54 protein-coding genes (1 of these 54 running past the window's edge) are annotated in these 57671 nt (G+C 69.9%); 47 read left to right on the top strand and 7 right to left on the bottom strand.

What is annotated here, in order from left to right; all coding sequences use genetic code 11:
- The 3 genes from AB0J91_RS03475 to AB0J91_RS03465 all read left to right on the top strand — a co-directional run.
- Window positions 1-1476, top strand: partial view of a glycosyltransferase family 39 protein gene (locus AB0J91_RS03475; protein ID WP_363863792.1) — the 3' portion only. It extends 630 nt beyond the left edge of the window; the window shows 1476 of its 2106 coding nt (coding positions 631-2106); its start codon lies off the left edge, out of view; it ends in the stop codon at window positions 1474-1476.
- 183 nt (window positions 1477-1659) lie between these two features.
- The gene (locus tag AB0J91_RS03470) at window positions 1660-2376 is read left to right on the top strand and encodes a response regulator transcription factor (protein ID WP_363788983.1); all 717 of its coding nucleotides are present in this window, start codon (window positions 1660-1662) and stop codon (window positions 2374-2376) included.
- The gene (locus tag AB0J91_RS03465) at window positions 2373-3815 is read left to right on the top strand and encodes an ATP-binding protein (protein WP_363863789.1); all 1443 of its coding nucleotides are present in this window, start codon (window positions 2373-2375) and stop codon (window positions 3813-3815) included. Before AB0J91_RS03470 ends, AB0J91_RS03465 begins: the two co-directional genes overlap by 4 nt.
- A 62-nt stretch (window positions 3816-3877) precedes the next feature.
- Here AB0J91_RS03465 and asnB read toward each other — a convergent pair whose 3' ends face one another.
- Window positions 3878-5704 (bottom strand): asparagine synthase (glutamine-hydrolyzing), encoded by a 1827-nt coding sequence (gene asnB / locus AB0J91_RS03460; RefSeq protein ID WP_363863787.1) that lies wholly within the window; start codon window positions 5702-5704, stop codon window positions 3878-3880.
- 388 nt (window positions 5705-6092) lie between these two features.
- On the opposite strand from asnB, the gene kdpF reads away from it, so the two are divergent.
- From kdpF to AB0J91_RS03405, 11 genes are all read left to right on the top strand, one after another.
- Window positions 6093-6188, top strand: coding sequence for a K(+)-transporting ATPase subunit F (gene kdpF, locus AB0J91_RS03455; RefSeq protein WP_132686176.1), 96 nt, complete (start codon window positions 6093-6095; stop codon window positions 6186-6188).
- Window positions 6188-7834 carry a potassium-transporting ATPase subunit KdpA gene (gene kdpA, locus AB0J91_RS03450; protein ID WP_363863784.1) on the top strand — a complete coding sequence of 549 codons (1647 nt, stop codon included), beginning with the start codon at window positions 6188-6190 and terminating at the stop codon, window positions 7832-7834. The genes kdpF and kdpA overlap by 1 nt, the downstream gene beginning before the upstream one ends.
- Window positions 7831-9882, top strand: a complete 2052-nt coding sequence (gene kdpB / locus AB0J91_RS03445; RefSeq protein ID WP_363863781.1) for a potassium-transporting ATPase subunit KdpB — start codon at window positions 7831-7833, stop codon at window positions 9880-9882. The genes kdpA and kdpB overlap by 4 nt, the downstream gene beginning before the upstream one ends.
- A 5-nt stretch (window positions 9883-9887) precedes the next feature.
- The gene (locus AB0J91_RS03440; protein ID WP_363863778.1) at window positions 9888-10490 is read left to right on the top strand and encodes a potassium-transporting ATPase subunit C; all 603 of its coding nucleotides are present in this window, start codon (window positions 9888-9890) and stop codon (window positions 10488-10490) included.
- 139 nt (window positions 10491-10629) lie between these two features.
- Window positions 10630-13176 (top strand): sensor histidine kinase KdpD, encoded by a 2547-nt coding sequence (locus AB0J91_RS03435; protein WP_363863776.1) that lies wholly within the window; start codon window positions 10630-10632, stop codon window positions 13174-13176.
- Window positions 13177-13857 (top strand): response regulator, encoded by a 681-nt coding sequence (locus tag AB0J91_RS03430; protein ID WP_363863773.1) that lies wholly within the window; start codon window positions 13177-13179, stop codon window positions 13855-13857.
- 127 nt (window positions 13858-13984) lie between these two features.
- The gene (locus tag AB0J91_RS03425; RefSeq protein WP_363863770.1) at window positions 13985-14356 is read left to right on the top strand and encodes a hypothetical protein; all 372 of its coding nucleotides are present in this window, start codon (window positions 13985-13987) and stop codon (window positions 14354-14356) included.
- Window positions 14357-14367: 11 nt separating this feature from the next.
- Window positions 14368-14955: a DUF3558 family protein gene (locus tag AB0J91_RS03420; RefSeq protein WP_363863767.1), complete on the top strand. Its 588-nt coding sequence runs from the start codon at window positions 14368-14370 to the stop codon at window positions 14953-14955.
- Between the two features lie 8 nt (window positions 14956-14963).
- Complete coding sequence (locus AB0J91_RS03415; protein ID WP_363863764.1) at window positions 14964-16310, top strand: hypothetical protein; 1347 nt, start codon at window positions 14964-14966, stop codon at window positions 16308-16310.
- A 2-nt stretch (window positions 16311-16312) separates the two neighbouring features.
- Entirely contained in the window at window positions 16313-17158 is an 846-nt protein-coding gene (locus AB0J91_RS03410) for an ESX secretion-associated protein EspG (protein WP_363863761.1), read from the top strand.
- 158 nt (window positions 17159-17316) lie between these two features.
- Entirely contained in the window at window positions 17317-17931 is a 615-nt protein-coding gene (locus tag AB0J91_RS03405) for a nucleoside/nucleotide kinase family protein (RefSeq protein WP_363863758.1), read from the top strand.
- A gap of 1 nt (window position 17932) precedes the next feature.
- Here AB0J91_RS03405 and AB0J91_RS03400 read toward each other — a convergent pair whose 3' ends face one another.
- A complete protein-coding gene (locus AB0J91_RS03400; RefSeq protein ID WP_132625439.1) occupies window positions 17933-18121 on the bottom strand; it encodes a hypothetical protein in 189 nt (62 codons plus the stop codon).
- Between AB0J91_RS03400 and AB0J91_RS03395 the strand changes: the two genes are divergently transcribed.
- Both AB0J91_RS03395 and AB0J91_RS03390 read left to right on the top strand, forming a co-directional pair.
- On the top strand, window positions 18104-18646 hold the full coding sequence (locus AB0J91_RS03395; RefSeq protein ID WP_363863755.1) for a hypothetical protein: 543 nt from the start codon (window positions 18104-18106) through the stop codon (window positions 18644-18646). The two genes, AB0J91_RS03400 and AB0J91_RS03395, sit on opposite strands and share 18 nt — an antisense overlap.
- 94 nt (window positions 18647-18740) lie before the next feature.
- Window positions 18741-19025, top strand: coding sequence for an acylphosphatase (locus AB0J91_RS03390; protein WP_363863752.1), 285 nt, complete (start codon window positions 18741-18743; stop codon window positions 19023-19025).
- A gap of 182 nt (window positions 19026-19207) precedes the next feature.
- Here AB0J91_RS03390 and AB0J91_RS03385 read toward each other — a convergent pair whose 3' ends face one another.
- Entirely contained in the window at window positions 19208-20284 is a 1077-nt protein-coding gene (locus tag AB0J91_RS03385) for a transposase (RefSeq protein WP_363864113.1), read from the bottom strand.
- A 250-nt stretch (window positions 20285-20534) separates the two neighbouring features.
- Between AB0J91_RS03385 and smc the strand changes: the two genes are divergently transcribed.
- Entirely contained in the window at window positions 20535-24185 is a 3651-nt protein-coding gene (smc, locus tag AB0J91_RS03380; protein WP_363863749.1) for a chromosome segregation protein SMC, read from the top strand.
- Here the strand turns inward: smc and AB0J91_RS03375 are convergent.
- Window positions 24182-24517, bottom strand: a complete 336-nt coding sequence (locus AB0J91_RS03375) for a zf-HC2 domain-containing protein (RefSeq protein WP_363863746.1) — start codon at window positions 24515-24517, stop codon at window positions 24182-24184. The two genes, smc and AB0J91_RS03375, sit on opposite strands and share 4 nt — an antisense overlap.
- A 199-nt stretch (window positions 24518-24716) precedes the next feature.
- Between AB0J91_RS03375 and AB0J91_RS03370 the strand changes: the two genes are divergently transcribed.
- On the top strand, window positions 24717-25391 hold the full coding sequence (locus tag AB0J91_RS03370; protein ID WP_363863743.1) for a hypothetical protein: 675 nt from the start codon (window positions 24717-24719) through the stop codon (window positions 25389-25391).
- Window positions 25392-25499: 108 nt separating this feature from the next.
- On the opposite strand, the gene AB0J91_RS03365 is transcribed toward AB0J91_RS03370, so the two are convergent.
- Both AB0J91_RS03365 and AB0J91_RS03360 read right to left on the bottom strand, forming a co-directional pair.
- Window positions 25500-26999, bottom strand: coding sequence for a sodium:solute symporter (locus AB0J91_RS03365; protein ID WP_363863740.1), 1500 nt, complete (start codon window positions 26997-26999; stop codon window positions 25500-25502).
- 8 nt (window positions 27000-27007) lie between these two features.
- Window positions 27008-28258, bottom strand: a complete 1251-nt coding sequence (locus tag AB0J91_RS03360; RefSeq protein ID WP_363863737.1) for an anhydro-N-acetylmuramic acid kinase — start codon at window positions 28256-28258, stop codon at window positions 27008-27010.
- A gap of 126 nt (window positions 28259-28384) precedes the next feature.
- Between AB0J91_RS03360 and ftsY the strand changes: the two genes are divergently transcribed.
- The 23 genes from ftsY (at window position 28385) to whiG (ending at window position 51596) form a co-directional block, all read left to right on the top strand.
- Window positions 28385-29761: a signal recognition particle-docking protein FtsY gene (gene ftsY / locus AB0J91_RS03355; protein ID WP_363863734.1), complete on the top strand. Its 1377-nt coding sequence runs from the start codon at window positions 28385-28387 to the stop codon at window positions 29759-29761.
- Window positions 29762-30109: 348 nt separating this feature from the next.
- Window positions 30110-31330: an MFS transporter gene (locus AB0J91_RS03350; RefSeq protein ID WP_363863731.1), complete on the top strand. Its 1221-nt coding sequence runs from the start codon at window positions 30110-30112 to the stop codon at window positions 31328-31330.
- Window positions 31331-31452: 122 nt separating this feature from the next.
- Complete coding sequence (locus AB0J91_RS03345; protein ID WP_363789005.1) at window positions 31453-32793, top strand: ammonium transporter; 1341 nt, start codon at window positions 31453-31455, stop codon at window positions 32791-32793.
- Window positions 32790-33128: a P-II family nitrogen regulator gene (locus AB0J91_RS03340; RefSeq protein ID WP_363863729.1), complete on the top strand. Its 339-nt coding sequence runs from the start codon at window positions 32790-32792 to the stop codon at window positions 33126-33128. The genes AB0J91_RS03345 and AB0J91_RS03340 overlap by 4 nt, the downstream gene beginning before the upstream one ends.
- A gap of 420 nt (window positions 33129-33548) precedes the next feature.
- A complete protein-coding gene (locus AB0J91_RS03335) occupies window positions 33549-34130 on the top strand; it encodes an AAA family ATPase (RefSeq protein WP_363863726.1) in 582 nt (193 codons plus the stop codon).
- Between the two features lie 298 nt (window positions 34131-34428).
- A complete protein-coding gene (locus tag AB0J91_RS03330) occupies window positions 34429-36171 on the top strand; it encodes a DEAD/DEAH box helicase (protein ID WP_363789007.1) in 1743 nt (580 codons plus the stop codon).
- 277 nt (window positions 36172-36448) lie between these two features.
- A complete protein-coding gene (ffh, locus tag AB0J91_RS03325) occupies window positions 36449-38011 on the top strand; it encodes a signal recognition particle protein (protein WP_363789008.1) in 1563 nt (520 codons plus the stop codon).
- The gene (locus AB0J91_RS03320) at window positions 38008-39078 is read left to right on the top strand and encodes an amidohydrolase family protein (protein WP_363863723.1); all 1071 of its coding nucleotides are present in this window, start codon (window positions 38008-38010) and stop codon (window positions 39076-39078) included. Before ffh ends, AB0J91_RS03320 begins: the two co-directional genes overlap by 4 nt.
- 142 nt (window positions 39079-39220) lie before the next feature.
- Entirely contained in the window at window positions 39221-39976 is a 756-nt protein-coding gene (locus AB0J91_RS03315; RefSeq protein ID WP_363789010.1) for a type II CAAX endopeptidase family protein, read from the top strand.
- Between the two features lie 67 nt (window positions 39977-40043).
- Window positions 40044-40856 (top strand): type II CAAX endopeptidase family protein, encoded by an 813-nt coding sequence (locus AB0J91_RS03310; protein ID WP_363863720.1) that lies wholly within the window; start codon window positions 40044-40046, stop codon window positions 40854-40856.
- 266 nt (window positions 40857-41122) lie between these two features.
- Window positions 41123-41599 (top strand): 30S ribosomal protein S16, encoded by a 477-nt coding sequence (gene rpsP / locus AB0J91_RS03305; RefSeq protein ID WP_363863717.1) that lies wholly within the window; start codon window positions 41123-41125, stop codon window positions 41597-41599.
- Window positions 41596-41835 (top strand): RNA-binding protein, encoded by a 240-nt coding sequence (locus AB0J91_RS03300; protein WP_093413382.1) that lies wholly within the window; start codon window positions 41596-41598, stop codon window positions 41833-41835. Before rpsP ends, AB0J91_RS03300 begins: the two co-directional genes overlap by 4 nt.
- Before the next feature lie 5 nt (window positions 41836-41840).
- The gene (gene rimM, locus AB0J91_RS03295) at window positions 41841-42407 is read left to right on the top strand and encodes a ribosome maturation factor RimM (RefSeq protein WP_363863714.1); all 567 of its coding nucleotides are present in this window, start codon (window positions 41841-41843) and stop codon (window positions 42405-42407) included.
- A gap of 105 nt (window positions 42408-42512) precedes the next feature.
- Window positions 42513-43304: a tRNA (guanosine(37)-N1)-methyltransferase TrmD gene (gene trmD, locus AB0J91_RS03290; protein WP_363863711.1), complete on the top strand. Its 792-nt coding sequence runs from the start codon at window positions 42513-42515 to the stop codon at window positions 43302-43304.
- A gap of 196 nt (window positions 43305-43500) precedes the next feature.
- Window positions 43501-43860 (top strand): 50S ribosomal protein L19, encoded by a 360-nt coding sequence (rplS, locus tag AB0J91_RS03285; RefSeq protein WP_132627488.1) that lies wholly within the window; start codon window positions 43501-43503, stop codon window positions 43858-43860.
- A gap of 227 nt (window positions 43861-44087) precedes the next feature.
- Complete coding sequence (gene lepB / locus AB0J91_RS03280; RefSeq protein WP_363863708.1) at window positions 44088-44993, top strand: signal peptidase I; 906 nt, start codon at window positions 44088-44090, stop codon at window positions 44991-44993.
- 7 nt (window positions 44994-45000) lie between these two features.
- Entirely contained in the window at window positions 45001-45753 is a 753-nt protein-coding gene (locus AB0J91_RS03275; protein ID WP_363863705.1) for a ribonuclease HII, read from the top strand.
- A gap of 33 nt (window positions 45754-45786) precedes the next feature.
- Window positions 45787-46110, top strand: coding sequence for a DUF2469 domain-containing protein (locus AB0J91_RS03270; protein WP_132627485.1), 324 nt, complete (start codon window positions 45787-45789; stop codon window positions 46108-46110).
- A gap of 299 nt (window positions 46111-46409) precedes the next feature.
- Window positions 46410-46811 carry a YraN family protein gene (locus tag AB0J91_RS03265; RefSeq protein WP_363863702.1) on the top strand — a complete coding sequence of 134 codons (402 nt, stop codon included), beginning with the start codon at window positions 46410-46412 and terminating at the stop codon, window positions 46809-46811.
- Between the two features lies 1 nt (window position 46812).
- The gene (locus AB0J91_RS03260) at window positions 46813-48324 is read left to right on the top strand and encodes a YifB family Mg chelatase-like AAA ATPase (protein ID WP_363863699.1); all 1512 of its coding nucleotides are present in this window, start codon (window positions 46813-46815) and stop codon (window positions 48322-48324) included.
- A complete protein-coding gene (gene dprA, locus AB0J91_RS03255; RefSeq protein WP_363863696.1) occupies window positions 48324-49484 on the top strand; it encodes a DNA-processing protein DprA in 1161 nt (386 codons plus the stop codon). The genes AB0J91_RS03260 and dprA overlap by 1 nt, the downstream gene beginning before the upstream one ends.
- Window positions 49485-49696: 212 nt before the next feature.
- Complete coding sequence (locus tag AB0J91_RS03250; protein ID WP_363863693.1) at window positions 49697-50671, top strand: tyrosine recombinase XerC; 975 nt, start codon at window positions 49697-49699, stop codon at window positions 50669-50671.
- Window positions 50646-51596: an RNA polymerase sigma factor WhiG gene (gene whiG, locus AB0J91_RS03245; RefSeq protein WP_363789021.1), complete on the top strand. Its 951-nt coding sequence runs from the start codon at window positions 50646-50648 to the stop codon at window positions 51594-51596. The genes AB0J91_RS03250 and whiG overlap by 26 nt, the downstream gene beginning before the upstream one ends.
- Before the next feature lie 8 nt (window positions 51597-51604).
- Here the strand turns inward: whiG and AB0J91_RS03240 are convergent, their stop codons facing one another.
- Window positions 51605-52126, bottom strand: a complete 522-nt coding sequence (locus AB0J91_RS03240) for a M23 family metallopeptidase (protein ID WP_363863690.1) — start codon at window positions 52124-52126, stop codon at window positions 51605-51607.
- Window positions 52127-52499: 373 nt separating this feature from the next.
- Between AB0J91_RS03240 and rpsB the strand changes: the two genes are divergently transcribed.
- The 6 genes from rpsB to AB0J91_RS03210 all read left to right on the top strand — a co-directional run bounded on the left by rpsB (window position 52500) and on the right by AB0J91_RS03210 (window position 57603).
- Window positions 52500-53324: a 30S ribosomal protein S2 gene (gene rpsB, locus AB0J91_RS03235; protein WP_132620855.1), complete on the top strand. Its 825-nt coding sequence runs from the start codon at window positions 52500-52502 to the stop codon at window positions 53322-53324.
- Between the two features lie 190 nt (window positions 53325-53514).
- Window positions 53515-54330 (top strand): translation elongation factor Ts, encoded by an 816-nt coding sequence (gene tsf, locus AB0J91_RS03230; RefSeq protein WP_132684411.1) that lies wholly within the window; start codon window positions 53515-53517, stop codon window positions 54328-54330.
- Window positions 54331-54578: 248 nt separating this feature from the next.
- The gene (gene pyrH / locus AB0J91_RS03225; RefSeq protein ID WP_132677784.1) at window positions 54579-55328 is read left to right on the top strand and encodes a UMP kinase; all 750 of its coding nucleotides are present in this window, start codon (window positions 54579-54581) and stop codon (window positions 55326-55328) included.
- Between the two features lie 101 nt (window positions 55329-55429).
- Complete coding sequence (frr, locus tag AB0J91_RS03220; RefSeq protein ID WP_132620852.1) at window positions 55430-55987, top strand: ribosome recycling factor; 558 nt, start codon at window positions 55430-55432, stop codon at window positions 55985-55987.
- Window positions 55988-56023: 36 nt separating this feature from the next.
- Entirely contained in the window at window positions 56024-56872 is an 849-nt protein-coding gene (locus tag AB0J91_RS03215; protein ID WP_363789024.1) for a phosphatidate cytidylyltransferase, read from the top strand.
- Window positions 56872-57603: a class I SAM-dependent methyltransferase gene (locus AB0J91_RS03210; protein ID WP_363863687.1), complete on the top strand. Its 732-nt coding sequence runs from the start codon at window positions 56872-56874 to the stop codon at window positions 57601-57603. The genes AB0J91_RS03215 and AB0J91_RS03210 overlap by 1 nt, the downstream gene beginning before the upstream one ends.
- The last annotated feature ends 68 nt before the right edge of the window (window positions 57604-57671 follow it).

Genomic DNA, 57671 nt, shown 5'->3' with positions numbered 1-57671 from the left:
GGCGGCGGGAACCGCTGGGGCCGCAAGTTCGCCGATCTCGGCGTGGCGGCCGCGGTGCTGCTGGTGGGCTCGTTCTGGTGGGTCGTGGCGACCGAGTTGTGGCCTTCGCCCAAGCCCTACATCGGTGGCAGCACCGACGGTTCGGCGTGGGACCTGATCTTCGGCTACAACGGCTTCGGCCGGATCCTCGGTGAAGGTTCGGGCCAGGCCGGGGGGCCCGGCGGGGGTGGGCCCGGTGGTGGCGGCGGGTTCTCCGGAACCGCCGGCGCGCTGCGGATGTTCAACGAGCAGCTGGCCGGACAGATCAGCTGGCTGCTGCCGCTGTGCGCGTTGGTGCTGGTCACGATGTTGGTGCTGGGGGTTCGGCACTGGCGAGCGGGAGGTTCTCCTCATCGCGAGCTGACCGCGGGCTGGGTGCTGTGGGGCGGCTGGCTGGTCGTCATCGGCGTGATGTTCAGCTTCGCCCAGGGCATCATGCACCCCTACTACACGACGATGCTGGCGCCCGCGGTCGGCGCCGTGGTCGGGGCCGGGCTGGTCCGGTTCTGGCGGTGGTACCGGCAGCCGGGCGGGAAGGCCTGGTTGCTGCTGCCCACCGGTGTCGCGATCACCGTCGCCTGGGCGATGGCCGTCGTCGCGCGGGACCTGAGCTGGCACCCGTGGACCGGCTACCTGGCGGTGGGTCTGGGAGCGCTGGCGCTGGTGGTGCTGATGATCGGTCGTCGTGGTCGCGAAGGTCTGGCCGAGGCCGGGTTCGTGCTGGCGCTGGCGGCGATGCTCACCGTGCCCGCGACCTGGTCGGCGATCGGTGCCGTCGGCGGCAGCGGCGGGATGATGGGCGGCGCCAACCCGATGGCCGGACCGCAGACGTCGATGGGCGGTCCCGGCGGGACGCGCGATGGCCGCATGCCGGGAATGAGCGGTCAGGCCCCTCCGGGAGGGATGCCTCCAGGGATGTCCGGTGACCGAGCTCGCGGTGGCATGGGCGGTGGCCCGGGTGGTACCTCGCTGAGCGCCGACCAGCAGAAGATCGTCGACCACGTGAAGGCCCACGCGGGTGTCGCGCAGATCCCCCTGGCGGTGGAGGGCGGCGCGAACGGCGCGTCGAGCTACATCATCAACACCGATCTGACCGTGGTCGGCATGGGCGGCTTCATGGGATCCGATGACGCACCGTCGGTCGCCCGGCTCACCGAGTGGAAGCAGAGCGGCCAACTCGCCTTCGTCCTGCTGGGCGGCGGCCCGGGCGGCACGATGCGCTCCCACGACGGCCAGTCCGGTCAGGCCCAGCAGGGGCAGGGACAGCGGCAGGGCGGCGATCGGGCCGGTTCCGGGATGCAGATGCCCGGGGGCGGTCGAGGTGGCCAGGCGGCAACGGACCGGGAGAACTGGGTGAAGCAGAACTGCACTCTCGTCGACCCCGTCACCTACGGCGGCTCGACCGATTCCTCCCAGCAGCTCTACCGCTGCGGATGACCCGGATCACCGCCGTAATCCGGTCACGGATCACGGCGGATCACGGCGGTGATCGCGGGACGGATTACTCCCGTGATCGGGGGACGGAATACGGGAGTAATCCGGTCACCGATCGCGGGGGTGGGGTGGGACACGGGGGTGGGCTTTCAGCGGGTTTCCAGGGTTTTCCCAGGGAGGTGGGTGATGCTGGAGGACGTGGTGGACAGCAGCGGTGCGCGAGTGCTCGTCGTGGACGACGAGCCCAACATCCTGGAACTGCTGGCCGCGGCGTTGCGCCTCAGCGGGTTCGAGGTGCGCGGTGCCGCGACCGGTGCGGAGGCGCTGCGCGCGGCGGCCGAGTTCCACCCGGACATCGTCGTGCTGGACGTGATGCTTCCCGACCGCGACGGTTTCTCCGTCGCCACCGAGCTGCGCGGTGGCGGCAGCACCGTCCCGGTGCTGTTCCTCACCGCGCGCGACGCGGTGGAGGACCGCATCGCCGGCCTGACGGCGGGCGGCGACGACTACGTCACCAAGCCGTTCAGCCTGGACGAGGTCGTCCTGCGGCTGCGCGCGATCCTGCGGCGCGTCCGTCCCGAGCAGGACGACAGCGCCAAGCTGCGCTACCAGGACCTGGAACTCGACGAGGACACCTACGAGGTCCGCCGGGCCGGGCAGCTGGTGAGCCTGTCGCCGACCGAGTTCAAGCTGCTGCGCTACCTGCTGATCAACGCCGAGAAGGTGGTCAGCAAGGTGCAGATCCTGGACCGGGTGTGGAACTACGAGTTCGGCGGCGATTCGCGGATCGTGGAGTCCTACATCAGCTACCTGCGGCGCAAGGTCGACTCCGTGTCGCCGTCGCTGATCCACACCATCCGCGGCGTCGGCTACGTGCTGCGACTCCCTCCGGAGAACCGATGAGGTTCGTGCGCACGCTGCGCGGACGTCTGGTGCTCGTGCTGGTCGGGGCGCTGGTCGTGGGTCTGCTGCTGATGGGGTTCACCAGCGTCGCGCTGCTGAACCGCTCCCTGGTGGAGCGCACCGACGACCGGCTCGCCGAGATGTCGATGCCCTGGGAGGAAGGGCGCATGCCGCCCCCGGACCCGACGCACCGGCATCCCGAGGGCCCCGGCAGGGGAGACCTGCCGACCGACTTCCGCGTGCTGATCTTCGACTCCACCGGCCGCCAGGTGGGGGGAACCCTCGGCGCGACCGAGGGTGAGCCGGGCGGCCCCCTGCTGCGCAACCCGGAGCGCGGACCGGCGGTCGGCACGGTCCCGGATCGGGCGGGCGGTTCGGACTGGCGGGTGCGGCGCGTTCAACTGCCCGACGGGCGCAACGTGGTTCTGTCGTTGTCGCTGGGCAACGCGCAGGCGACGGTGCAGCAGCTGGTGGTCATCGAGCTGGTGGTCGGTGGGCTGGTGCTGCTGGTGCTGACGCTGGCCGCTGCGGGAACGGTCCGGCTCAGCCTGCGCCCGCTGGCGCGCATCGAGGACACCGCCGACGCCATCGCCGCGGGTCAGCTCGATCGCCGGGTGTCGGATCAGGATCCGCGCACCGAGACCGGCCGCCTCGGCGAGGCGCTGAACACGATGCTGGGCAGGCTGACCGACGCGCTGCAGCAGCGGGAGCGCTCCGAGGACCGGCTGCGCAGGTTCGTCGCCGACGCCTCGCACGAGCTGCGGACGCCGCTGACCTCGATCCGCGGGTTCGCCGAGCTCTACCGCCGCAGCGAGGAGCACCGGCCGGAGGACGTGCGGATGATGATGCGCCGCATCGAGTCCGAGTCGGTGCGGATGGGCGGGCTGGTGGAGGACATGCTGCTGCTGGCGCGCCTCGACCGGGAACGCACCGTCGACCTGGTGGACCTCGACCTGGTTCCGCTCGCCCGCGACGTCGTGCACGACGCCGGGGCGCGCGACCCGGACCGGGCGATCACCCTGGAGAGCCCGGACGCACTGCGGGTTCTCGGTGATGGTGCCCGGCTGCGCCAGGTGCTGACCAACCTGGTCAACAACGCCCTGGTGCACACCCCGGCCGGTTCGCCGATCGCGGTCGAGATCGGCCACGCCGAGGCGAGCGACCGGGCCGTCGCCGCGGCGGGGGCGGACATCCGCGACGGGACGAGGATGGTCGCGGTCTCGGTCACCGACGTCGGTCCGGGGATTCCGCCGGAGCACGCGACGAGGATCTTCGACCGCTTCTACCGCGTCGACGAGGGGCGAACCCGTGCTGCCGGCGGGACCGGGTTGGGGCTGGCGATCACCGCGGCCCTGGCGCAGGCGCACAACGGTCGCCTCGAACTCCACGGCGCTCCCGGCGGCGGCAGCACTTTCCGCCTCCTGCTGCCGATCACCTGAGAGCGAGGAGGGGAGCCGCGACTCGGGTGGGGAGTGCGGCTCCCCTCCTCACGCTCACGCGGTCAGAGCTTGACCGTGGGGTTGTGGATGTCGAACCAGACCGACAGGTCGAGGGCGCGCTCGAAGGTGTAGCGAGCGGCCATGTCGATGTTGGCCGGGTCCTGCTGGAGGGCTTCGGCGATCCACTTCTCGTTCAGCAGCGACAGCGCCGGGCTGTCGGCCTTGACCAGGTCGCGGACCTGGCGCTGCAGGACCGCCGCGTACTTCGGGTCCTGAGTGGACGGGTACGGGCTCTTGACCCGCTCGACGACCGACTGCGGGAGGGTGTCGGCGGTGGCGTGGCGGAGCAGGCTCTTCTCGCGGCCGTCGAAGGTCTTCAGCGACCACGGGGTGTTGAAGACGTACTCGACCAGGCGGTGGTCGCAGAAGGGCACGCGCACCTCCAGGCCGACCGCCATGCTCATCCGGTCCTTGCGGTCGAGCAGGATGCGCACGAAGCGGGTCAGGTGCAGGTAGCAGATCTCCCGCATCCGCCGCTCCAGGTCGCTCTCCCCGTCGAGGGTGGGAACCTCGCCGAGCGCGGTGCGGTAGCCGTCGGCGATGAACGACGGGATGTCGAGCGCTGCGGTGATCTCGGGGTCGAGCATGTCGAAGCCGGCGCCCTGGCTCTGCACGGCGGCCAGCCACGGGAAGGTGTCGGCCGCGCGCACGTCCGGGTCGTGGAACCACTTGTAGCCGCCGAAGACCTCGTCGGCGGACTCACCGGACAGCGCCACCGTGGAGTGCTGCCGGATCGCCTTGAACAGCAGGTACAGCGACTGGTCCATGTCGCCCAGCCCCATCGGGAAGTCGCGCGCCTGCACGGTCGCGCGGCGCACCTCCGGGTCGGCGAGGGTGTCGGGGTCGAGGACGATGTCCTGGTGCTGCGAGCCGACGTGCTCGGCGACGTCGCGCACGTAGGGGCCGTCCGGGGTGGCGCGCATGGGGTCGGGGACGAAGTTCTCGGTCTGGCCGAGGAAGTCGACCGCGAAGCTGCGCACCTGCTCACCGCTCTTGGCCAGGTGGAGCCCGGACAGCGCGGTGATGGCGCTGGAGTCGAGGCCGCCGGAGAGCAGCACGCAGCGCGGCACGTCCGAGACCAGCTGGCGCTGCACGATGTCGTCCATCAGCTCGCGCACGTGCGCGACGGACGCCTGCTGGTCGTCGGTGTGCTCGATGGCCTGCAGCTTCCAGTAGGTCTGCTCGCGCAGGCCCTTGCGGTCGAGGGTGACCACGGTGCCCGGCTCGACCTCGCGCATGCCCGCCCACACGGCCTGGCCGGGGGTCTTGACCATGCCGAACAGCTCGCGCATGCCGTCGGCGTCGACGACCTTCTCGGCCAGCGGGTTGGCCAGGATCGCCTTGGGCTCGGAGCCGAAGAGCACGCCGTGCTCGGTGGGGTAGTAGTACAGCGGCTTGATGCCCATCCGGTCGCGGACGAGCAGCAGCTTCTCCTCGCGGGAGTCCCAGACGGCGAAGGCGAACATGCCGTTGAGGTGCTCGGCGACCTGGGCGCCCCATTCGAGGTAGCCGTGCAGCACGACCTCGGTGTCGCTGTCGGTGTCGAACCGGTGGCCGCGGCGGCGGAGCTCGTCGCGCAGCTCGGTGAAGTTGTACGCCTCACCGCTGTAGACGATGGCGACCTGGCCGCTCTCGGCCTCCATCGGCTGCGCCCCTCCGGGCAGGTCGATGATGGCCAGCCGCCGGTGCCCGAGCGCGGCGTGCCTGCTGACCCAGGTGTCACCGGCGTCCGGGCCCCGGCAGGTCATGGTGTCGCACATGGCGTCGACTGTGGAGCGGTGCTCGGTCAGGTCGCGCTGGAAGTCGATCCAGCCGGAGATTCCGCACATTTCCGGATTTATCCCCAATCTCGTTTGTTCCGTACCGTTTTCGGGCGTTTTTCAGCGAGGTTTCAACGCACCGACTTGTTAGCGACAGTAACGAGATCGTTGCATCGATGAAACCAACTGACGGAGTGAAGTCACCCACCCGCAAAACGCGCAGACCTGCTGAAACCGGGAGGAAAGCGGCCCCGTCAAGAACGCATCAAGGCCGCACTCCGCCGCGTCAAGGAGTCGTCATGGGACTCGACCGCGCATCCGGTGCAGGGCTTGGCTGAACCACGTCATCGAAGAGAACTCGGAAGGAGTGACCGGTCGTGGTCGATCTCGCCTTCGCGGCGCTGCTGATCGGCGGATTCCTGGTGCTGGCGCTGCTGCTGCGCGGTTTGGAGCGGTTATGAGCGCGCTGGTCGCCAACGCCGCCGGTGGCGTGCTGGCGCTGCTGCTGATCGGGTACCTGTTCGTCGCGCTGGTCCGCCCGGAGAGGTTCTGATGGGACTGCTCCAAGCAGGTCTGCTGGTGGCCGCGCTCGCGGTCGTGCACAAGCCCTTCGGCGACTACATGGCGCGCGTCTACACCGCCGAAGCGGACTGGCGCGTCGAGGAGGTCGTCTACCGACTGGTCGGCGTGAACGCCTCGACCCGGCAGCGCTGGACCAGCTACGCGACCGGTGTGCTCGCGTTCTCGCTGGTCTCGATCGCGCTGCTCTACGCGGTGCAGCGGTTGCAGCCGCTGCTGCCGCTGAGCTTCGGGCGCGGCTCCGTGCCGCCGTCGATGGCGTTCAACACCGCCGTCAGCTTCGTCACCAACACCAACTGGCAGTCCTACGTGCCCGAAGAAGTCCTCGGGCACGGCGTCCAGATGGCCGGGCTGACCGTGCAGAACTTCGTTTCCGCCGCCGTGGGGATGGCCGTCGCGGTCGCCCTCGTGCGCGGCTTCGCGGGCCACGGGACCGGACGGATCGGCAACGTGTGGGTCGACATCACCCGCGGCTGCACCCGGATCCTGCTGCCGATCTCCGTCGTGGGCGCGATCGTGCTGGTCGGGCTGGGTGCGGCGATGAGCCTCGCACCCGGCATCGAGGTGACCGGCCTCGACGGGCAGGCGCACACCATCGCCACCGCCCCGATCGCGAGCCAGGAGGTCATCAAGGAGCTCGGCACCAACGGCGGTGGCGTGCTCAACGCCAACTCCGCGCACCCGCTGTCCAACCCGGGCGGAGCGTCGAACCTGCTGGAGATCTTCCTGCTGCTGGTCATCCCGGTCTCGCTGACCCGCACCTTCGGCACCATGGTCGGCGACCGCAGGCAGGGCCACGTCCTGGTGTCGGTGATGGCAACCCTGTGGGCGGCGATGCTGGCCGTGACGTGGTGGGCCGAAACGCACCCGAACGGCCCGGCGGCCCTTGCGGCGGGAGCCGCCCTGGAGGGCAAGGAGACCCGGTTCGGCATCGACGCGTCGGTGCTGTGGGCGGTGAGCACCACCGGCACCTCCACGGGCGCGGTCAACGCGATGCACGACAGCTTCACCGGACTCGGTGGCGGGACCGTTCTGCTCAACATGCTCATCGGTGAGGTCGCTCCCGGCGGAGTCGGCGCCGGGCTCTACGGAATCCTCGTGCTGGCCGTGATCGCCGTGTTCCTCGCAGGGCTCATGGTCGGGCGCACCCCGGAGTACCTCGGCAAGAAGCTGGGCCGTCGCGAGGTGACGGCCGCCGCCCTGTCAGTGCTGGCGATGCCGACCGCGGTGCTGCTGGGCACCGGGCTCGCGATGGCGCTTCCCGCCACCCGGGACGCCCTGAACAACACCGGCGCGCACGGGCTCTCCGAAGTGCTCTACGCCTTCGCCTCCGCAGGCAACAACAACGGCAGCGCCTTCGCCGGGCTCACCGCGACCAGCCCCTTCTTCCAGACCGCACTGGGCCTGGTGATGCTGATGGGACGGTTCGTGCCGATCCTGGCCGTGCTGATGCTCGCCGGCTCGGTCGCCCAGCAGCAACGCGTCCCCGCCACCGCCGGGACGTTGCCGACCACCGGACCGCTGTTCGCCGGCCTGCTCGGCGGCACGGTCGTGCTCGTCGCAGCGCTGACGTTCCTCCCCGCACTCGCACTAGGCCCGATCGCGGAGGCCCTGGCATGACCACCACCCTCGAACCCGCGCTCGAAACGTCCGCCGCCCACCGGCGAACCCCCGCGGGAACCTTCCGCCCACACCAGCTGCTGAGCTCGGTTCCCGAAGCGCTGCGCAAACTCCACCCGCGACACCAGCTGCGCAATCCGGTGATGTTCGTGGTGTGGGTCGGTTCCGCGCTGACCACCGTCCTCGCCGCGTTCTCCCCGAGCGCCTTCACGATCGCCGTCGCCGGGTGGCTGTGGTTCACCGTGCTGTTCGCGAACCTCGCCGAAGCGGTCGCCGAAGGACGAGGGCGCGCGCAGGCGGAATCGTTGCGGCGCACCAGGACCGAGGCCGTCGCCCGCAAGCTCGTCGACGGCGGTGAGAGGAAGGTTCCCGGCACCGCGCTGGCGATCGGCGACGAGGTCGTGGTCGAGGCGGGCGAGACCATCCCCGGCGACGGCGATGTGGTCGACGGCATCGCGACCGTCGACGAATCGGCCATCACCGGTGAATCCGCGCCCGTCATCCGGGAATCCGGCGGCGACCGCTCGGCCGTGACGGCGGGAACCACCGTGCTCTCCGACCGCATCGTCGTGCGGATCACCGCAGCGCCGGGCGAGACCTTCGTGGACCGCATGATCGCCCTCGTCGAAGGCGCGCAACGGCAGAAGACGCCCAACGAGATCGCGCTGACCATCCTGCTGTCCACGCTGACGATCATCTTCCTGCTCGCCGTGGTCGCCCTGCAGCCGATGGCGGCCTACTCCGGTTCGCTGATCGAGGTCACGACCTTGACCGCGCTGCTGGTGTGCCTGATCCCCACCACGATCGGAGCGCTGCTCTCGGCGATCGGCATCGCGGGGATGGACCGGCTCGTGCAGCGCAACGTCCTCGCCAAGTCCGGCCGAGCGGTCGAGGCCGCAGGTGACGTGGACACCCTGCTGCTGGACAAGACCGGGACCATCACCTTCGGCAACCGCAGGTGCACCGAACTCGTCCCCGTCGACGGCGTCGGCCCGGACGAGCTCGCGAAGGTCGCCCGCCTGTCGAGCCTCGCCGACCCCACCCCCGAGGGCAGCAGCGTCGTGGCCTTCTGCGCGCGGGAGTTCGGACTGCCCGAGGAACCCGTCGGTGCGGAGGTGGGTGCGAGGAAGGTTCCCTTCACCGCGCAGACCCGGATGAGCGGCATCGACCTCGACGGCCGCAGCATCCGCAAGGGAGCCATCAGCGCAGTCCGCGACCAGGTGGGGGAACTTCCCGATCAGGTCGTGCGATGCGCCGACGAGATCGCCGCGTCCGGTGCGACGCCACTGGTCATCGCCGAGAACGACCGCGTGGTGGGAGTCATCCGACTGTCCGATGTGGTCAAACCGGGGATGCGGGAGCGCTTCGCCGAACTGCGCGCGATGGGCATCCGGACGGTGATGATCACCGGCGACAACGAGCTCACCGCCCGCGCCATCGCCGCCGAAGCCGGGGTCGACGACTACCTCGCCGAGGCCAAGCCCGAGGACAAGATGGCCTTGATCAAGCGGGAGCAGGCCGGTGGGCGCATGGTGGCCATGACCGGTGACGGCACCAACGACGCCCCCGCGCTCGCCCAGGCCGACGTCGGGGTCGCGATGAACACCGGCACCAGCGCGGCCAAGGAAGCCGGCAACATGGTCGATCTCGACTCGGATCCGACCAAGCTGATCGAGATCGTCGAGATCGGCAAGCAGCTGCTGATCACCCGCGGCGCGTTGACGACCTTCAGCATCGCCAACGACCTGGCCAAGTACTTCGCGATCCTGCCCGCGCTGTTCGTGGGCATCCACCCGCAGCTGGACGCGCTGAACGTGATGGGCCTGTCGACCCCGAACTCGGCGGTGCTGTCGGCGGTGGTGTTCAACGCGCTGATCATCGTCGCGCTGATCCCGCTGGCGCTGCGCGGTGTCCGCTACCGGCCGTCCACGGCGGCCGTCCTGCTGCGGCGGAACCTGCTGGTCTACGGCCTGGGTGGCGTGGTGACGCCGTTCGCCGGGATCTGGCTGATCGACCTGGTGATCCGATTCGTGCCCGGGATCGGGTGAGGGGAGTGAGTGCGTTGCTGCGTCAATGCGCGGCCGGACTTCGGCTGCTGCTGGTGGCCACGGTCCTGCTCGGCATCGGCTATCCGATGGCGATCTGGGGAGTCAGCCGGCTCCCGGGGCTGGTGGCCCACGCGGAGGGTTCGCAGATCGTGGTCGACGGCCGCGTGGTCGGTTCCTCGCTGATCGGAATCGACCCCGTGCCCGAAGACCCGGCAAGGGATCCCTACTTCCACACCCGGCCCTCGGCGTCGGCGGAAGGTTCCCTCGGTCCCGGTGACCCGGCCACCTCGGGCGGATCCAACCTCGGCGGCTTCAACGGCGACCTCCTCGCCGCGGTCCAGGAGCGCCGCACCGCCATCGCCGCCCGGGAGGGAGCGGACCCCGAGGCCGTTCCTGCCGACGCGGTCACCGCCTCCGCGAGCGGAGTCGACCCGCACATCAGCCCGGCCTACGCCGCGCTGCAGGCTTCCCGGGTGGCGAGGGTGACGGGACTGCCCCTCGCAGAGGTCCACCGGCTCATCGCCGACTGCGAGGAAGGCGGCCTCGTGTCACCGAGCGCGGTCAACGTCACCACCCTCAACGTGGCCGTGCACCGAGCCGCGCGGTGACGAGGGGAACGAACGTGTCGCGCGGCCACGTCGCTCAGCCGAGACTGAGGGCGCCTCGGTCGCGGAGGGCTGGGGACCGAGCGATGACACCGGATGATGTTCGGCGCTAATAACAGCGGGCAGTAGGAGACTGGACGTCGTGGAACAGGGGCGAAAGCGCGGTGAGCTGCGGATATACCTCGGGGCGGCGCCGGGGGTCGGCAAGACCTACGCGATGCTCAACGAAGCGCACCGCAGGGCCGGGCGCGGCACCGACGTGGTCGCGGGGTTCATCGAGGACCACGGTCGCGCCAAGACCGCGGCGCTGCTCGACGGCCTGGAGGTGCTGCCGAGGGCGGAGAAGTCCCATCGCGGTGTGGCGCTGAGCGAGTTCGACGTGGACGGGATGCTCGCGCGCCGGCCGGAGGTCGCCGTCGTCGACGAGCTCGCGCACACCAACGTCCCCGGCAGCCGCAACGAGAAGCGCTGGCAGGACGTCGAGGAACTCCTGGACGCCGGCATCACCGTGCTCTCCACCGTCAACGTCCAGCACCTGGACAGCCTCAACGACGTCGTGGAGACCATCACCGGAGTCCGCCAGCAGGAAACCGTCCCCGACGAGGTGATCCGCAGGGCGGGGCAGATCGAGCTGGTCGACATCACCCCGCAGGCGCTGCGCCGCCGCATGGCCCACGGCAACGTCTACCCGGCCGAGCGCGTCGACGCGGCCCTGGGCAACTACTTCCGCACCGGGAACCTCACCGCCTTGCGCGAACTGGCCCTGCTGTGGCTGGCCGATCAGGTGGACGTGGCGCTGCGCCGGTACCGGGCGGAGGAGCAGATCACCGCGACCTGGGAGACGCGGGAACGGGTCGTGGTCGCGGTGACCGGCGGACCGGAGAGCGAGACGCTGATCCGCCGGGCCCGCCGGGCCCGCCGGATCGCCGCTCGCGCCGGGGCCGAACTGCAGGTCGTGCACGTCCTCCGCGGTGACGGGCTGTCCGGGACGTCCCCTCGCGCGCTGGGCAAGGCGCGCAAGGTCGCCGACGCCGTGGGCGCCAGCTTCCACACCGTCGTCGGCGACGACGTCCCGGAAGCCCTGCTGGAGTTCGCCCGCGCCGCCGACGCCACCCAGCTCGTTCTGGGAACTTCTCGCCGATCGCGCTGGGCGCGGGTGTTCGACGAGGGGATCGGCTCGACCACGGTGCAGAAGTCCGGCCCGATCGACGTGCACATGGTCACCCACGACGAGGCGGGCACCAGGCGGTTGCTGAAGAACCTGGCCCGCAACCCGCTGTCGGCGACCCGGCAGGCGTGGGGCTGGGTGCTCGCGGTCCTGCTGCCCGCCCTGGTCACGGTGCTCGCCACGACGTGGGTGGAGGTCGCGTTGTCCACCGACGTCGTCGGCTACTTCCTGGCCACGATCGTCGTCGCGCTGGTGGGAGGGATGGCCCCTTCGATCGCGGCCGCGCTGCTGGCGGGCGGGCTGCTGAACTTCTTCCTCACCGAACCGCGCTACTCGCTGATGGTCACCGATCCGGAGAACGTGGTCACGCTGGTCGGGATGATGCTGGTCGGGGTGCTGGTGGCCTTCACCGTCGACCGGGGAGCCCGGCTCGCCGAGCAGGCGGCCCGCGCCGGCACGGAGGCGGCCTTGCTCACCTCCTACGCCCGCACGGTGCTGACCCATCCGGCGCCCTTGGCCCGGTTGCTGGAGAAGGTCGCCGAGAACTTCGGACTCACGTCGGCGGCCCTGCTGGAACGGGTCGACGACTCGTGGAGGGTCGCCGCGAGCACCGGGGGCGATCCGTGCCGGCGGCCCGATGAGTCCGATGTGGACATCGAGGTGACCAAGGACGCGCACCTGTCACTGCGCCGCGCGGGCAGAAGACCCCTTCCCGCCGCCGATCGCGTGGTCCTGGAAGGCGCGGCCGGGCAGGCGTTGCTGGCGCTGCGGCAGCAGCGGATGGCCGACGGCGCCAGGGAGGCGCAGCGTCGCGCCGACGCCACGCAGCTGCGCACCGCCCTGCTGTCGGCCGTGGGCCACGACCTGCGCACCCCGCTGGCGTCCATCAAGGCGTCGGTGAGCAGCCTGCGCGCCCCCGACCTGCAGCTGTCCCCGGGCGACACCGCGGAACTCCTGGCGGGAGTGGAGGAATCCGCCGACCGGCTCACCCAGCTCGTCGACAACCTGCTGGACTCCTCCCGCCTGGCCACCGGGGCCGTGACACCGCGGCTGCACCCCGTCGGCTACGACGAGGTCGTCGCCCGCGCGCTGGCAGGTCTGGACGGGCGGCACCACATCGACCTCGACATCTCCGAGCGGCTGCCGCGCGTGATGGCCGATCCCGGGCTGCTGGAGCGGGTCGTGGCCAACGTCGTGCAGAACGCGCTCAAGTACGGCCTGCCGGATGGAAGGCGCATCCGGGTCGGCGCCAGCGCCCACGCCTCCCGGGTCGAGCTGCGCGTCGTCGACCACGGGCCAGGGCTTCCCGCCGGTGCCGACGACGACGCGTTCGCTCCCTTCGAGCGCCTCGGCGAGCACGGCGAGCGGGGTGACGCGGGACCGGGTGGTGTCGGCCTCGGGCTGAGCGTGGCGCAGGGGTTCGTGGACGCGATGAGGGGAACCATCCGCGCGGAGGACACTCCTGGTGGCGGGCTGACGATCGTGGTCTCGCTGCCCGCGGCGGACCGACAGGGGGATTAGATGACCAAGGTCCTGGTGGTCGACGACGAACCGCAGCTGCTGCGCGCCCTGCGCATCAACCTGGCCGCTCGCGGGTACCAGGTGCTCACCGCCGTCGACGGGAGGTCGGCGCTGCGCGCGGCCGGAGACGGCAAACCCGACGTCGTCGTGCTGGACCTCGGGTTGCCGGACCTGGACGGGAGCGAGGTGATCGCCGGGCTGCGCGGGTGGACGACGGTTCCCATCATCGTGCTGTCGGCCCGCACCGACTCGGCCGACAAGGTCCACGCACTCGACGCCGGAGCCGACGACTACGTCACCAAACCCTTCGGCATGGACGAACTCCTGGCGCGGCTGCGCGCCGCCGTCCGCCGGGCCAGCACCAGCGGCTCGGCCGACCAGCCGGTGGTCGAGACGGCGACCTTCACCGTCGACCTCTCGGCGAAGAAGGTCCTCCGCGACGGCGTCGAGATCCACCTCACGCCCACCGAGTGGGGAATGCTGGAACTGCTGGCGCGCAACCAGGGGCGGCTCGTGGCGCAGAAGCAGCTGCTGCACGAGGTCTGGGGCCCGCAGTACGCCAACGAGACCCACTACCTGCGCGTTTACCTCGCACAGCTCCGCCGCAAGCTGGAACTCGACCCCAGCCGCCCCCGCCACCTGCTGACCGAACCGGGAATGGGGTACCGGCTGGAGCTCTGAGCCTTCCCATGCGCGCTCGCGAATAGGGGTGGGAAGTTCCGGGAAGTGGGTGCTCGGCGGGTTGGAGCGCTGCTACTGTCGATCCCGACCTGGTGATCAATGCCGCCGCGACCTGGGGGTTTTCGCGATGACGACACCACCGCCGCCTCCCGCGCCGGATGCGGGTGCGGCCGGGCAGACCATCACGGTCAACAAGGACAACGTCCTCCAGGTCCGCAGGACGGTCCTGGCCGCGGCCGAGGACGCGAGCGAGCGGCTCAACGACCTCGCTCCGAGCCTGGCCGTCAGCCCGCCGGCCGGCGACGAGATCTCCCAGCGCGCCGCAGCGGTCTGGACCGCGAACCTGCTGGGGAATCCCGACTCGCACTTTCGCCGCTTGCAGCAGTACGTGGACAACGTGGTCGCGCTCGGGGAGCAACTGGGCGAAGCCGCCAGGCAGTACGGGTACACCGATGAAGAGATCAGCGCTTCGTTCCAGTCGAAGCGGGGACCGCAGTGAGGGGAATCCCGGTGCGCTTCGGTAGCCGGTTCGCAGCGGTGATCCCCGCTGCGGCTGTGATCGCGTTGGCCGGGTGCACGGTCAACGGTCCCGACCCGGTGCCGCCCGCCCCGAAGCCCGAATCGATGGACCTTCCGCAGCGTCCGCAGGACCTGCCCGTCGCGGGCAAGCAGGATGCCGACGTGTGCACTTGGATGAGCGCCGAGCAGGCGAGATCAATGCAGGTGGGGCCCGGAGAGCCGTTGCCCAAGGACGGCAGCAACTACAACGGGTGCGGCTACCTCGGCGATACCGGTGCAGCGCGGTTCGCCATCGGTGTGCGGATCATCCCCGAAGCCATCGACATGTTCCTGCAGAAGATCAACTCCAGTCCGGGAACGCGGCAGACGTACCAGCTCAACGGATTCGGCGCCGTGCAGAGCCAGATCAACGGCGGTGAGAGCCTCGGCTGCGATGCGTTCGTCGACGCCGCGGAAGGCCAGACGGTCTGGGTCAACATGCAGCTGCAGACGCCCGGTGCCATGAACGCAGACCAGATGTGCGAGAAGGCCCAGACGGCGGCGCATTCCGCCGTCAGCACGTTGCAGGCTCAGAGCTAGGGGGCTGCGTGACCTACATCGACCCGATCCGCGACATCCGCTTCAAGGGGATGGACATCCCCGAGCTGCAGGAGTGGATCGCTCAGATCAAGCAGGGCCAGGGCACCCAGGCGATGCAGGGCGCCGTTCGCGCGCTCGACAAGTGCGTGCAGGTCGTGGTCGACCTCGACGACACGTTGCGCCGCGAGCTCGGCAAGCTGCACGTCGAGTGGGAGGGCAGCGCGGGCAGTCTCGCCGCCGAGGCGACTCGGCAGCAGAGCGTGGCCTTCGGCGACGCCCCCGATCCGCTCGCGGTGTCCGCGAGCAGCGTCGACGCGCAGGCCGGTGGGTACGAGTCGGCGCGGCACCGGCTGCCCAACGCCGAGGAGCTGCGGCACAAGCAGTCGGAGAACGTCTTCGAGTGGGCCGGCGGCGGGTTCGGCTACGAGAGCGACTACGACGAGGAAGCCAAGAAGATCGAGGCGGAGAAGCAGGCCGCGCAGGCGGCGCTGTCGAACTACCGCGACACCTCGGTCGAGCAGGCCCAGGCCTACCAGCCGCTGCCGACGATGCCCGCCGCCGCGGTGGTTCCGGCGGCGTCCGGGACCACGCCCTCGGCCGGGAGCGGATCGTTCGGGACCGCCACGGGTGGCTTCCAGGGAGACCTCGCCGCGGGCGCGGTCGTCGGTGGTGCGGTCGCCGGTGGCACCGTCACCGGTGGTCAGGTCGGCGGGGACAGGCCGGGTGCGCCCAGGACGCCCGCCGAGCAGCCGGCGGCCGGGCAGCGTCCCGGTGAGCGGCCACCCGCCGGGAAGCGTCCCGGCGACCAGGAACGCCCCGGTGACCAGGAGAGTCCCGACCAGGGCGAGGACGAGCACGCCGCCGAGTTCGACGCCGATCCGGACCCGCAGGCCGGGGCCGACGACGGCGGAGTCAGCACGGGAACGGTCCTCGGCATCGCCGCCGGTGGCGCGGCGGTGGCCGGGATCGGCGCGTACGCGGCGAGCAAGGCCATCGGCGGCCGGCTCCCGGCGACCGCGTCCGGTCCCAAGGTCGTGCCCGGTGCGGGCGAATCGAAGGCGCCCGCCGCGCGCGGCGGGGCCACCATCGGCGGAGGTCCGGGCGACACGGTGGCGGGCAAGGCCGCGGGAGGCACTCCGGGCAGCCGGCCCGCGCCCGGATCGATGATGTCGCCTGCGGCCACGCGCGGCGAGAAGCCGGGCGAGGACTCCGAGCACGAGAACAAGTACACCGCCGAGGAAACCCCGTTCGACGACGACCGGCTGGTCGCTCCCGCGGTGCTGGGTCACGTCGAGCCGGAGACCACCGAGAGCGAAGACGAAGACGACGACGCCGAGCCGGAGAAGCAGGACTGACGTTGCGCCCCGGAGCCGAAGCCGAGCCGATCCACCTGTCCGCGCTGGAGTTCGACGTCGTCTGCGAGGCGGCCGGGTTCGACGAGCGGCGCCACATCATCCTCGACGTGCCCAGCCCGGGTTCCACCTACACCGAGCGCGCGGAACTCGTGGCGCAGGCGTGGGAGTCGTTGCGGCACAAGCGACTCGCCGAGACCAAGCGCGACCGGGTCGAGGTGGAGTTCGCCGACCTGCTCGGACTGCTGGACCGGCCGCAGCGCAGCATCGACGTCCGCATCTGGGCCGACCGGCCGATCCGCGCGCTGGCCTGCGCGAACGGTGGTGAAGGGTTGCTGACGGTGGTGGACGGCGACGTGGTCGAGATGACTCCGATCCGGGGCGGTTCGCTGGCCGAGGCCGCCGTGTCGGTCGCCGGAGACGTGCCGCCCGGTCCCGGGCGCGCGGTCAGCCTGCCCAACGGCGCCCTGCGCAAGGCCTCGGACGTCGCGGATGCGGGGAACCCGTTGGGCTTCACCGATGAGCTGCGCATCCTCGGCGTCGGTCACGACGACGCGGCGGACGTCGCGAACATGGCCAACAACATGGGGATTCGCGGTCAGTTCGGGGCCGAGGGCAGCGCGGGTCGTGGCAAGCCCTCCCGCGCCGGTCGCGTGGTGGCCTTCCACGACACCGATCGCGGCCGCTACCTGCACGTGGTGCGCAGCAGCGGCGACGGCCGGGCCTGGAGCACCATCGCACCGGCCGACAACGGCCGTCTCGCCGAGTACGTCCGGGAACTCCTCGCCGAGGTCTGGGACGATTCCGCCGCTCACGACTTCAGTGGAAATCCGTACCCCGATTTCCACTGAAATCCGGCCGCCTCGGGGTGGTGTCGTTGGCAGTGGGCGGTTTTGGTCCGAACCGTCCACGATCGATGTCCGGTGTGCCCGGTCAGTTCGGATCAAAACCGCCCACTGGTGAGGGTCGCGACGACCGAGGCGCGGGACGGCGGAACTAGGGTGGGGTCGTGTATGCGGAGTTGATCTCGCGGGCGAAGCGCCTCGCGGAGAGCGGGACGCGAGCGATCCTGGGGATCGCCGGAGCGCCCGGAGCGGGCAAGGGCACCGTGGCCGAGCGGGTGCTGAGCGAGGTCGCCGACTCCGCCGTGCTGGTGCCGATGGACGGGTTCCACCTTGCCAACGAGCAGCTGCGGCGGTTGGGCCGGGCCGACCGCAAGGGAGCGCCCGACACCTTCGACGCGGCCGGGTACGTCGCGTTGCTGCGGCGGATCCGGGAGGACTCGGAGGCCGTGTTCGCGCCCCGGTTCCACCGCGAGATCGAGGAGTCCTTCGCCGCCGAGATCGTCGTGGAGCCCGACGTCCCGCTGGTGATCACCGAGGGCAACTACCTGCTGCTGGACACCCCGCCCTGGTCGCAGGTGCGCGAGCTGCTCGACGAGTGCTGGTTCCTCGCGCCCGACGACGAGTTGCGCGTGCAGCGGCTGATCGACCGCCACGTCCACTACGGCCGGACGCCGGAGGCCGCGGCCGAGTGGGTCCGCCGCAGCGATGAGCGCAACGCCGTCCTCGTCGCGGGCACTCGCCACCGCGCGGACCTCGTCGTGGAGGGCGACCCCAGCTGACTCAGCGCTGCCGGAGTTCCGCGCGCACGTCGTCGGGGATGCGGCCGGTGTGGTCGATCGGCGTCCACGCCTCGCTGCGGATCCACTGCGAACCGCAGCCCCGGCAGGCCAGCAGCGGAAGCCCGTCGAGCTGCGCGGGAGTCCGGTGCCACGAGCACAGCGACCGGCACGCGTGCACTGCCAGCGACATCAGTTCGACGTCTGGGTCGAGCTGGGGCTGTGCGTGGCGGTGGGCTCCGGCGGTTCGGGCTCGGTCGACGTGGTCGGCGTCGGAGACGGGCGGGTGGGCGCCGGCCTGGTCGGCGTCGGGCGCGGCGTCGTCGTGGTCGGGGCCGGAGGCGGCGGTGCCTGCGTCGCCGATGGCGTCGTCGACGAGCTGCGCGTGGTCGACGTTTCCTCGCTGGTGGTGGAGGTCTCCGAGCTCGTGGTGCCGGTGATCGGCGGGCCCGGGGGCATCGGCGGTGCCGTCGTGTACGAGGTGGCGCTGGTGCGCGTGGTGGTGGGGTGCAGGGTGATGTCCGGGCCCGCGGACTCGCGCCTGTCGGCGCCGGCCACGACGACTGCCGTCGTCGCGAAGATCGTGGCCACCGCGATGCCGGACGCGGCGAGCATCACCAGCCGCTTCGGCCGGGCGTCCGGGTCTTCCACGTCTAACGGGTCCATCGGTGCCCCAACTCGTGTCGGTTTGTCCTCGTCCCCCGCGGTCACCGGCTAGCGCCGGGATCGGGCGGATCATACCGGCAGCCGGATTCATCTCGATCGGCTGCCGGTGATGTGACCTCGGAGTCGGCGCGGCATCATCGGGGACCGTGACGGAATCGGAACGGGCACGACTGATCGCGCGGGTGCACGGAGAGGTCCAGGGCGTGGGTTTTCGCTGGTGGACGCGATCTCGCGCGTTGGAGCTGGGGCTCGTCGGCAGCGCCACCAACCTCCCCGCCAGCAGGGTCGAGGTCGTCGCCGAGGGACCGCGGGAAGACTGCGAAAAACTCCTGGAGGCGCTGCGTTCCGACCGCACACCCGGGCGGGTGGATCACGTCGCCGAGCTGTGGATGGAACCCAAGGGCGGCCTGAACGGCTTCGTCGAGCGGTAAACTGCTTGGACCTGAGGACGAGCCCTAGGCGGCTCGGTCCGCGTGGTCTTTGCTTGCGCTCTCGTCTCACGGCTGGCTGCGGTGAGACGGGTCGCATCGCCCACCACTAGGTGGGTTGGGGCATGTTTACGAATACCCACGCCGAGCGTGCGCGGTCGCGCACGTTGACCCCGGCGACGACGTCAGCTGGTCCAGCGAGACCGCACCCGACGACAAGAAGAGAAATCCCGGGTGGGCCGGTTGGCCCGCTCGGTGTCTCCACACCCCCGCAGTGGGCAGCGTTGCGAGGTGTAGGCCGCGTCCACCTCGATCACCGGCACCCCCACACGCTGCGCCTTGTAAGCGATGAACGTGCCGAGCTGGTGGAACGGCCAAGACGATAGTGTGGCCCGCTGGTCGCGTCGAACCGTGACCCGCTCACGGATGCCCTTGAGGTCTTCGAGGGCGATGCCGCGTTCGGTGCGTTGGGCGACGGCCACCACGTCCTTGGCGATCGAGTGATTGATGTGCGCGGCGTGCCGCGACTCCCGCTTGGCGCGCTTCTTGAGCAGGCGTGCGGCGGAGCGGGTGCGCTTGGCCTGGATCTCAGCCTTCTTCCGAGCATGCCACCGGCGGTAACGATTCAACCCGCGGCCGGAATAGTTGGTCGCATCGCTGGTGGTGGCCAGGTTGTTGATCCCCCGGTCCACCCCGACCCAATCCCGAGGCTCGAACTCCGGTTGCTCGGGAATATCGCAGACGGCGAGCAGGAACCACTTGCCGTCCCTGAAGACCAAGTCAGACTCTCCCCGACGATGCTCGACCAGGGTTCTCAGATCGCTGGGCGAGGCGGCGAACGTGACGTTCTTCAGCCGCCCGTGCATGGTCCAGATCGAAACTGTGCGCTGGGCGTAGTTCCACGACAAACAACGATCGTCGAATGTGTGCGCCGCATCCAGGCGGAACTCGATCGGCTCCGATTCCGCCTTCACACGTCGCTTCGAACCTGGCCTGCCCAAGTTCCCACGGTGGATGTTGCCGCGCAGGGTGGCGTAGGCATCGGCGACGCGCTTGATGACGTGTTGCGCGGCCTGAGCGCCAAGCCCACGGCCCTTGAGCTCGGCGTAGCACTCCGACCGCAGCCGCTTGACCTCACCACGAAGACCGCAACGCTCGAAACCAGTCCGGGAAACGTCGTTGGCGGCTCGGTTGACCGTGCGCAGGGTCGCTTCCAGCGCCGACGCTTGCCCCGGCGTTGGGATCAGCTTCACCTGCACCATGATCTTCACACCCGGACTATGACAGCGACCACCGACAACCCGCTCCGACCAAGCAGAAGGTCATGACTGAGAGCGAGTCAGGTGTTGGACGCCGTTCCTCATGCATCGGGAAGCTCATTTTCCCCACCGGAGCCGGCCGGAGGATCCTGCGATGAGCGCTGAACCAGCGGTTCTGCGTCGAGCGGAGCCCGATCGACGGTAGAGTCTCGCGGACGTGATCGCGTAACCGACGGGAAGGTCGACGGCAGCCGTGCATCTCAAGAGCCTGACGCTGAAGGGGTTCAAGTCCTTCGCCTCGGCCACCACGCTGCGCTTCGAACCCGGCATCACCTGCGTCGTCGGACCCAACGGATCCGGCAAGTCCAACGTCCTCGACGCGCTGCGCTGGGTGATGGGCGAACAGGGCGCCAAGGACCTGCGCGGCGGCAAGATGGAGGACGTGATCTTCGCGGGCACGGCGGGCCGCGCCCCGCTGGGCCGCGCCGAGGTCACGCTGACCATCGACAACTCCGACGGCGCGCTGCCGATCGAGTACACCGAGGTCTCCATCACCCGCCGGATGTTCCGCGACGGCGCCAGCGAGTACGAGATCAACGGCAACACCTGCCGGCTGATGGACGTGCAGGAACTGCTGTCGGACTCCGGCATCGGCCGCGAGATGCACGTCATCGTCGGTCAGGGGCAGCTGGCGTCGATCCTGCAGGCCAAGCCCGACGAGAACCGCCGCCTCATCGAAGAGGCCGCCGGTGTGCTCAAACACCGCAAGCGCAAGGAAAAGGCGCTGCGCAAGCTCGACGCGATGCAGGCCAACCTGACGCGTCTGACCGACCTCACCAGCGAGCTGCGGCGGCAGCTCAAGCCGCTGGGCAAGCAGGCCGAGATCGCCCGCAAGGCGCAGACCGTGCAGGCCGACCTGCGCGACGCCCGGCTCCGGCTGATCGCCGACGACCTGGTCACGGCCCGCGCGGACCTGGCCCGCGACGAGGCCGATCAGGAGACCGCGCGCGCCAAGCGCACCGAGGTCGAGCGGGCCCTGCAGTTCGCCCAGTCCGAGGAGAAGACCCTCGAAGAGGCGGTGGCCGCCGACGCGCCGCGCCTGAACAAGGCCCAGGAGACCTGGTACCGGCTTTCGGCGCTGGAAGAGCGCTTGCGCGGCACGCTGCGGCTGGCCGCCGAACGGCACCGGCACCTCACCGAGCAGACCGAGGAGCAGCGCTCCGGTCGCGACCCCGACCAGCTCGACGCCGAGGCCGAGGAGGCCGCCGAGCAGGAGGTCGAGCTCCGCGAGCAGGTCGAGGAGGCGCGCGAAGCCCTGCAAGACGTGGTGCAGCGCCGCTCCGAACTGGAATCGCAGCTCAAGCAGGCCGAGCAGGCCCACATGGCGGCGGTGCGGGCCATCGCCGACCGCCGCGAAGGCGCCGCCCGCTTGTCCGGGCAGGTCGAGTCGCTGCGCGGGAAGGTCAGCGACAGCGCCGACGAGATCGAGCGCCTCAGCGAATCCCTGGAGGAGGCCACCGCTCGCGCCGAGGAGGCGCAAGGCGCGCTGGCCGACGCCGAGGAGGAGAGCGGCGGCTACGACTCCGACGACGCCGGCCTGCAGGAACGCCGCGAGAACGCGGCGCAGGCGCGCGACGCCGCCCGCGCGCGGGTGGAGGAGCTGGTCAAGCAGGAGCGCGCCGCCGAACGCGAGATCGCGTCCTGGAAGGCGCGGGTGGAAGCCCTGTCGATGGGCCTGCAGCGCAAGGACGGCGCAGGTGCCCTGCTGGCCGCCGGTGACCGGGTGCCCGGGTTGCTGGGATCGGTCGCCGCGCTGCTCACCGTCGAAACCGGTGCCGAGGCCGCGCTCGCCGCCGCGCTGGGCGCGGTCGCCGACGCGGTCGTGGTGCGCGGTGTCACCGACGCGGTGACCGCGCTGAACCTGCTCAAGTCCGATGACGCGGGTCGTTCCGGCGTGGTGATCGGCTCCGACGCCGACGTCGACCGCTCGCACTGGCCGCAGCTGCCCGGTTCCGCCCGGTGGGCCGTGGACCTGATCACCGCCCCGGACGAGCTCCGGGGGGCTGTGCTCAGCGCGCTGGACCAGGTCGTGGTGGTCGACACCCTCGACGCCGCGCGGGAAGTCGTGCAGGCCCACCCGAGCGTGCGGGCGGTGACCTCGAACGGTGACGTGCTCGGCGCGCACTGGGCCACCGGCGGTTCGGACGACAAGCAGAGCGTCATCGAGGTCCGCGCCGCCGTCGACGAGGCCGAGAACGAGCTGGCCGCGGCCGAGCGCAGGCTGGAGCAGCACTCGGCCGCGCTGGAAGGCGCCCGTGCCGAAGAGGAGTCGCGGCGCGCCGAGGCCCGTGCCGCGCAGGAGCAGATCAACGAGGCCAAGGTCGCCCGCGCCCGCAGCACCGAGCGGCTGTCGAGCCTGCAACGCGCCGCCCGCAACGCGACCTCGGAGGTCGAGCGGATCTCCGAGCAGCGCGTCAAGGTCGAGCAGACCCGCGACCAGTCGCTGACCAAGCTCGCCGAGCTCGAAGAGCGCCTCGACGCGGTGAAGAACGAGCAGGAAGAGGCCGCCGAGCCCGACACCGACGAGCGCGACCGCCTCTCCACCGAGCTCACGGCCGTGCGCCAGCAGGAGATGGACGCGCGGCTGACCCAGCGCACCGCCGAGGAGCGCGCCCGAGCCGTGCAGGGCCGGGCCGATCAGCTGCGCCGCGCCGCACGTCACGAGCGCGAGACCCGCGCTCGCGCCGCGGCCGCCCGCGAGGCCCGGGAACGCGCCGCCCGCGTCACCCGCGCCGTCGTCGACGGCGCCGAGACCGCGCTGGAGCGGATCACGGTGTCGCTGCAGGCCGCGACCGAGGAGCGAGACGTCGCGCAGGCCAAGCAGAGCGAGCACGAGCAGGCCCTCGGCGTGGTCCGCGCCCGCGTCCGCGAGCTGTCCGGTGAGCTGGAGAAGCTGACCGATGCGGTGCACCGCGACGAGGTGGTGCGCGCCGAGCAGCGGCTGCGGATCGAACAGCTCGAAACCAAGATCATCGAGGACTTCGGTATCGGCCTGGACGACCTGGTCGACGAGTACGGCCCGACCGTCCCGGTGCCGCCGAGTCCCGCCGAGGTCGCCGAGTACGAAGCCGCGAAGGAACGCGGCGACGAGGTCAGCGCCCCGCCGCCGGTGCCCTTCGACCGCGCGACCCAGGAGCGGCGCGCCAAGCGCGCGGAGAAGGACCTGTCGCTGCTGGGCAAGGTCAACCCGCTGGCGCTGGAGGAGTTCGCGGCGCTGGAGGAGCGCTACAAGTTCCTGTCCACCCAGCTGGAAGACCTCAAGGACAGCCGCCGCGACCTGCTCAGCGTGGTCAAGGAGGTCGACGAGAAGATCCTGGAGGTCTTCAGCTCGGCTTTCGAGGACGTGGCCAAGGAGTTCGAGGTCGTCTTCAAGGTCCTGTTCCCGGGTGGCGACGGCCGCCTGACCCTGACCGACCCCGGCGACATGCTCAGCACCGGCGTCGAGGTCGAAGCGCGTCCGCCGGGCAAGAAGGTCAAGCGGCTGTCGCTGCTGTCCGGTGGCGAGAAGTCGCTGACCGCGGTGGCGATGCTGGTGGCGATCTTCCGCGCCCGCCCCTCGCCGTTCTACGTGATGGACGAGGTCGAGGCGGCGCTGGACGACACCAACCTGAGGCGCCTGATCACGCTGCTCGACCAGCTGCGCGCCACCTCGCAGCTGATCATCATCACGCACCAGAAGCCGACCATGGAGATCGCCGACGCGCTCTACGGCGTGACGATGCGCGGCGACGGCATCACCCAGGTCATCTCGCAGCGCCTGAAGGGCAAGTCGGAGCAGAAGCCCGACGAACCCGAGCCCGAGGGCGCCCCGGAAGAAGGCGACGTCGCCTCGGTCCTGGACTAGATGGCGCCCCAGGAGTAGCCGACGCCGAAGGCGACCAGCGCGGCCACCAGGACGACGCCGAGCACCAGCGTCCAGCCCGGCGCGGTCTCCCGGTGTCGTTGCCGCCGCACGTCGTGATCAGCGGTGATGCGTTGCGGTGCGGCGCGGTTCCACAGCTCGGGGCGGCGCATGTCGGCTTGGCAGTCGGCGCATTCGGCCAGGTGCGTGCGCATCATCAACCAGTCGACGTCGTCGAGGTCGCCGACCGCGTAGGCGTCCAGCCTGCTCTGGAACTCCCGGTGCTCGGAGTCGTGCGCGGTTCCCGATCCGGCCCGGCTCCTGTGGACGAACATCCCCATTGCTCCTTGATCGGCGCGTTGCCACCGGTCCTGAAGGGCTGTGCGCAGGCCTTGCGGATGGGGGGTTGGGGGCAGGGGAACGCATGCGCGAAGATGGGCGTGATCCGGCATCTCACCGGGCGAGGAGTCGGCGTCGTGCTCCCGCGAGCACCACCCCGAGTGCGGGGACCGAGGCAGGCACTAGGAGATCTTGATGACGAACCCGTACGGCCCCCCGCCAGGGCAGTCGCCGTATCCGCAGCAGGGCGCCCAGGTGCCCCCCGGCTACGGTCCGCCATCCGGCCCGATGCCGCAGCAGCCGATGCCCCAGGGCTATCCGCAGCAGCAGGGTTACCCGCCGCAGGGCTACCCCCAGCAGGGACCCGGGTATCCGCAGTCCGGGCCGATGCCGCAGATGCCCCCGCAGCAGATGCAGCAGCAGGTGCCGCCGCACCAGCAGATGCCGCAGCAGCAGATGCCGCCGCAGTTCCCGCCGCCTCCGCCGGGCATGGGACGGCTGCTGATCGACTGCTCGTACCACTGGCTGATGCTGGCATTCCTGCTGTTCAAGCCGCAGGTGACGATCAACGGTCAGCCCGGTCCGGTGCTGACCTGGGGCAAGAACCCGATCGACCTGCCACCCGGGCAGCACCAGATCCGGGTGCACGTGAACTACCTGTGGAAGGTCGGTTACGCGACCGCGGTGATCCCGGTCGGAGCCGGCCAGCAGCTCGACGTCTACTACAAGCCCCCGGCGATGGTCTTCATGGACGGCGCGATCGGCCCGACCCCGCAGGACACCCCGGGCCTGGGCCTGACCATCGGCATCAGCATCGCCGCGTTCGTCCTGGTCCTCCTCGTCGGCCTCCTCCCCCTGGCCTTCGCCTGATCCGCAGGCACGACGCGGCCCCCGGTGAGCTCACCACCGGGGGCCGCGCCTGTGCCACACCCGGATTACCCCGGTAATCGGGCACCTGATTACCGGGGTAATCCGGGGTCAGACGGTTTCGGGGACGGGTTCTTCGGCGTCGCGGCTGTGGCGGAGGGACAGCAGGCCGCCGACCACGAGGGTCACGATCACGCCCAGCGGGGTGTACCAGGGGAAGGCCAGCGACGTCTCGCCGCCTTCACCGTCCGGGAAGCTCACCCCGATGACGAAGTACAGCACCACCGCGATGGTCGCGACGAAGGCGATGATCGCGTCGGTCTGCCGCGCGCGCTTGACCAGCAGTCCCAGCAGGAACGCTCCCAGCAGCGCGCCGTAGGTGTAGCTGGCGATGCTCAGACCGACCTCGACCACCGGGTTCTCCGTGCTGGTGAACATCGAGGCGAACACCACGAACACCACCGCCCACACCAGCGTCCACAGCTTGCCCATCTTCAGCACGGCCGCGTCGTCGAGCGGCTTCTTCGACAGCCGCTGGTAGAGGTCGCTGACCGTCGAGGTCGACAGCGAGTTCAGCGAGGACGCCAGGGTGCTCATCGCGGCGGCGAGGATGCCGGCGATGAACAGCCCCGAGACACCCGGCGGCAGGTCGTTGACGATGAACCGCGGGAACAGCTCGTCGGAGCTGGCCAGCCCCATCGAGTCCGGGGTGGCGCCCTTGAAGAACGCCCACAGCATGGTGCCGATGAACAGGAACAGCCCGAACTGCAGGGCCACCACGACACCGCTGGCGATCAGCGCCCGCCGGCCGTCCTCGAGGTCCTTGCAGGCCAGCAGGCGCTGCACCATCAGCTGATCGGCGCCGTGCGAGGCCATCGCGAACACCGCGCCACCGATCACCGCGGTGAAGAACGCGTACTGATCGGTGATGATCGACGAGGTGAAGTCCAGCAGCTGGAACTTGCCCTCGGCCATCGCCGTGGAGAACCAGTCGCCGGGGAGCTTGCCGAACAGGATGATCCCCGCCAGGACCGCGCCGCCGATGTAGACGAACATCTGGATCGCGTCGACCCACACCACGGCCTTGATGCCGCCGAAGTAGGTGTAGATCACGGTCAGGACCGCCAGCAGCGTGATGATCTGCCAGTACGACAGGTGCACGTCGAACGCCGCGAGCATCACCTTCACCGGGATCGCCGTGGCGAACAGCCGCAGGCCGTCCGCGAGCAGCCGGGTGATCAGGAACGTCACCGACGCGGTGCCCTGCAGCCCGGTCCCGAAGCGCTGGCCGAGGAAGGCGTAGGCGCTCACCAGGTTTCCGGCGAAGTAGCGGGGCAGCAGCACGAAGGAGACCACGATGCGGCCGATCAGATAGCCGATCGCCAGCTGCAGGTAGGTGAAGCTGCCGAGGTAGGCCACCGTCGGCACGCTGATCACGGTCAGCGTCGAGGTCTCGGTGGCCACCACCGAGAAGCACACGGCCCACCACGGGAGCTGCCGTCCGCCGACGAAGTAGTCCTGCGAGCTCTTCTGCTTGCCGCTGAGCAGCAATCCCAGGGCCGGCATCGCGATCAGGTACAACCCGATCACGACGAGGTCGAGCGATCGCATCTGGCCTCCTAGTTCGTTGCGGCGGACCGCATGATCAACCGTCGGGGCTGGGTGGTGGCGGGTTCGGGCAGGCGCAGGCCGGTCGCGCCCGGTGTGATGCTGCCCAGGATTCGGGGACCGGCGGCCCCCGTGGTCCCGGGTGCGTTGCCGGGGAGCCCGTGCCAGGTCAGGAAGCCGAGCAGCGCGGTGAGCAGGGCTTCCTTGCTGTCGGAGGGCATCCCGAGATCGTCGCTGACCAGCACCGGGACGTCCAGCTGTCGGCGAAGAGCTGCCAGCAGCACGGGGTTGCGCACACCGCCGCCGGCGACGACCACGCGTGCGGCGCCTTCGGCCCGGCACGCGTCGCCGATGGTGCGCGCGGTCAGCTCGGTCAGGGTCGCCAGCAGGTCGCCGTCCGAGACGGGCTCGCCGAGCTCGTCGAGCGCGCGGGCGAGGTAGGCGGAGTTGAAGTGCTCCTTGCCGGTCGACTTCGGCGCGGGCAGCCGGTAGTGCTCGTCGTCGAGCAGGATCGTGAGCAGGTCCTCGCGCACGGTGCCGGAGGCGGCCAGCGCGCCGTCGGTGTCCTGCGGCTTCCCGGTCCGCTGCTGCGCGGCGAGGTCGATCAGGGCGTTGCCGGGACCGGTGTCGTAGGCCAGCGGCTCCGGTCCGCCGACCACGGCGATGTTGGCGATCCCACCGATGTTCAGCGCCACCGGGGCACCCGGCGTCCCCGATTGCAAAGGAATTCCGGCACCCGATTTCAATGGAACTTCGGTCTCCGATTTCCATTGAAATCCGGAATCTCCGAGCCAGAGGGAGTCGAGGACACCGGCGAGGGGAGCGCCGTGGCCGGAGGCGGCGACGTCGCGGGTGCGCAGGTCGGAGATGACCGGCAGGCCGGTGGCCTCGGCGATCCAGGCCGGTTGGCCGATCTGGAGGGTGCCGTGGGCACGGCCGCCCTCGACCCAGTGGTAGATCGTCTGGCCGAGCGAGGAGACGAAGTCGGCTTCGCCGCCCGCCAGGTCCACGCCCAGGAGCGCGGCGTCGGCGAAGGACTTGCCCACGAGGGTGTCCAGGCGGCAGAAGGTCTCGGCGTCGAGATCGCCGGGAGGCAGCGCGGCGAGGAGGTCATCGCGCAGGTCGGCGGGGTAGTCGAGGGTGCGGTCGCCGAGGGGGCGGAGCTCGATCGTCTCGCCGTCGAGGCGCAGCTCCGCAGCCACCACGTCGATGCCGTCCATCGACGTTCCCGAGAGCAGCCCCACCACTCGCCACCAGCGCACACCTGTGGTGTATTGCACACGGGCATGAAAAAGCAAGCACTCTGTGGCCATTGTTGGTGAATTGCTCACGTGACCGCCCGGCAGGTGCCTGGAGGAGGCGGTTAGAGCAGGTGGGAGGATGGGTGGGTGACCACCGAAACCCTGATTCTGATCGTCGTCGTTGTCGCGGTGGTGCTGGTTCTCGCCGTGGTCGCCGGTGTGGTGCTCAACCGTCGTCGGCGAATCAGCCTGCGCGAGAAGGACGAAGCCGACGCGCCCACCGCCGTCAAGGGCGGCGGCTACCAGACCGGTAGCGGCATCAGCTTCGCCAGCGGCGCCGCGACCGCCGAGCCCGAGGCCGAACCCGCCGCGCCGGAGCACCCGGTCGAAGAGCGCACCGAGGTGGAGGGGCAGCCCGGCGTCGGTGACGACGCCGCGGTCCCGCGCGACACCGAGCGGCGCGGCATCGTCGACGTCGAACTTCCCGAGGACACCACGACGGCCGAACCCGTCGCGGAACCGGAGGTTCCCGCGCAGCCCACGGCTCCGCCGGAGCCCGAGGCGCCCGCCGTCGAGGTGGAGGAGATCGAGCCCACCGCCGGTCGTCTCGAACGGCTCCGCGGCCGGCTGTCCCGCTCGCGCACGACCTTCGGGCAGAGCCTGCTGGGCCTGCTCGGCGCGGGTGACCTCGACGAGGACTCCTGGGAGGAGATCGAGGACACCCTGCTGATGGCCGACCTGGGTGCGGCCACCACCACCGAGATCACCGAACGGCTGCGCGCCGAGATCGCTTCCCGCGCCGTGCGCAGCCCGGAGGAGGCCCGCACCGTCCTGCGCGAGGTTCTCGTCGACGCGCTCGGCACGGACATGGAGCGCTCGGTGCGCGCGTTGCCGCACGGCGACCCGGCCGACGGCGGCAAGCCGGCGGTGCTGCTGGTCGTGGGCGTCAACGGCACCGGCAAGACCACGACCACCGGCAAGCTGGCGCGCGTGCTCGTCGCCGACGGCCGGACCGTGCTGCTCGGTGCCGCCGACACCTTCCGCGCCGCCGCCGTCGAGCAGCTGGCGACCTGGGGTGAGCGCGTCGGCGCCGAGGTGGTGCGCGGCAACGAGGGCGCCGACCCGGCCAGCGTGGCGTTCGAGGCGGTCAGCCGGGGTAGCGACAGCGCCGTGGACGCGGTGCTGGTCGACACCGCCGGACGGCTGCACACCAAGACCGGTCTGATGGACGAGCTCGGCAAGGTCAAGCGCGTCGTGGAGAAGAAGGCCCAGGTCGACGAGGTGCTGCTGGTCCTCGACGCCACCACGGGGCAGAACGGGCTCATGCAGGCCCGGGTGTTCTCCGAGGTCGTCGACGTCACCGGCATCGTGCTGACCAAGCTCGACGGCACCGCCAAGGGCGGCATCGTCTTCCAGGTCCAGCGCGAGCTCGGCGTCCCGGTCAAGCTCGTCGGTCTCGGCGAGGGGGCGGACGACCTCGCCCCGTTCGAGCCGGGAGCGTTCGTCGACGCACTGCTCAACTGACCCGAGCCCGACCCGCACGAGGAAGCCCCCGGCACAGCTGGCCGGGGGCTTCCTCGTCCCCGGAAACCGAACCCGGGTCACCTTCGGCCAGGGGATTCGAATTTCGCGCGAAATTCGACCGGGATCTTTCGGATTCGAATTTCGCGCGAAATTCGAATGGTGGCTCTCCAGGGGAGGAGGCGTGTGGTGGCGGGTTTTGGGGTGTTCGGGAGCATTTCCGCGCTGGGTGTGCAGGTTCACTGCGCGAGAGTTTGTGGTACGGGCGTTCCATGTAGTTGAGTTGAGCCCGCGACGCCGCTGAGCGGGTCTCGTCGCAGTCTGACCAGCTCTTTCGGGAAGGAACGTCGCGTGGGCACCGGAGTCCAGGGGGGAACGCCGCGGACCCAGCGGGTCACCGCCATCGTGACCGTGGTCGTGGTCGTGCTGGTGGCCCTGGCGTTGCGGCCACCGTTCACGGCGGTGGCGCCGCTGCTGGACCGCATCCAGCGAGACCTCGGGGTTTCGGGCACGTTCAGCGGCGTGCTGACCACCCTGCCGGTGGTGTGCCTGGGCGCGTTCGCGTTCGTCGCGCCGCGGCTGCGCCAGCGCTTCGGCGATGAACGCGTGCTGCTGGGCTGCCTGGTGGTGCTGCTGATCGGCAACTCGCTGCGCGCCTTCGGCGACATCCCGACGCTGCTGGCGGGAACGATCGTGGTCGGCGCGGGCATCGCGGTCGCCAACGTCGCCGTGCCCGGCCTGATCAAGCGCGACTTCCCGCACACGGTCCCGGTGGTCACCGCCGTCTACACGATGTGCCTGACGCTGGGTGGCGCGTTCGCGGCCGCCGCCGTGGTGCCGATCGGGCACGCGCTGGGCTCCGAGTGGCGGGCGCCGCTGGGGTTGCTGGCCGTTCCGGTGCTGGTCGCCTTGGTGATCAGCCTGGTCGCGGTGCGCGGCAGCGCGGTCGCCGCGCCGAAGCCGGTCAGCCCGGGAATCCTGTGGCGCAGCCCGCTGGCGTGGCACCTCACCTTCTTCATGGGCCTGCAGTCCTCGCTGGCCTACGTCGTGTTCGGCTGGCTGCCCACGATGTTGCAGAGCCGGGGGATGAGCCCGGAGCTGGCCGGTCTCGCGCTGGGCGTGCAGGCGGCGATCCAGGCCGCCGGTTCGATGTCGATCCCGGTGCTGTGCCGGCGCTTGCGCGACCAGCGCCCGATCATCGTGGTGCTGTCGCTGATGCTCATGTCCGGCTTCGGCGGCATCCTGCTCGGCCCCACCGGACTGCTGTGGCCCGCGGTGGCGGTGCTGGGCCTGGCCCAAGGTGCGGCGTTCGGCCTGGCGCTGACGCTGCTGGGGCTGCGCTCGCCGGACAGCGACACCACGACCGCCTTGTCCGGTATGGCCCAGGGTGGGGGATATCTCATCGCCTCGGTGGGCCCGTTGCTCATCGGTCTGCTGCACGACGTCTCCGGCGCGTGGACGCTGCCGCTGGTGCTCATCCTGGCCTGCTCAGCGGGCTGGCTGGGGTTCGGGCTCTCCGTCGGCAGGCCCGTCCAGGTCCCGACGGTGATCGGCCGCGTAACACGGAATTGACGTGTGCACGTCCCCGTAACAGGGTGTGGGTCACATTTCACGTCGGCGTTACAGCAGGACGCTTCGCCGGAAACAGACATTCCCCAGGATGCGGCCCAACTCGGTTCGCACGGGGAGGCAATGTGAATTCAGGCGATACCGCATGGGTGCTCGTGAGCGCTGCTCTTGTCCTGCTGATGACTCCAGGGCTGGCGTTCTTCTACGGCGGCATGGTCCGGTCCCGGGGCGTGCTGAACATGCTGATGATGAGCCTCGGCTCGATCGGCGTGGTCGGCGTGCTGTGGGTGCTGTTCGGCTACTCGATGGCCTTCGCCACCGACATCGGTGGGCTGGGTCTGCTGGCCAACCCCTTCGAGAACTTCGGTCTGGCGGGTCTGCTCGGTGAGGACTCGCTGTCGGGCACGATCCCGTCGCTGGCCTTCGTCGGTTTCCAGGCTATGTTCGCGATCTTGACGGTCGCGCTGATCTCCGGCGCCATCGCCGACCGCGCGCGCTTCGGCCCGTGGTTGCTGTTCGCCGCGCTGTGGGCGGTCGTGGTGTACTTCCCGGTCGCGCACTGGGTCTTCGACTTCGACGACACCGACGACGCGGGCAACGTGACCGGCGTGGGCGGCTGGATCGCCAACCGCCTGGCCGCGATCGACTTCGCGGGTGGCACCGCGGTCCACATCAACGCCGGTGCGGCCGCGCTGGCCCTGGTGCTGGTGCTGGGCAAGCGCAAGAACTGGCCCAAGGGCGTCGGCAAGCCGCACAACCTGCCGTTCGTGGTGCTCGGCGCCGGTCTGCTGTGGTTCGGCTGGTTCGGCTTCAACGCCGGTTCCGCGCTGGCCGCCGACAACACCGCGGCGTTCGTCCTGGTCAACACGCTGGTCGCGACCAGCGCGGCGATGCTGGGCTGGCTGCTGGTGGAGCGGCTGCGCGACGGTCACGCCACCACGCTGGGCGCCGCGTCGGGCATCGTGGCCGGTCTGGTCGCGATCACCCCGGCCTGCTCGTCGGTGACGCCGCTGGGCGCCATCGCGATCGGTGCGATCACGGGCGCGGCCTGCGCGCTGGCCGTGAGCCTGAAGTTCAAGTTCGGTTACGACGACTCCCTCGACGTCGTGGGCGTCCACCTCGTCGGTGGTCTGCTGGGCACGCTGCTGGTGGGCCTGTTCGCTTCGGCGGAGGCCCCGGCGGGCGTGGCGGGTCTGTTCTACGGCGGTGGTGTGGATCAGTTGTGGCGGCAGGCTGTCGGAGCCTTCGCGGTGCTGATTTACTCCTTCGTGCTCAGCCTGGTCCTGGCCCTGATCGTGAAGGCGACGATCGGCTTCCGGCTGAGCGAGGAGGACGAGGCCGCCGGTATCGACGAGACTGAGCACGCGGAGACCGCGTATCACTACGGTGATGACCGATCCGCTCGCCGTGCCTCGGCTTCGCCCGGCGACGTCGAAGACCGCAAGCTGGAGGGCAGCCGCGCATGAAGCTGGTGACCGCGATCGTTCAGCCTCAGAAGGTGGACGATCTCAAGGATGAGCTCGGCAAGCTCGGCGTGCTGGGCATGACCGTGAGCGATGCCCAGGGCTACGGCAGGCAGAAGGGCCACACCGAGGTCTACCGGGGCGCCGAGTACTCGGTGGACTTCATCGAGAAGTCCCGCGTGGAGGTCCTGGTCGACGAGACCGACGTGGACAAGGTCGTGGAAGGGATCGTCAACGCCGCCCGCACCGGCAAGGTGGGCGACGGCAAGGTGTGGGTGACCGCGGTCGAGAGCGTCGTGCGGGTTCGCACCGGCGAGACCGGCGTCGCCGCCATCTGACCTGATCAGACCCGATTGAGCGCCTCCCGGCCGAGAGCCGGGAGGCGCTCTTGTCGTGTTCGTCGGCAGCTTCCCCCGGTGGCGGTTGCGTACAACTACGCAGGCGCATTCGGGCAGCTTCACGGTCTCGCTGCGGCGCTGGTGCGGGCAGACTTCGTGGTGCGACGCGGTGATCAGGGAGGACCGGGGATCGCGCCCGTACTGGGGGTCGGGCGGGCTTCGCGGGGCTCCGCGATCGCAGGGGGGACGTGGGAGGCGGGGGACTGGGGCCTCCCACGTGTGAACCGGGTGCGGGACCCCGTAACGCACCGGGGAGTTCGACGAGGCGGCCTGCTCAGGGGAGCAGGCCGCCTCCTCGTCGGTGCGGCGGTCATCACTTCCCCTACTTCCATGATCGGGAGCGCGTAATCTGGAGTCCTGGTGGACATTTCGGACGCATCTCCCGTCGCTGCCGACCCGACGCCTTCGGTGCGGGTGGGCCGCCGTTCGCTGGTCGTGCTCGCCGGTGTCCCCGGCGCGGGCAAGAGCACCGTGCTGGCCAAGATGCGCTCGGCCGAGGACGTGGTCCGGCTGGATTCCGAGCAGGTGCGCGCCAGGTTGCGCGCCCTGTCGCCGGGCGTCCCGTACCGCTACTACCGGCCGCTGGTGCACCTGCTGCACCGCTCCCGGATCCTGTGGGCGTGCCTGGTCAGCCGCGGTCCGGTGGTCGCGCACGAGCCCGCGACCAGGGCGAGCACGCGGCTGATGCTGCTGGTCTTCGCATGCCTGAGCGGGCGGCGGACGGTGCTGCTGTGGCTGCACGCCGACGCCGACACGGCCTTGGACGGGCAGCGGGCGCGCGGCAGGCTGATCCGGTCGAGCTCCTTCCAGCGGCACGTGTTGCGGGCCGAGCGGATGCACCGGCGCCTGCTGGACGGTGAGCGTCTGCTCGGTTGGCGCCGGGTGCACCTTTTCACCCGTTCCCAGGTGGCCGGTGGCCTGCGGTTGGACGTCGAGACGTGACCTGCGTCCCCTTGGGCAGGGGCGGGACGACATCAACTGATCGCGATGACTACCCTGGACCACCGGTGCTGCGGCCAGATGTCGCTGCGCCAGGCTGAGATTTTTCGAGCTGCGGGTCACTGGCAACAGGGTGTGCGTCGGGTGGAGCGCGCGGTTCGACAAGCGCAAGCGGAGTCCAAGCAGGTTCGCCGCACGCCACCGAGTGGACGCACAACCCCGTCAGCACGCGCGGGGTGGCGCCGGACCTTTTTCCGCGATCAGCCCACCGCCGACCCACCTAGGGAGACCCGCTTTCCGCATGCCTACTTTCGCTGAACTCGAACTCGACGAGCGCGTCCAGAAGACGCTGGCCGAGATCGGGTACGAGGCCCCGTCGCCGATCCAGGAGCAGACGATCCCGCTGCTGCTGGAAGGCCGCGACGTGCTGGGCCTGGCGCAGACCGGTACCGGCAAGACCGCCGCGTTCGCGCTGCCGATTCTGTCCAACATGGACTTGACCACCACCAAGCCGCAGGCCCTGGTGCTGGCACCCACCCGTGAACTGGCCATCCAGGTCTCCGAGGCGTTCCAGCGCTACGCCTCGCACCTGCCCGGCTTCCACGTGCTGCCGATCTACGGCGGCACCGGCTACGGCCCGCAGCTGGCGGGTCTGCGCCGCGGCGCGCACGTCGTCGTCGGCACCCCGGGCCGGCTCATCGACCACCTGGAGAAGGGCTCGCTGGACCTCAGCGCGCTGAAGAACCTGGTGCTCGACGAGGCCGACGAGATGCTGCGCATGGGCTTCATCGAGGACGTCGAGAAGATCCTGCAGTCGGTCCCCAGCCAGCGCCAGGTCGCGCTGTTCTCGGCGACGATGCCGCAGGGCATCCGCAAGATCACGCAGAACTACCTGAACAACCCGGCGGAGATCTCGGTCAAGACCAAGACCTCCACCGCCACCAACATCAACCAGCGGCACGTGCCGGTGCGCGCCTCCAACAAGCTGGACGCGCTGACCCGCATCCTCGAGGTCGAGACCTTCGACGCGATGATCGTGTTCGTGCGCACCAAGCAGCTCACCGAGGAACTCGCGGAGAAGCTGCAGGCGCGCGGTTTCAGCGCCTCGGCCATCAACGGCGACATCGCCCAGGCCCAGCGCGAGCGCACCATCGGTCACCTGCGCGACGGCAAGATCGACATCCTGGTGGCCACCGACGTGGCCGCGCGCGGTCTCGACGTCGAGCGCATCTCGCACGTGCTCAACTACGACATCCCGCACGACACCGAGTCCTACGTGCACCGCGTGGGCCGCACCGGTCGTGCCGGGCGCAGCGGCGAGGCGATCCTGTTCGTCTCCCCGCGCGAGCGCCACCTGCTGCGCGCGATCGAGCGGGCCACCCGTCAGCAGATCACCCAGATGGAGCTGCCGAGCATCGACGCGGTCAACGACCGCCGACTTGCGAAGTTCGCGCAGAGCATCACCGACACGCTGGCCAAGGGCGGCCTGGAGGTCTTCCAGGAGCTGGTCAACGAGTACGAGCGCACCCACGACGTGCCCGCCTCGGAGATCGCCGCGGCCCTCGCCGCGATGGCCCAGGGCGAGCGCCCGCTGCTGCTTGAGGCCGAGCCGGAGCCGGCGCGCCGCGACGGTCCGGCGTTCCACAGCAACAACGCCGACACCGAGACCTACCGGGTCGAGGTCGGCCGACGGAACCGGGTCACCCCGCGCGCGCTGGTCGGTGCGCTGGCCAACGAGGGCGGTGTGCCCAGCAAGTACATCGGGCACATCGACATCCGCAACGAGCACACGCTGATCGAGCTGCCCGCGGACCTGTCCGAGGAGCTGCTGAGCAAGCTGCGCACCACCCAGGTCGCCGGTCGCGGTCTGAAGATCACCCGTGCGGACGGTGAGATCATCAGCCGCCGCCCGCGCCGCCCCGCCGGGAACCGGGACCGCGACACCAAGCCGCGCCCGCACCGCAAGGGCCAGGGCAGCGCTCAGCGCTCGCCCCAGCAGCACCGCACCGGACCCAAGCGCGACCTGCGGCACACCGGAGCGTAGGCCCGAGTTTTCTCGGTTCGCCTGCAAGCGGCGCAGCCGCGAGCTGCGAGGCCACCCTCGCAGCTCGCACCGCCGCGGGTTCTGACACGTCTCCTGGTGAGGACGGCCGCAGCGTCGTGTATTGGCATACATGAGTCGCGGATCCCGGAGCCAGGAGGCGTGTCAGGTTCCGCTACCCGCACCGCTGAGCAAACCGAGGAAATGGGTCTTCACAACCGGTCGGTTACCCTCGCATAGGTACCCAGGTACATCCATCGACTCTGGAGCCCGTGAACCCGTGTTCGACACTCTCTCCGACCGGCTCACCTCGGTCCTGACGAACCTGCGCGGCAAGGGGCGGCTGTCGGAAGCCGACATCGACGCCACCGCGCGGGAGATCCGCATCGCCCTGCTCGAAGCGGACGTGGCGCTTCCCGTCGTGCGCGGGTTCATCAAGGGTGTCAAGGAGCGGGCCAAGGGCTCCGAGGTCTCGCAGGCGCTGAACCCGGCCCAGCAGGTCGTCAAGATCGTCAACGAGGAACTGGTCACGATCCTCGGCGGTGAGACCCGTCGCCTGGAGCTGGCCAAGACCCCGCCGACGGTGATCATGCTCGCCGGTCTGCAGGGTGCGGGCAAGACGACGCTGGCGGGCAAGCTCGCCAAGTGGCTGTCCGGTCAGGGCCACACGCCGATGCTGGTGGCCTGCGACCTGCAGCGCCCGAACGCCGTCAACCAGTTGCAGGTGGTCGGTGAGCGTGCCGGTGTTCCGGTGTTCGCTCCCGAGCCGGGCAATGGCGTCGGCGACCCGGTGCAGGTCTCCCGCGACAGCATCGAGGAAGCCAAGCGCGCGCAGCACGACATCGTCATCGTCGACACCGCCGGCCGGCTGGGCGTCGACGAGGAGATGATGAAGCAGGCCTCGGACATCCGGGACGCGGTCAAGCCGGACGAGATCCTGTTCGTCCTGGACGCGATGATCGGTCAGGACGCGGTGACCACCGCCGAGGCGTTCCGCGACGGCGTGGGCTTCTCCGGCGTGGTGCTGACCAAGCTCGACGGCGACGCGCGCGGTGGTGCCGCGCTGTCGGTCCGCGAGGTCACCGGCCAGCCGATCATGTTCGCCTCCAGCGGCGAGAAGCTGGAGGACTTCGACGTCTTCCACCCGGACCGGATGGGCAACCGGATCCTGGGCATGGGCGACATGCTCACCCTGATCGAGCAGGCCGAGCAGGCCTTCGACCAGGAGCAGGCCGAGAAGGCCGCGGAGAAGCTGGGCACCGGCCAGCTGACCCTGGAGGACTTCCTGGAGCAGATGCAGGCGGTGCGCCGGATGGGGCCGCTGCAGAACCTGCTGGGCATGCTGCCGGGCGCGGGCCAGATGAAGGACCAGCTGGCCAACTTCGACGAGAAGCAGCTCGACCGCATCCAGGCGATCATCCGCGGCATGACGCCGGCCGAGCGGGCTGACCCGAAGATCATCAACGCGTCCCGCCGCCAGCGCATCGCGCGCGGTTCGGGCGTGACCGTCGGCGACATCAACGACCTGGTCAGCCGGTTCTTCGAAGCCCGCAAGATGATGCAGCGGATGGCCGGCCAGTTCGGCGGCTTCGGCGGCGGAGGCGGCGGCAGCAAGAACCGCAAGGGCAAGAAGGGGAAGAAGGGCAAGAAGGGCAAGGGCGGCCCGACCCCGCCGAAGGGCATGAAGGGCATGCCCGGCGGCCTCCCCGGCCTCCCCCCGGGCGGGATGCCCGGCATGGGCGGCGGAGCCGGTCCGGATCTGTCCAAACTGGACCCCACGGCCAACCAGCTCCCGCCCGGCTTCGACCCGTCGAAGCTGAACTTCGGCAAGAAGGACCAGTGACGGCGCTGCACCTGCGCGCCACGGTGCTGCCCGATGGCGCGCAGCGGGACCTGTGGATCGCCGACGGCCGGATCTCTCTGGAACCGGTCGCCGGCGCCGATACCGTCTTCGACGGCGGATACGTGCTGCCCGGTCTGGTCGACGCGCACTGCCACGTCGGCATCGGCACCCAGGGGCCGGTCGAGCTCGACGAGGCCGTCAGCCAGGCCGAGACCGACCGCGAGGCGGGCACCCTGCTGATCCGCGACTGCGGTTCCCCGATCGACACCCGGCCGCTGCAGCAGCGCGACGACCTGCCGCGCATCATCCGCGCGGGCAAGCACCTGGCGCGCCCCAAGCGCTACATCCCGAAGCTGTCCGACGACCTCGACGACGAGCAGGACCTGCCCGCCGCGGTCGCCGAGCAGGCCGCCTACGGCGACGGCTGGATCAAGCTCGTCGGCGACTGGATCGACCGCTCGGTGGGCGACCTGGCACCGCTGTGGAGCGACGAGGTGCTGGCCGAGGCCATCGACACCGCTCACCGGCTCGGTGCCCGCGTCACCGCCCACGTGTTCGGCGAGGACGCGCTGCCCGGCCTGATCAACGCCGGCATCGACTGCATCGAGCACGGCACCGGCCTGACCGACGAGACCGTCGAACTGATGGCCGCACGCGGGACTGCGCTCGTGCCGACTCTGGTCAACGTGGAGAACTTCCCGGGCTTCGCCGCCGCCGCGACGAAGTACCCGGACTACGCCACGCACATGACCGCCCTCTACGAGCGCGCCGACAGCACGGTCGCCAAGGCCATCGAGGCCGGCATCCCGGTCTACGCGGGCACCGACGCCGGAGGCGGCATCCCGCACGGCGTGCTGGCCGACGAGGTCGCCGCGCTGCACCGGGTCGGCATGTCCACCGAGCAGGCCCTCAGCGCCGCCTCCTGGGGCGCGCGCGAGTGGCTGGGCTGGTCGAGCCTGGAGCACGGCGCCCTCGCCGACCTGGTGTGCTACGACGCGGACCCCCGCAAGGACCTGGACGTCCTCCGCTCGCCGAGTCGAATCCTGCTAGGCGGCAAGGTCTTCTAGCTCTTCGAACAGTCTGAAAACGGTCCCCGCAATCGTTTCCGCCTCCGCTCGGCGAAACAGCGTTCCCGTGTGCGAACCCTTAGGGTTGGTAGGTCGAGGGGAGCGTCTTGTGGGGGAGAAGCGAGATCCTTACCTTCAACCGATGCGTCGGGTGGACGGCACCGCCGACATGCGCCCCAAGTTCTGGGAGGCGCAGTTGGAAGCGGCCAGACGGGGTTCGCTGGCCTGGGGGTTCGCGGCGTTCTTCCTCGGATACGGCGGCTACTACCTGGCCGTGGTCATCCTCGGCGCCGTGCGCGAGCCCGACGGCGGGTTCAACCCCACGCAACCGCCGAACACCGGCCCGCTGCTGCTGCTCGCGTTCGCGCCGAACATCCTGCTCGGTCTGATTCCCGCGATCTTCTCCTGGTGGCGGGGTCACGGGCTGCGCGCCGACTTCGGCATCCTGCCCCGGCGCCGCGACGTGAAGGTCGGCCTGATCTGCGGGCTCTGCGCCCTGTTCGGGTCGTGGATGGTGACGCTGGTGGTCATCGCGCTCACCGGACCGCCACCGGAATCCGACCTGACCAGGCTGATGCAAGGGGACCGGACGATCTGGTTGTTCCTGTTCGCGCTGTTCGCGTTCCTGGGGGCGCCGCTGACCGAAGAGCTGCTGATGCGCGGTGCCCTGTGGGGCGCGATGGAGCACTACCGGATCCCGCGCGTCGTGATCCTCATCCTGACCTCGGTGATCTTCGCCTTGATACACCAGGAGGTGTGGCGCACGCCGGTGCTGTTCATCGGCGGGTTGGCCATCGGCATGGCGCGGATGATCACCGGCCGGGTGTCGGCGAGCATGGTCGCGCACGCCACCAACAACTTCCTGCCGGCACTCCTGCTGTTCGCTGTGGCCGGATGAACACTCCGCCCGGGACGTGGTGATCGTGATCCGGCCCGGCACCGCAGTAGTCTGACGGCTTCCGCCGGTGTCAGCCGACATCGTCACGCGGGTCGTCGATCCGCTGTTCGGCATCACGGAGGCGCTCGTGCACTCAACACAAGAATCCGGAGTCGGCGATCCGGCACCCGGTGGTCGCACCTGGGTTGCCGATCCGCCGGTGCGCACGCACCGATGGGGCTTGGGGGCGTTCTTCTTCGCCGAAGCGGTGTTCGTGCTGACCTCGGTGGTGCTGGCCGCCGCGTTCGGCGTACCGGGCGTGTGGTCCATCGTGCTGATGCTGGTGCTGCCGACCTTGCTGGCAGGTGGGGTGGCGGTGCTCATCACCGTGCTGCGCGGCAACGGCCCGGTGCAGGACTTCGGGCTGGAGTGGCGCTGGTCGGACGTCAGGACCGGGCTGGCCATCGGTGGCGTCGGTCTGGTCACCACGACGATCGCCACGATGCTGTGGACGCACTGGGCGGATCCGGGCCAGACGTCCACGGTGAGCAGCGTCCTGGACGGGGTCCGGCTGCCGCCGGTGGTGGCGGTGCTGGTGTTCCTGCACGTCTGGCTGGTCGCACCGCTGTGCGAGGAGCTGCTCTACCGCGGCCTGCTGTGGGGTGCGATGGAGCGGCTGCGCTGGAGCCAGCTCAACGTGTTCGTGCTGAGCACCGCGGTGTTCGCGATCGGGCACCTGGAGCCGGCCCGCACCTGGCTGCTGCTGGTGATCACCATCCCGATCGGTCTGGCCAGGATGGTGACCGGCCGCCTGACGGCCAGCGTGATCGCCCATCAGGTCAACAACTTCCTCCCGGCGCTGGGGCTGCTCCTGGTCTCGCTGGGGCTGCTGCCCGACTGACGGGTGTCAGACGTCCCCCGGTGGTGCCGACCGCAGGAGCGGGCGAGGAGAATCGGGCTTCGCCGGTTGCCGGACGCGGTTCTGCTGCGGGTGCCCCCGTCGTCGCTTGTGCAGGGTGTCTGGCAGAATGGGTTGCTGTTCGCTGCTAGGGGTCCCTCTCACCTCTTGCCGGCGATTTGACCTACGAGCTGTGCGAATCGCTGCCCCACGCGGTTGGCGCATCGCTCACCGGAGCATCAATGAGAGTCTGAGGAGCACCAGCACCCGTGGCTGTGAAGATCAAGCTCGCGCGGATCGGCAAGATCCGGGAGCCGCACTACCGCATCGTCATCGCGGACGCCCGCACCCGTCGCAACGGCCGGGTCATCGAGACGATCGGTCAGTACCACCCGAAGGAGAACCCGAGCGGCATCATCGTCGACTCGGAGCGGGCGCAGTACTGGCTGGGTGTCGGCGCGCAGCCGACCGAACCGGTGCGCAACATCCTGGAGATCACCGGCGACTGGCAGAAGTACAAGGGCCTGCCGGGCGCCGAGGGCACCCTCAAGGTCGCCGAGCCGAAGACGAGCAAGCAGGAGCTGTTCGAGGCCGCTCTCGCCGCCGCCGGCGAGGAGCCGACCGTCGAGGCCACCACCCCGAAGAAGAAGGGTGGCAAGAAGTCCGAGGCCAAGGCTGAGGACAAGGCCGACGAGAAGGCCGAGGACAAGGCTGCCGAGCAGAAGTCCGAGGACGGTCAGGCGTGACGGTCCTCTCGGACGCGCTTGAACACCTGGTGCGCGGCATCGTCGACAACCCCGACGATGTCCGCGTCCAGCTGTTGACGACCCGACGTGGTCGCACCCTCGAGGTGCACGTCAACCCGGACGACCTGGGCAAGGTCATCGGACGCGGCGGGCGCACCGCCACCGCGCTGCGGACCGTGATGACCGGCATCGGTGGTCGCGGTATCCGGGTCGACGTGGTCGACACCGACCGCTGATCGGGATGAACGAACTTCAGCCGGAGGCCCTCGCAGTGGGGCGCGTGGTGCGGCCGCATGGCGTGCGGGGCGAGCTCGTCGTCGAGGTGCTCACCGACAGCCCGGAGCTGCGGTTCGTTCCCGGTTCGGTGCTCGGATTGAAGCGCCGAGGAGCCGGTCAGAGCAGGAACAAGAGCGCGCAGAGCCTCACCGTGACAGCCGCCCGGCAGCACGCCGGGCGGCTGCTGGTGCGCGCTGAGGGCGTGAACGGCCGGGACGCCGCGGAGGAGCTGCGCGGTGCGCTGCTGACGGTCTCCGCCGACGCGGCCGAGTCACCGGAGGACCCCGACGAGTTCCACGACACCGAGCTGATCGGGCTGCGCGCGGCCCTGGTCTCCGGTGAGGACGTGGGCGTGGTGCGCGACGTGCTGCACTCGCCCGCGGGCGAACTCCTCGCGATCACCATCGCGGACCCGGAAGCCGAGGAGGGCGAACGCGAAGCCCTGGTCCCGTTCGTCTCCGCGATCGTCCCCGAGGTCGACCTCGAGGGCGGCAGGGTCGTGCTCGACCCGCCCGAAGGGCTGCTGGACTAGCCGGCAGCCGAGGCAGTTGTGCGTGCGGTGCGGGGGCGGCTTCGCCGCTCGCGAGGATCCACCGCAGCGCACCCGTTCACGGGGCGTTTCCCAGACGAGGCCACCATGCGCATCGACGTCATCACGATCTTCCCCGACTACCTGAACCCGCTGCGAGAAGCGCTGCTGGGCAAGGCCATCGAGCGCGAGCGGATCTCCGTCGGCGTGCACGACCTGCGCGACTGGACCCACGACGTGCACCGCGCGGTCGACGACAGCCCCTACGGCGGCGGTCCGGGCATGGTGATGAAGCCGGACGTCTGGGGCGAGGCCCTCGACGAGGTCTGCGCCGCGCAGGAGGCCACGCCCCGGCTGGTCGTGCCCACGCCTGCCGGCCGACCGTTCGACCAGAAGACCGCCGTGCGCTGGTCGGAAGACCCGTGGCTGGTCTTCGCCTGCGGCCGGTACGAGGGCATCGACCAGCGGGTCATCGACGACGCGGCCACCCGGATGCCAGTCGAAGAGGTCTCCATCGGCGACTACGTGCTGGTCGGCGGCGAGGTCGCCGCGCTGACGATGATCGAGGCCGTGGTGCGGCTGCTGCCCGGGGTGCTGGGAAACCCGCAGTCGGCGGAGCAGGACTCCTTCTCCGACGGTCTGCTGGAAGGTCCCTGCTACACCCGTCCCGAGGTGTGGCGCGAGCGTCCGGTTCCCGACGTCCTGCGCTCGGGCAACCACGCCGCGATCGCCCGCTGGCGGCGGGATCAGGCGCTGGAGCGGACCTACCACCGGCGGCCGGAGCTGCTCTCGGCGTTGCCCGAGGGGGACCTGGATAAGGCCGACCGGAAACAGCTCGATAAACTGCGCGCGTCGGATGCTTCCGGCGATGCCGGTGAGACCGGAGACGCGTCGCGCTGAGCCCCTCGTTGAAGGGGTCGGATCGGGCGACGAAATGCGGATCTGGCACACTGGACAGGTTGATGCAGTCGAGCCACCTGGTTCGACATGCGCAAAGAGCAAGTTCACCCCGTGTCGGGCGGTGCCCACCTTCCAGGTCGGGTCATCGACATGTGAGAACACGGGTGCCTTCGACACGGATGAGGACGGACCACCGATGAACACCCTGGACGCGTTGGACGCCCAGTCGCTGCGTTCCGACATCCCGGCCTTCCGGCCCGGTGACACGCTGAAGGTTCACGTCCGCGTCATCGAGGGTTCGCGCGAGCGGACTCAGGTCTTCCAGGGCGCAGTCATCCGCCGCCAGGGCGATGGCATCCGGGAGACCTTCACCGTGCGCAAGGTTTCCTTCGGTGTCGGTGTGGAGCGGACTTTCCCGGTGCACACCCCGAACATCGCGCAGATCGAGGTCGTCTCGCGCGGCGATGTCCGGCGGGCGAAGCTGTACTACCTGCGCGACCGGCGCGGCAAGGCGGCGAAGATCAAGGAGAAGCGGGAGACCGCTTCGGCGTCCTGATCGACGCGAGACGTTGCAGTTCTGAAGGGCCCGGCCGCGGAAGCGTCCGGGCCCTTCTGCTGTCCACCTTCGGGTGATCAATGCAGGCCCAGCGAGTGCCGGCGCTGACCGCGGAACGGGATGTTCCGGGAAATCGCACGTCATCGAGGCGGAAACGGGCGGGCTTCCCGGTCCGCCGCGCTGGGGGAGCGCGATGGACCCTGAGCCGGTTCAAGTAGCCTGGCCGAGTGGCCGACGTCATGCGCAGCGGATCAGCGGAAGAGCCCCAAGACTCGGAGCACCGTGAGGGTGCTCCCGGCGGGGGGACTCAACACCCGAAGTCGAAGGGCAAGAAGAAGTCTTCCTTCTGGGTGGAGTTGCCCATCCTGATCGTGACCGCCCTGGTGCTCACGGTGCTCATCCAGGCGTTCCTGGCCCGGGTGTACGTGATCCCGTCCCAGTCGATGGAGCAGACGCTGCACGGCTGCACCGGTTGCAACAACGACCGGGTGCTGGTCGACAAGGTCTCCTACCAGTTCTCCGAACCCGAGCCCGGTGACGTCGTGGTCTTCCGCGGTCCGCAGCCGTGGGTGCAGAACGAGTTCACCGCCGAGGAGACCACCAACCCGGTCGCGGGCTTCTTCCAGGGAGCGGCCGCGCTGCTGGGCTTCGGCGCACCGGACGAGAAGGACTTCGTCAAGCGCGTCATCGCCGTCGGCGGCCAGACCGTCGAGTGCTGCGACCCGCAGAACCGGGTCCTGGTGGACGGCAAGCCGCTCAACGAGCCCTACGTGTACTGGGAGCCGGGCCGCGGCATCGGCCAGGACGAGTTCGCGCCTGTGACCGTTCCCGCTGGGCACCTGTGGGTGATGGGTGACAACCGCAACGACTCGTCCGACTCCCGCGTTCAGGGCGGTGGCGGCACCAACGGCGCCGTCCCGGTGGACAACGTCATCGGCAAGGCGCAGGTCATCGTGCTGCCGCCGACCCGCTGGCAGAGCATCCCGGAGCCCAACCCGCAGTCGACGGCGCTGGGTGCGCCGGCCTGGCAGGGCGGGCTGCCGCTGGGCGTGGGTTTCGCCGCGGCGTTCCCCGCGGTCTGGATGGGTCGTAGGCTCGTCGGTGCAGTGAGCAATCGACGGCAGTCGGAGTGACATCGAAGTGACGGTGACGGACTTCCGGCCACCCCGGTCGGTGATCCGGCGCAGCAGCGGCAACTGGGCCCTGCAGAGCGCCCTGGATCGCCGAGGGCTGGGCCCGGTCGCCGGTGTGGACGAGGCCGGGCGCGGCGCGTGCGCCGGGCCGCTGGTGGTCGCCGCGTGCGTGCTCAAGCCGGGTGATGCGAAGCGCTTCGACGGCCTGACCGACTCGAAGGTGCTGACCGAGGCCGACCGCGAGCGGCTCTACGACCGCATCACCTCCCGCGCGCTGAGCTGCTCGACCGTGGTGATCCCGGCCGAGGACGTGGATGCGCTGGGCATTCACGTCGCCAACCTGGAGGGCATGCGCCGTTCGGTGGCGCAGCTGACCGAGCATCCCGGCTACGTGCTCACCGACGGCTTCAAGGTGCAGGGCCTGGCGACCCCGAGCGTCGCTGTCGTCAAGGGCGACCTGGTCGCGGCGTGCGTGGCGGCGGCATCGGTGCTGGCGAAGGTCACCCGGGACAGGTTGATGGCCGGTGAGCTGCACGAGCGGTTCCCGGCGTACGCCTTCGACGAGCACAAGGGCTACAGCACACCGCTGCACTCGGCGCGCATGACCGAGCACGGGCCGTGCGACCAGCACCGCTGGTCCTACGCCAACGTGGTGGCCGCCGCCGCGAAGCACGGGATGCGCTCGCCGCGCGCTGTGACCAGCAAGCCCGGTTTGTTCGATGCTTCGAAGGGGGAAGTGGTGGACAATGAGGCCTTGTAGTCCGAACGGAAACGCAGAAGGGCTCGCACACCGATGAGCGCCGAGGATCTCGAAAAGTACGAGACCGAGATGGAGCTGCAGCTCTACAAGGAGTATCGCGACATCGTCGGTCAGTTCACCTACGTCGTGGAGACCGAACGGCGCTTCTACCTGGCCAACGCGGTGGACGTGCAGGTGCGCAACTCCGACTCGGAGGTCTACTTCGAGGTGTCGATGTCCGACGCCTGGGTCTGGGACATGTATCGCCCGGCGAGGTTCGTCAAGAACGTTCGGGTGATCACGTTCAAGGACGTCAACGTCGAGGAGCTGGACAAGCCCGATCTCCGGTTGCCGGAGAACGGGCCTTTCGGGTCGTAGGGGAACCCGGAACACGTCGCAGACGCCCGGACGGTCGAATTCGACCGTCCGGGCTTTTTCGTGCGCGCAGTGCGATCGAGCGTGATTCACGAATACCCGGATGCACGAAATCCACCACACGTAGGTGTAGCACTGATTGTCCACAGGGGATCAATTCATCCACAGATTCGGAAATCTGTTTGGCATTTCAGCTCGGGATGGGCAACGTGGAGTTCATCCCGTTCCCGGAATGGTTGGTGCTGAGCAGTTTTCACCCCTCCGGAACGGGAATCGTCGATTCGATTCCCGAGGAGGTTCCCGTGGGCACCGAGAAGATCACCGCGCCGCTGTCCGATCACCTGGCGGGCGGGCGCAGGCACGAGCTGGGCAGGGTCGGCGAGCGGATGGCCGCCGAGCTCCTGGAGCGGAGCGGGCTGATCGTGCTGGACCGCAACTGGCGATGCTCGCGCGGTGAGCTCGACATCGTCGCCACCGATGGGGACGTCGTGGTGTTCTGCGAGGTCAAAGCGCGATCGGGGGTGGACTACGGCGGCCCGTTGCACGCCATCGGCCCGGACAAGATCGCCCGGGTGCGGGGTGTGGCCAGGGCGTGGCTCTCCGAGCGCGACCTGGTCGGTTGCCGGGTCCGCTTCGACGTCGTCTCGGTGCTGTGGCCCCCGGGGGAGACCGCGCGCGTCGAGCACCTCGAGGGGGTGTTCTGAGATGGCGCTGCGCAAGACGTGGGCGGTCGCCCTGTTCGGGGTCGACGGAGTGCTGGTGGAGATCGAGGCCGACGTGCGTTCCGGGCTTCCTTCCGTGCAGCTGATCGGTCTGCCCGACAGCGCCCTGAAGGAGGCCAAGAACAGGGTGTGCGCGGCCATCCAGAACTGCCGGGAGGAGTGGCCGACGGACCGGGTCATCACGCTCGCGCTGTCGCCGGCCGCCCTGCCCAAGGGCGGAACGTCCTACGACCTGGCGCTGGCCTGCGCTGTGCTGGCCGCCAGCGAGCAGGTGCCGCCGCACCGGCTGCGGGGCACGGTGCTGTTCGGCGAGCTCGCCCTGGACGGTCGGCTGCGCGGGGTGCGAGGGCTGCTGCCCGCGTTGCTGGCCGCTCGCCGGTCGGGTGTCCGGCGCGCTGTGGTGCCGGTGGAGGGCTTGGGCGAGGCGCACCTGGTGGACGGCATCGAGATCCTCGGCGCCGAGCACCTGCGGGAGGTGATCGCCTGGCTGCGCGAGCTGGCGGAGCTGCGCGAGGACCCGCCGCCGGTGGTCGAGCCTGGGAGCGAGGACGTGCCGGACCTGTCCGATGTGCTCGGTCAGCCGGAAGCGCGCTGGGCGCTGGAGGTCGCCGCCGCCGGTGGCCACCACCTGCTCATGGTGGGGCCGCCGGGAACCGGCAAGACGATGCTGGCCAAGCGGCTGTGCGGGCTGCTCCCCGAACTGACCGTTCCCGAATCCCTGGAGGTCACGGCCCTGCGGTCGCTGAGCGAGGAGTCCACCGAGTTCCTGGTGCGCAGACCGCCCTTCGTGGCCCCGCACCCGTCGCTGTCGATCCCGGCGCTCATCGGCGGGGGCACGGGACTGGCCAGGCCGGGAGCCGTCAGCCGGGCGCACCGGGGGATCTTGCTGCTGGACGAGGCGTGCGAGCTCGGACCGAAGCGGCTGGAGGCGTTGCGCACGGCCCTGGAGGAAGGAGAGATCAGGCTGGCCCGTCGTGACGGGACGCTGCGCTACCCGGCGCGGTTCCAGCTGGTGCTGGCCACGAACCCGTGCCCCTGCGCGCCGCCTCGCGAGCTGGACTGCCAGTGCGCTCCGCAGGCTCGGCGGCGCTACCTGGGCAAGCTGTCCGGTCCGTTGCTGGATCGGGTGGACCTGCGGGTGCGCACCCGGCCGATCTCGGCGATGAGCACGGGCGCGGGTACTGAGCCGGAGAGCACGGCGGTGGTGCGCGAGCGGGTCGAGCGGGCGCGGGCGATGGCGCGGGAGCGGTGGGCCGATCACGGCTGGCACACCAACACGGAGGTCCCAGGCCCGGTCTTGCGCAAGGAGTTCGCGCTTCCCGAGCAGACGACGGCTCTGCTGGAACGTGGGTTGGAGGCGGGAGCGATCACCGCGCGCGGAGCCGACCGGTGCTTGCGTGTGGCGTGGACGCTGGCGGATCTCGACGCGAGTCCTTGGCCGATGGCGGATCACGTCGCCGCCGCGCTGGAGTTCCGGGACAGGAGGGCTGTGTGATGGGTGCGTGGGCTTCGCTGAGCGAGAAGACCAGGCAGGAACTGCTGCAGGCCAGGGCTTTCCTGTCGGCGGTGGCCGAGCCACCGGCACGGGCTTTGGTGCGCTTCGTCGCCGAACGCGGTGCGCGGGGTGCCGTGGACGCGATCGTGCGGCGGCGGGCACCGGAGGCGGTGCTGGCGGAGGTGGAGGCGAGGCGCGATGCCGTCTCGGGCGAGCGGCTGCTGCGGGCGGGCGAGGCGGCGGGGCTCCGACTGTTCATCCCGGAGCGGCCGAATTGGCCGTGGGAGGCGTTCTCCGAGATCACCGGCGCACGCGAGATGGAGCTGCCGGACATGGCCGAGCCGCTCGCGCTGTGGGTGCGCGGGCGGGCTGAGCCGGCGGAGTGCACCGAGCGCGCGGTGGCCGTGGTGGGCGCTCGCGCGGCGTCCGGGTACGGCGAGCACGTGGCGGCGGAGTTCGGCCACGACCTGTCCGCAGCGGGGTTCACGGTGGTCTCCGGTGCGGCCTACGGCATCGACGGTGCGGCGCACCGGGGCGCGCTGTCGGCCGGTGGGCGCACGGTGGCGTTCCTGGCCTGCGGTGCGGACGTGGACTACCCGGCCGGGCACGGCAGGTTGCTGCGCGCCATCGCCGACCAGGGCGCGGTGATCAGCGAGTACCCGCCGGGGACGCCACCGCGCAAGCACCGGTTCCTGGTGCGCAACCGGCTGATCGCGGCGATGGGCCGGGCGACCGTCGTGGTGGAGGCGGGTGCGCGCAGCGGTGCGTCCAACACCGCCAACACCGCGGATCTGCTGGGGCGTCCCGTGCTGGCGGTGCCGGGACCGGTCACCTCGCAGAACTCGGTCGGTTGCCACGCGATGGTGCGCTCGGGGCAGGCGGTGCTGGTCACCCGCACCGAGGAGGTCGTCGAGCTGCTCAGTCCGCTGGGGGTGAGCCCGGCGGAGGAGGTCGCGGCCCGGTCGCGCGCCACGGACCGGCTGCACCCCGACGCGAGGCGGGTTCACGACGCGCTGAGGGGCGTGGAATCGGCCGGGAACGAGGAGCTCGCCCGTGACTGCGGGCTGCCGCTGGGGCGCGTGCGGGCCGTGCTCGTCGAGCTGGAACTCGATGGTTTCGCGAAACGGACGGAAAGCGGGTGGATTGCGATCACGAGTTGAGGAGAAAGATTGAGGAAAGGTAAGTGAAAGAAATTCCGGAGAATGGAAGGCGAAACCGACTCCGATCTGCGTGTTCGGTCGCGGACAGCCGTCCTGCACAGCGATTTTCGTGACAACACGTAATGGCATGATTTCGCAACGTGAGTTCTGAAACAGCGCAATTCGCGTGGCGATGCTTGACCGGAGAATCGATTGCGACGAGCGTCGAGGGCATGACCGGTGGACGTCCCGCGCGAGCGAGCCGACCCGACCTCCGCGAGGTTCGGGCCGGGCTGCCTGAAGAGCTGCGCTCCGCTGTGGACTCCTTCGAGCGGCACCTCGAACTCGAACGCGGGCTCTCCGCGCACACCGTGCGCGGATACGTGACCGACGTCGTCTCGCTGCTGGCCCATCTGGCCGGGGTCGCGGGCGACGCCGGGGTGCGCGGACTCGACCTGTCGGTGTTGCGGGAATGGCTGTCCACCCAGCACAGCGCGGGTGTCAGCAGATCGACGCTGGCCCGCAGGACGGCATCCGCGCGCGCGTTCACGGCGTGGGCGTTCAAAACCGGTCTGCTTCCCACCGATCCCGGCCCGAGGCTGGCCGTTCCCTCGCGTCCGCGCAGGCTGCCGCCGGTCCTGCGCGCTGACCAGGCCGGCGAGGCGATGAGCGCTTCGGCGTCCGGCGCCGAGCAGGGCGATCCGGTTGCTCTCCGTGATCACGCTGTCGTGGAAGTGCTGTACGCCACCGGTGTTCGGGTGGCCGAACTGTGCGGACTGGACGTCGGCGATGTGGACCGAGAAAGACGTGTGCTTCGCGTCATCGGCAAGGGCGACAAGGAGCGCGCTGTGCCGTTCGGCCTGCCCGCCGATGCGGCACTCGGTCGATGGCTCCACAGCGGGCGGCCTAAACTGCTGCGTGACCCGTCAAACTCAGCGTTGTTCCTGGGAGTCCGGGGTGGACGCCTCGATCCCAGGGCAGCGCGGCGGACCGTGCACGACGCCGTCGGCGCGGTCGGCGGCGCACCCGATCTCGGGCCGCACGGACTTCGGCACTCGGCTGCGACCCATTTGTTGGAAGGTGGCGCAGACCTCCGTAGCGTTCAGGAGTTGCTTGGTCACGCTACGCTCGCAACGACCCAGCTTTACACCCACGTGACCGTTGAACGGCTGAAGGCGATCCATGACCGAACCCACCCCCGTTCCTGACCATGCCGGGGGCGGCGCCAACACGGTGGCCGCGAGATCGAACTCGGCACCGGTGAGCGCCCGCGACCAGAACGGTGCGGCCAACGGACACCGGCCGAAGCTGCCCGGTGCGCTCGCGCTGGCCACCGTCGAGTCGGCGTGGGGAACCAACGGCCAGCGCAGCGGCGACGAGGTCGAAGCAGGCATCGTCGCGCTGTGGCAGGCGTTCGGGGAACGGCCGACCCAGGAGCTGCGCGACCGGCTGGTGCTGCACTACGCGCCGCTGGTCAAGTACGTCGCCGGACGTGTGGGCACCGGCCTGCCCTCGCACGTGGAGATCTCCGACCTGATCCAGTCCGGGATATTCGGCCTGGTCGACGCGATCGAGAAGTTCGAGCCCGAGCGCGGGCTGAAGTTCGAGACCTACGCGATGCAGCGCATCCGAGGTGCGATCCTCGACGACCTGCGCGCCCAGGACTGGGTGCCGCGCTCGGTGCGCAGCCGCGCGCGCGACGTGGAACGGGCGCTGGAACGCCTGGAGGCCAAGCTCCAGCGCACGGCCACGGACGCGGAACTCGCCCAAGAGCTCGAACTGTCCCTCGAAGAGCTGCGCGAGCTTTTCGCGCAGCTGCAGATGACCAGCGTCGTCGCGCTGGACGACTTGATCGGCGCCGGCCACGCGCAGGCGTCGCTGGCCGAGACGCTGCCGGACGACCGCGCCGAGGATCCGGTGGCGGCCCTGGTCGATCGCGACAGCCGCCGCCAGCTCGCCGAGGCCGTCGAGCGGCTCAGCGAGCGGGACCGGGTCGTGGTGACCCTCTACTACTTCGAGAACCTCACCCTCGCCGAGATCGGCCGGGTCCTGGGCGTCACCGAATCCCGCGTCTGCCAGCTGCACACCCGAGCCGTCCTGCGCCTGCGCACGAAGCTGACCGAACCCGGCTGATCGCCGCGTCACCAGGGCAGCAGCCGCACGCGGCCGGGTGCGATCAGTTCCAGGGGATCCCGGTAGCGCTCGCCGTCCCGCAGGCCCCAGTGCAGGCAGGCGAGGGTCGCGCAGCCGGGATGCCCGGGTTCCAGGTGGCCGATCACCTGACCCCGCGCGACCCGGTCGCCCGCGGCGACGTCCGGGGCGACCGGTTCGTAACTGGTGCGCAGTCCTCCGGCGTGCTCGACCGACACCACCTCGCGGTCGACCAGCCAGCCGGCGTGCACCACGACTCCGTCGGCGGCGGCCAGCACCGGCTGTCCGGCCTCGCCGACCAGGTCGACTCCGCGATGTCCCGGGCCGAACGCCGAACCGGGCGCCTCGAACGGCCGTGCCACCGCGGGTGGCGGGGCCAGCGGCCAGCCGAAACCCGCAGCTGAGCTCGGCTCGGCGGACCGTGCCGGCGATGCCGGTGGGGCGGCCGCCGCGGTGAGGGCGGCGGAGCAGGCCAGGGCGGCCCCGGAGAGGATCGCGATCAGGATTCGCATGGATCCAACGTGGACCGCCCGAGTCGTCGATGACCAGGAGCGACGGCGAATCTGTGGACAAACCGGACCGCTGTGGACAACTGCCGGTGCGCGGTCGGGTGGTGGGTTGCGCGTCCAGTACACTGTCCACGCGGTTTCGTGTCCGCGCGAACCGACTACGCGTGCCCGCGCGTAGGCCGCCGCTCAGGTGGTTCCGGATGCTTCCGGGTCCCTGTCGGCAGGCCACCGGGTCCTTCGCGGTCCCGCCCCTGTTCCAGGGGGTGGGTGGGGGATCTGGGCCGGGCACCAGGGCGGCGAGTCACCCGGCTCGTCGCGGCAACTCAAACGCGCGCCCGGTGATGGGCGCGCCCGACTCAAGAGGTGAACACAGGCCATGGCCGTCGTCACCATGAAGCAGCTGCTCGACAGCGGCGTGCACTTCGGGCACCAGACCCGTCGGTGGAACCCGAAGATGAAGCGCTACATCTTCACCGAGCGCAACGGCATCTACATCATCGACCTGCAGCAGACGCTGACCTACATCGATGGTGCGTTCGACTTCATCAAGCAGACCGTCGCCCACGGGGGCACGATCCTGTTCGTCGGCACCAAGAAGCAGGCGCAGGAAGCGATCTCCGAGCAGGCTCTGCGGGTCGGCATGCCGTACGTCAACCAGCGCTGGCTGGGCGGCATGCTCACCAACTTCCAGACCGTTCACCGCCGTCTGCAGCGTCTCAAGGAACTCGAGACCATGGAGCAGACCGGTGGCTTCGAGGGTCGCACCAAGAAGGAAATCTTGATGCTGACCCGCGAGAAGGACAAGCTGGAGAAGACGCTCGGCGGTATCCGCGACATGTCCAAGGTGCCCAGCGCCGTGTGGATCGTGGACACCAAGAAGGAGCACATCGCCGTTGGTGAGGCTCGCAAGCTGGGCATCCCGGTTGTCGCGATCCTGGACACCAACTGCGACCCGGACGAGGTCGACTACCCGATCCCGGGCAACGACGACGCGATCCGCTCCGCCGCGCTGCTGACCCGCGTTGTCGCCGATGGTGTTGCCGAGGGCCTGATGGCCCGCAGCGGCCGCAACAACGGCGCCTCCGAGGGTGGCGAGGAGAAGCCGGCCGGCGGCGAGCCGCTGGCCGAGTGGGAGAAGGAACTGCTGGCCGGTTCCGGCCAGGCCACCGAGGGTGGCGAGCAGCAGCCCGCGCAGTCCTGATCACTCGCGCTGCGCACCCGCCGAAGTTCAGCGGGTGCGCAGCGCGATCAGGCTTCCCGCCAGTCACACTGGCAACCGACCCACGCCGGGCCGAGAGCACGGCCGCTGATCGCGGCGCATCGCGCGGTGCCGGGTCGAGCATTCGCAAAAGATCTTCCACCTCCGTATCAACAGGGACGGACTACGCACGATGGCGAACTTCAGTGCGGCCGACGTCAAGCGTCTTCGCGAGCTGACCGGCGCCGGCATGATGGACTGCAAGAAGGCTCTTGAGCAGAACGAGGGCGACTTCGACAAGGCTGTCGAGAGCCTGCGCATCAAGGGTGCCAAGGACGTGGGCAAGCGCGCCGAGCGCGCCACTGCCGAGGGCCTGGTCGCCGCCGAGGGCGGCGTGCTGATCGAGATCAACAGCGAGACGGACTTCGTCGCCAAGAACGACGAGTTCATCGAGCTGGCCAACAAGGTCGTCGCAGCGGCCGCCGCCGCGGGTGCGACCGACGTCGACTCCGCGCTGGCCGCGAAGCTCGACGACAAGACCGTGGCCGACGCCGTGCAGGAGCTCTCCGCCAAGATCGGCGAGAAGCTGGAGCTGCGCCGGGTCCAGAAGTTCGACGGTCAGGTGGCCACCTACCTGCACCGCCGCTCCGCGGACCTGCCCCCGGCGGTCGGCGTGCTGGTTGAGTACACCGGTGACGACGCGGACGCCGCTCGCGGTGCCGCGATGCAGGTCGCCGCGCTCAAGCCGACCTACCTCTCCCGCGACGAGGTCCCCGAGGACATCCAGGCCAACGAGCGCCGGATCGCCGAGGAGACCGCCAAGGAGGAGGGCAAGCCGGAGAAGGCCATCCCGAAGATCATCGAGGGTCGCCTCAACGGCTTCTTCAAGGAGAACTGCCTGCTGGACCAGCCGTCCGTGCAGGACAACAAGAAGACCGTCAAGGCCCTGCTGGACGAGGCCGGTGTGACCGTGACCGGGTTCGTCCGGTTCGAGGTCGGACAGGCCTGATCCCGAGCCGCGGCGGCTGCCGGCCGCACCCCCTCGGGGTTCGGCCGGCGCACCGGCCCCGGCGGCCGTGGAAGACGGCACGGCGCCCCGCCTTCGTTGTTCGAGGCGGGGCGCTTTTGCAAGGTAAGGGCGGTTCCGCGGTCGCGGTGCCGCGCCGGGTATCGGTCGCTCACGAGGCGGGTAACCGGTTCACAACCCGCACATCAGTTGACGAAGTGAACACTCAAGACCTCGCGGGAGGATTTCAAGTGACCGACGACGGCCCGGCGAAGCGTGGTTACGGTCGCGTGCTGCTCAAGCTCGGCGGCGAGATGTTCGGCGGCGGCAGCGTCGGAATCGATCCCGAAGTGGTCGCCACCGTGGCCCGCCAGATCGGCGAGATCGTCGCCGACGGGGTCGAGGTGGCCATCGTGATCGGCGGTGGGAACTTCTTCCGCGGTGCGGAGCTGCAGCAGCGCGGCATGGACCGCGCGCGCGGCGACTACATGGCGATGCTGGGCACGGTGATGAACTGCCTGGCCCTGCAGGACTTCCTGGAACGCGAGCACGGGATCGACACCAGGGTGATGACCGCGATCACCATGGGTCAGGTCGCCGAGCCCTACATCCCGCGGCGCGCGATGCGGCACATGGAGAAGGGCCGCGTGGTCATCTTCGGCGCCGGCACCGGCATGCCGTACTTCTCCACCGACACCACCGCCGCGCAGCGGGCGCTGGAGATCGGCTGCGAGGTCGTGCTGATGGCCAAGGCCGTCGACGGCGTCTACACGGCCGATCCCAAGACCACGCCGGACGCGAAGCTGTTCGAGCACATCACTCACCGCGAAGTGCTGGAACGCGGCCTGAAGGTCGCCGACGCCACGGCGTTCAGCCTGTGCATGGACAACGACATGCCGATCCTGGTGTTCAACCTCCTGGAGGAAGGAAACATCGCCCGGGCGGTCGGCGGTGAGAAGATCGGAACGCTGGTCAGCACCCCGGGCACCGAGCAGCTTTGATGGTGCTGGATCCTGATCTGGTCGCGGGGCCGCGTGGGAGGCGGGCCGAGCGACGCGCAACACTTGCAAAGTCCACTGGTCGGCAGACTTAAGGAGCAGCCGTGATCGACGAAGCTCTTCTCGAAGGCGAGGAGAAGATGCAAAAGGCTGTGGAGGTGGCCAAGGATGAGCTGGCCTCCGTCCGCACCGGTCGCGCGAACCCCGCGATGTTCTCCGGCATCGTCGTCGACTACTACGGATCGCCGACGCCGCTGAACCAGCTCGCCAGCGTCTCCGTCCCGGAGGCTCGGCTGGTCGTCATCAAGCCTTACGACGGCAGCCAGATCCAGGCGATGGAGAAGGCGATCCGCGACTCCGACCTCGGGGTCAACCCGTCCAACGACGGCCAGCTGATCCGCGTCGCGATCCCGCAGATGACCGAGGAACGCCGCAAGGAGATGGTCAAGCTCGCCAAGACCAAGGGCGAGGAAGGCCGGGTCACCATCCGCGGGATCCGCCGGAAGGTGAAGGAAGAGATCGAGCGAATCGTCAAGGACGGCGAAGCCGGCGAGGACGAGGGTTCGCGTGCGGAGAAGGAACTCGACAACCTGACCCACCGCTACACCGGTCAGGTCGACGACTTGCTCAAGCACAAGGAAGCGGAACTCCTCGAGGTCTGAGTGGTGACGCCCGGCCAGTGTGCAGACGAGTCCGGAATGTCGGCCGACGACGTTCCGGACCCGCCTTCGCGTCCATCCCGGGCCGGTCGTGACCTCCGCGCCGCCATCGGCGTCGGGGTCGTGCTCGGGGCGGCCGTCATTCTCTCGTTGCTGATGGTGCGGTTCGTGTTCATCGGCATCGCCGCCGCGGCTGCCCTGGTGTCGACCATCGAACTGGCACAGGCCGTGCGACGCGCGGCGGGCATCCGGGTCTCGTTAGTCCCGGTGCTGGTCGGCGGGCAGGCCATGATGTGGCTGTCCTGGCCGTTCGGGCTGCGCGGCATTCTGATCTCGTTCGCGATCACCGTGCTGGGCTGCCTGGTCTGGCGTTTCCGCAACGGCATCGACGGATACCTGCGCGACGTGACCGCCTCGGTGTTCACCGCCGCCTACGTGCCGCTGTTCACGGCGTTCGCCGCGATGCTGGTGCGCCCGGAGGACGGTGCGTTCCGGGCGCTGGTGTTCCTGATCTGCGTGGTCGCCTCGGACACCGGTGGGTACGCGTTCGGCGTGCTGTTCGGCAAGCACCCGATGGCGCCTGTGATCAGCCCGAAGAAGTCCTGGGAGGGCTTCGGCGGGTCGCTGGTCGGCGGCGTGCTGGCCGGTGCGCTGTCGGTGTGGTTGCTGCTCGACGGCCAGTGGTGGATGGGCGTGCTGGTCGGTGCCGCGCTGGTGTGCAGCGCGACGGTCGGCGACCTGATGGAGTCGGTGATCAAGCGCGACCTGGGCATCAAGGACATGGGCAACCTGCTGCCCGGCCACGGTGGCCTGATGGACCGGATGGATTCGCTGCTCCCGTCGGCACCGCTGGCGTGGATGATGCTGTTCTGGCTCATCCCCAGCTGATGCGGACCTGGCGGGAGAAGCAGGCTCCGGAGGTCACTCCGAGCCCGAACATCTGGAACTGGCCCGAGGTCTACGAGGCGGAGAACCACGCCCAGGACTCGGTGGGGGCGTTGTGGAAGGCGTTGCGCGCCGAGCGCGACTGGGCCGGTCTGGACGTGGTCGACGTGGGCTGCGGCGACGGCTTCCACCTGCCCGTTTTCGCTGCCACGGCCCGTTCGGTGATCGGAGTCGAACCGCACGAGCCGCTGGCCGAACGCGCTCGCGCCCGCATTTCGGGCACGCCGGGCGTGGACGTCAGGGTCGCTCCGGCCCAGCGCCTCCCGCTGGCCGACGGCAGCGTTGATCTGCTGCACGCGCGCACGGCGTACTTCTTCGGGCCGGGCTGCGAACCGGGCCTGGCCGAGGCGGAGCGGGTGCTGCGTCCGGGCGGCACGATCGCGATCGTCGACCTGGACACGGCGAGCCCGCCCTACGGCGACTGGATGCGCGCCGACGCCCCGCAGATCGATCCGGGGAAGATCGAGTCGTTCTTCACCCGCCACCACTTCACCAGCACGACGGTGCCCACGCTCTGGCGCTTCCACGATCGTCGGACGTTGGAGGCGGTCCTGCGCATCGAGTTCTCCGCCAAGACGGCGGCCCGGGCTGCGGCTGAGTCGCCGGGCAGGACCATCCCGGTCACCTACCGCCTCCGAACCCGCACCAAACCCGCGGGCTTGCTCGCCCCTTGAGTGCCCTGGGCGGTTTTGGTCCGAACCGTCCGGACGAATCGGACATCGATCATGGACGGTTCGGACCA

Origin of the sequence: Saccharopolyspora sp. NPDC049357 (genome assembly GCF_040677225.1) — a bacterium.
Taxonomy (GTDB): domain Bacteria; phylum Actinomycetota; class Actinomycetes; order Mycobacteriales; family Pseudonocardiaceae; genus Saccharopolyspora.
This window is presented reverse-complemented; position numbering and strand designations above follow the sequence as displayed.

Excerpts from the sequence above, each read along its gene's own strand:
- AB0J91_RS03470 (WP_363788983.1), top strand. The coding sequence starts at position 1,660 with ATGCTGGAGGACGTGGTGGACAGCAGCGGTGCGCGAGTGCTCGTCGTG.
- AB0J91_RS03465 (WP_363863789.1), top strand. The coding sequence starts at position 2,373 with ATGAGGTTCGTGCGCACGCTGCGCGGACGTCTGGTGCTCGTGCTGGTC.
- asnB (WP_363863787.1), bottom strand. The coding sequence starts at position 5,704 with ATGTGCGGAATCTCCGGCTGGATCGACTTCCAGCGCGACCTGACCGAG.
- kdpF (WP_132686176.1), top strand. The coding sequence starts at position 6,093 with ATGAGCGCGCTGGTCGCCAACGCCGCCGGTGGCGTGCTGGCGCTGCTG.
- kdpA (WP_363863784.1), top strand. The coding sequence starts at position 6,188 with ATGGGACTGCTCCAAGCAGGTCTGCTGGTGGCCGCGCTCGCGGTCGTG.
- kdpB (WP_363863781.1), top strand. The coding sequence starts at position 7,831 with ATGACCACCACCCTCGAACCCGCGCTCGAAACGTCCGCCGCCCACCGG.
- AB0J91_RS03430 (WP_363863773.1), top strand. The coding sequence starts at position 13,177 with ATGACCAAGGTCCTGGTGGTCGACGACGAACCGCAGCTGCTGCGCGCC.
- AB0J91_RS03425 (WP_363863770.1), top strand. The coding sequence starts at position 13,985 with ATGACGACACCACCGCCGCCTCCCGCGCCGGATGCGGGTGCGGCCGGG.
- AB0J91_RS03400 (WP_132625439.1), bottom strand. The coding sequence starts at position 18,121 with ATGTCGCTGGCAGTGCACGCGTGCCGGTCGCTGTGCTCGTGGCACCGG.
- AB0J91_RS03385 (WP_363864113.1), bottom strand. The coding sequence starts at position 20,284 with ATGGTGCAGGTGAAGCTGATCCCAACGCCGGGGCAAGCGTCGGCGCTG.
- AB0J91_RS03375 (WP_363863746.1), bottom strand. The coding sequence starts at position 24,517 with ATGTTCGTCCACAGGAGCCGGGCCGGATCGGGAACCGCGCACGACTCC.
- AB0J91_RS03370 (WP_363863743.1), top strand. The coding sequence starts at position 24,717 with ATGACGAACCCGTACGGCCCCCCGCCAGGGCAGTCGCCGTATCCGCAG.
- AB0J91_RS03365 (WP_363863740.1), bottom strand. The coding sequence starts at position 26,999 with ATGCGATCGCTCGACCTCGTCGTGATCGGGTTGTACCTGATCGCGATG.
- AB0J91_RS03340 (WP_363863729.1), top strand. The coding sequence starts at position 32,790 with ATGAAGCTGGTGACCGCGATCGTTCAGCCTCAGAAGGTGGACGATCTC.
- AB0J91_RS03330 (WP_363789007.1), top strand. The coding sequence starts at position 34,429 with ATGCCTACTTTCGCTGAACTCGAACTCGACGAGCGCGTCCAGAAGACG.
- AB0J91_RS03315 (WP_363789010.1), top strand. The coding sequence starts at position 39,221 with ATGCGTCGGGTGGACGGCACCGCCGACATGCGCCCCAAGTTCTGGGAG.
- rimM (WP_363863714.1), top strand. The coding sequence starts at position 41,841 with ATGAACGAACTTCAGCCGGAGGCCCTCGCAGTGGGGCGCGTGGTGCGG.
- trmD (WP_363863711.1), top strand. The coding sequence starts at position 42,513 with ATGCGCATCGACGTCATCACGATCTTCCCCGACTACCTGAACCCGCTG.
- rplS (WP_132627488.1), top strand. The coding sequence starts at position 43,501 with ATGAACACCCTGGACGCGTTGGACGCCCAGTCGCTGCGTTCCGACATC.
- AB0J91_RS03270 (WP_132627485.1), top strand. The coding sequence starts at position 45,787 with ATGAGCGCCGAGGATCTCGAAAAGTACGAGACCGAGATGGAGCTGCAG.
- AB0J91_RS03260 (WP_363863699.1), top strand. The coding sequence starts at position 46,813 with ATGGCGCTGCGCAAGACGTGGGCGGTCGCCCTGTTCGGGGTCGACGGA.
- dprA (WP_363863696.1), top strand. The coding sequence starts at position 48,324 with ATGGGTGCGTGGGCTTCGCTGAGCGAGAAGACCAGGCAGGAACTGCTG.
- AB0J91_RS03250 (WP_363863693.1), top strand. The coding sequence starts at position 49,697 with ATGACCGGTGGACGTCCCGCGCGAGCGAGCCGACCCGACCTCCGCGAG.
- whiG (WP_363789021.1), top strand. The coding sequence starts at position 50,646 with ATGACCGAACCCACCCCCGTTCCTGACCATGCCGGGGGCGGCGCCAAC.
- AB0J91_RS03240 (WP_363863690.1), bottom strand. The coding sequence starts at position 52,126 with ATGCGAATCCTGATCGCGATCCTCTCCGGGGCCGCCCTGGCCTGCTCC.
- rpsB (WP_132620855.1), top strand. The coding sequence starts at position 52,500 with ATGGCCGTCGTCACCATGAAGCAGCTGCTCGACAGCGGCGTGCACTTC.
- tsf (WP_132684411.1), top strand. The coding sequence starts at position 53,515 with ATGGCGAACTTCAGTGCGGCCGACGTCAAGCGTCTTCGCGAGCTGACC.
- AB0J91_RS03215 (WP_363789024.1), top strand. The coding sequence starts at position 56,024 with ATGTCGGCCGACGACGTTCCGGACCCGCCTTCGCGTCCATCCCGGGCC.
- AB0J91_RS03210 (WP_363863687.1), top strand. The coding sequence starts at position 56,872 with ATGCGGACCTGGCGGGAGAAGCAGGCTCCGGAGGTCACTCCGAGCCCG.